We start from the raw sequence: 57362 nt of genomic DNA on the forward strand, positions 1-57362 counted from the left end.
CGATGATAGTGCGGGTTCCCGTGTGAAAGTAGGTCATCGCTAGGCTCTTACAGCTGCAACACCCCCTGACCTTGAAAAAGGCAGGGGGTTTTGTTTTTGGGGATTTGAATTTAAATAGATAGCTGCTAGCGCTTGTATTGCCTAGATTTAAATATCAAATTACCAGGAAATCTTTGATAGATGAGCGCAAGGCGCTCTGTTTTTGAGACCGCTGGCTGCGGCAGAGGTGATGAGATGCAGTTGCAGGACATTCTTTACTCGCAAGGTTTTGGTATTCGCCGTGTGTGTTCAGGCTTGGTTCAACAAGGCTGGGTGCAGGTGTATGAAGAGGGTGCGCTGGAGCCTGTACAGGTGACCGATTCCACGGCTGAATACGATCCACAAGGACTGCGCTTTCGCGTGCAAGGCGTGGATTGGGAGTACCACGAAAAGGGCTATGCGCTGCTGTACAAGCCGGCAGGAACAGAGTGTTCACAAAAACCTTCGGCCCACCCCAGCATCTACAGCTTATTGCCGATGCAGTTGCGCCAGCGGCCGAACAAGGGTGCTGTGCAGGGGCTGCAAGCGGTTGGCCGCCTGGACCAGGATACGACGGGTTTTTTGCTGCTCAGCGATGACGGGCAGTTTATTCACCGCATGAGCTCGCCCAAGAAACATGTGCCCAAGGTGTACCGTGTGACGGCCAAGCATGCAGTGACACAAGCGATGGTGGATAAGCTGCTGGCCGGTGTGGTGTTGGAGGATGACCCCAAGCCGGTAAAGGCAGCAGCGTGCGAGATCATTGCTGAAAATGTGTTGGATCTGACGTTGACAGAAGGTAAGTATCACCAAGTCAAACGCATGCTGGCAGCTGTGGGTAACCGTGTAGAAGGCCTGCACCGCTGGAAGATTGGCAGCATGGCATTGCCCGAGGATATGAAGCCTGGGGAATGGCGTTGGCTGAGTGCGCAGGATTTGGAAAAACTGCGCTAAGCGCTCAAAGCAGCGTGAGCAGCTGTTCTTCACTCCAGCCGGTCTAAGCGATAGAACAGGCGCGCGATGTAGAGCAAAGCTGAACCATGAGGTGCCGGTGGGTGAAGAAACGCCCCGTGCACCGAGAAAAACCAGGCCTGTCATTAACGGCTTGGTTTTTTTATGGGCTAAGTGCTGGGTAGGCGTTGTGTTGCAGATGATTGAATACTCAAAAACTAGCGTTCCTTGCATCGCAGTCGAGAGGTGCTGCAGGCAACTGTGACAAGATGACAAACGTCTGCGAAGGAGCTGTCATGCTGATTGCTCAGCACAATAGCGCTACGACGATCCCTGTCACGTGTTTGGGCCTGGAGCAGGTCAATGCTGCGGGCAAGGAACTGGCACAGCAATACGGCTTGGTTTGAATTTGGTGCGCGAGTGGCGGCAGCGCACGGCGGTTCATGATGCCAGCCATACCGGTTGTGTCGCCTGCAAACTACGAGCAAAACGGCGCAGGAGGAGTTGGTCACCTATCTGCGCATTCAGTGCTGCAAGATGACTTATTGGTGTTGCTGGGGGCCATGATTCGCTCTGCGGTGGACCGTCTGCTGCGCCGGGGGAAACACTGCAAATTGCCCGTTTCAATAAACCTGAGGGCGAGCGTAAATCCTTTAAAGTCGATCTGTTGTCATGTGGATATGAAGTACCTGCACCAGATGCAGGGCAAGGACAAATGCTGTTATGTGTTTGTTGCCATCGACCTGCCGCCCCGCTGGGTGTTTATTGCCACCAAACGGCACAAGGCTGCAGCCGCTGCCAAGTCTTCCCTTGCAGCAGTGCGCAAAGCAGTGTCTTCAAGATATAGGCCATCGTCACCGGCAGCGGCAGCGGCAGCGGCAGCGGCAACGGCAACGGCAACGGCAACGGCAACGGCTCAGCGTTTACGGACCGGCTGTTTGGAAGTTGCAGACGCGGCTCTACAGGAGAGTATGGGATTGACCCGCTGTGCCAGGCGCTGAGGGGTGAGCACTGGCTGACCCAGCCCAAGAGCTGGAGCGTGAAAGTGCCTTACTTATTTTTCAAGAACGTACGCAATCATCCGGGACCTGGCAGGTGAGCTGAGACGAAAGCCGCGGTGATTCAGTGACCAGTCAGTGACTGGTGCAGCTCAAATATCAGCCCATGGCGCAAAGCGCCTTGGGCAATGCGCATGTGCTGCAGCCCAAGCACGTCAAAGACTGCGCACATGATGCTGACGCCACCACCAATGACCGGGCGCAGTTCTTCACGCAAACCGTGCAGGGGCAGCCGGTCTATATGGCCAGCTTGCACCAGTTGTGCCTTGAGCTGAAATAGCCCTGCACGCGAAATTTCTCCGACAGGTAGACCCGCTTGCAGCAAAGCCTTGCTGATGGCTCCAGCCGTACCTGAGGAGCCAAATGCTTGCTCCCATGGCGCGTTGCCCAGCGGTGCGAGAGATTGTCTTAAAGCCGCTTGCGCAGCGTTGCCGGCAGCAGCAAAACGTTCAGCGCTCAATATGCCATCCCCAAAGAAACGCTGTGCCCACGCGACGCTGCCAATTGGGCAGGATGTGGCGATGTGCAGTGTCTGGTTGTGGCCCACGCAGATTTCGGTAGAGCGGCCCCCGATGTCGATGACTAGCCGGTTTTCTGGCAGCGCTGGCAGCAGGCGGGTGACACCTTGGTAGATTAGTGCGCCTTCACGTTCGCCTGAAATCAATTCCACTTCACATCCCAAAATGGCATGGGCTTGCGATAAGAACTCGTTGCGATTGCGGGCTTCGCGCAGGGTTTGGGTGGCCACAGCGCGGCGGTGTTCTTTGGCCACGCGAGTCATCAGGCCTGCATAGCGCCGCAAGCATTCCAGGCCGCGCTCCATGGCCTGGGTCTGCAGGTTGCCATGTTCATCCAGGGCACCGCCCAGACGCAGGGTTTCTTTGCGCTGCAATTCAATCTGCAATTTGCCATCCACGATGCGGCCGATCAGCAGCAAAACGCTATTGGATCCGATGTCGATGCTGGCAAGCAGGGGAGCTTTCATAGGGAAAAAAGAGGTAGGCAGCCCGCCAGATTACCATCACGGCAAAGTCTTTTCAGTTGGCTGCACACTTTGCGCAGATGAAACAGTCATACAGCTGTCACTGTTTCGTCACATGCAGTGCGGATACTGGTGAGACATCGCCAAAAAGTTTCCATGTATTCAAAGACTGAACCATTCATTGCGCCGCTTCCTGCATTCATGGCACTGCCGAAATCACTGGGTGGTTCAATGCCTGAAGGCGGCGTGCCGCAGGTGGCCAGTGCCACGGCACAGCCGCTGTCGCTAGAGCCGCCCATGGCGCTGCTGCCGCGCGACCATTGCATTTTGGCGTTCAACGAGCGCGTAATGGCTTGGGCGCGCCGTGAAGATGTACCGCTGCTGGAGCGGTTGCGTTACCTGTGCATTGTGTCGTCCAACCTGGATGAGTTTTTTGAAGTACGCGCTGCGCCGCACATCACCGCTGTCAATAGCCTGGCACAAGGCGTTTACAACGCGCAAGATGGGCTGGCCCTGCTGCACAAGGCGCAGGATCTGGTGGCGCGTCAATACGCGCTGTACAACGATGCATTGATCCCTGCCTTTGATGCGGCGGGCATTCGTATCGTGAACCACAAAGACCGCACTGCAGCGCAGCGCAAGTGGGTACACAAGCACTTTAGGCAGGCTGTCAAGCCTTTGCTGGTGCCAGTGGCATTGGATCCCGCACACCCTTTTCCGCAGGTGGCTAACAAGTCGCTCAATATGGTGGTACGCCTGAAGGGGGGCGATGCTTTTGGCCGTGCCAATGAGGTGGCGATCGTCAAGCTCTCGCGTGCGCTGCCACGCCTGATGCAGCTGCCAGCGAGCATCTGCGGCAAAAAACGACTGTTTGTCAGCCTGTCTAGCATGGTGCGGGCACACATCTCGGAGCTGTTTGATGGCCGCGAGGTGGTGGAGGCGGTGCAGTTTCGCGTCACACGCAATACCGAATTGCTGGTGGAAGAAGATGAGGTGGATGACCTGCGCACGGCACTGCGCGAAGAACTGGCGTACCGCCAGTTTGGACAGGCGGTACGCCTTGAAGTGGGCAGCAATTGCTCGGAGTTTCTCGCCAGCACCTTGCAGCAAGAGTTTGATGTGCCGTCGCAGGCGCTGTTTCGGGTGCAGGGGCCGGTCAATCTGGTGCGCCTGTCGGAGTTGATTGATCTGGTCAATGAGCCCGCCATGCTGTTCACACCCTGGCAGGGCAGCTGGCCACGCCAGCTCAAACCAGCGGTCAAGATCATGGCGCAGATGCGCAAGCAAGATGTGCTGATTCACCAGCCCTTTGAGCAGTTTGATGCGGTGCTGGAATTGCTGCGTGAGGCGGTATATGACCCTGCGGTGGTGGCCATCAAGCAGACTATTTACCGCACGGGAGTCAAGTCTCAACTGATTGAACTGCTGGCCCAGGCAGTGCGCATGGGCAAGGAAGTGATGGCCGTGGTGGAGTTGAAGGCGCGCTTTGATGAAGAGGCGAACATCAACTGGGCCGATGCGCTGGAGGCGGTGGGTGCCCAGGTGGTATATGGCGTGGTGGGCCTGAAGACCCACGCCAAAATGCTGCTTATTACACGCCGTGAAGGCCGGGGGCTGCGCCGTTACGGTCACCTGTCAACGGGCAACTACAACCCCAAGACCGCACGCATGTATACAGATTTGAGCTATCTGACGTGCGATACGGTGCTGACGGCCGATATGGATGCGGTGTTCCGCCACCTGGCCAGCCCGAATGTGAAGCCCAGGCTGGACAAGCTGGTGATGGCTCCTTTTGCCTTGCAGCACAGCATGCTGACCCATCTGGAGGCCTGCAAGCAAGCTGCGTTGAAGGGTGAATATGCCCGCGTGGTGGTGAAAACCAATGCCATGACTGATGAAGATCTGATTCATGCGCTGATTGACGCAGGCCAGGCCGGGGTGAAGATTGATCTGATTGTGCGCGGTGCATGCATGTTGCCACCGCAGGTGCCGAGGGTGACGGACAACATCCGTGTGCGTTCCATCATTGGCCGTTTTCTGGAGCACTCTCGGGTGTTTTACTTTGCGTGGGGCGACAGTCAGGAGCATGTCTACCTGTCCAGCGCCGACTGGATGCGCCGCAACATGACGCGCCGTGTCGAGCTGGCCTGGCCTGTGCAAGAGCCCAAGCTGCGCCAGCGCGTGATCGATGAATGCCTGGTGGCATATTTGCATGACAACCGTGATGCGTGGACGCAGCAGCCCGATGGCAGCTACCTGCCGCCCGCGCAGCCGCAAGATGGCGATGGTGTACAAAACGCGCTGATGCATCTGTACAGCACGTAGCTGACCATGGTGCGCGCACAAAAAAGGATGCATATGGCATCCTTTTTTTGTGAAGCAGTGGGTGTGGTTGCTTTAATAAAGAGAGCTTGTAACGCTTATAAATAAAAGGTTTCAGATATAAAAGACTTTGAAACCTATATAGATCAAGCGTTGAAAGCTCCTTTTTTCTTAAGCTAGATGCAGCAGCAACTGCCAGTCGGTTTTTCCTACGGCTTCTGCCTCTTCGCGCAGCAACTGTGCGCTGAGTGGAAAGCGCTGCGCCCAGCCCGGCGCAGTTTGCAGCAGCAATTGCTTGCCATTGCGCTGTAACTGCAGGCCTTGCATATCGGGCGCACGGCGGTTGTTGCAAAGCACCACAGCCAGACGCAGGCACAGCAGTTGCTCTGCATTGGCTGGCAGGTGCATGAAGGCTTCCATTTTTTTGAGCTTGCCGCGATGACCCAGCACCAGCTGACCCAGCTGCGCCAGCTCTGCGGGGGCAAAGCCCGGGGCGTTGCTGTTTTCCAGAATGTAGGCGCTGTGGCGGTGGTAATTGCTGCGCGAGATGCGCCAGCCCACTTCATGGAGCAAGCCAGCCCAAGCCAGGTTGGCGGGGGGGAAGGTTTCTTGCGGGTGCAGCTGCATCCACAGTTGCTGAGCGGTTTCGGCCACATGGCGGGCATGCATGCTATGCACCCCAAAGCGTTGCATCAGGCCCAGAACGCTGGCGGTGTGGATGTCTCCGCTGGGCTCATCGTTGACCAGCCCGTACAGCACGCCCATGCGCAGTGCGCCCTGAGCCACGACCATGCGCTCCAGACCCAGCAAGTCAAACACGGCCCGCAGCACGCTCAGGCCACCGGCCACGACGGGGCGACGGTCTTCTTTCAGGCCTTCCAGCTTGATGCGGTCAATGTGCTGGGCGCGCAGCAGTTGCTGCTGCAGCCAATCGAGGCTGGCGCGGGTAATGACGCCGGGGTCAAACCCATTGGCAGACAGCGTGTCTCCCACTGCGTTGGCGGTGCCTGCGGAGGCGTAGGCAATGTCCCAGCTGCCGGGTGTAAAGGTGTCCAGCGCCTCATCGAGCACGGCACGTGCGGCAATCTCAGCGGTCTCGAAGGCCTCGGGCGTCAGGTGACCCTGGGGGAAGTAGCGCAGCGTCCACGCCACGCTGCCAATGCGGTAAGAGGCCAGTGACTGCACCACGCTGGCCTGGCCCAATACAAATTCGGTGGAGCGCCCGCCAATATCAATTACCAGACGGTTTTCGTCCGATGCAGGCAACTGGCTGATGACGCCGCGGTAAATCAGGGCGGCTTCTTCTTCGCCCGTTATCACTTCAATGGGAAAACCGAGCAATTCATTGGCGCGATCAATAAATTCGTCACGGTTATGGGCTTCGCGCAAGGTTTGTGTGGCCACTGCACGCACATGCTGCGGATCAAAACCGCGCAGGCGTTCACCAAAGCGGGCCAGACAGGCCCAGCCACGTTCCATGGATTCCTGGGTGAGGTTGCGGTTGCTGTCCAAACCATTGCCTTGGCGCACGGTTTCTTTGAGGTACTCGATGCGGTGAATCTGGTGGTGTTCATAACTACCAATTTCAAGGCGGAAACTGTTGGAGCCGAGATCTACGGCAGCAAGTGCAATCGCATTGTTCATTTGAAATGTGTCAGCTGGCGGCGCAAAGTGGGCAGCTTATCAGCCATGGCGGCGTTGAGCGCACAAATGTGGGGCATGACCGAGTGTGAAACAGGGCTGCGATTCTAGATGGCCGTCATGAATGGTTTGTGACATTTTTTTGAATTCACTGAACTGTGGTTTTTGAGGAGGAATAAATTATTTTTTATGTGTCACAAGCTCGTCATAAACGGTTTTTACATTCACGTCATCGAAGTTTTCTTCGACCCCTTGTTCTGCAATCTAAAGAGGTGCTTCCATGAAAATGTCCATGACGCGTGTTTTAGTGACGGGTGCTTTGGTATCCGGCGGTTTGTTCAACATGGCAGCCGCGCAAGATGCAACTGGCGCAGGTGCCAGTTTCCCCGCTCCGCTGTATTCCAAGTGGGCCGCTGATTACAACAAGGCCACAGGCGTGAAGATCAACTACCAGTCGGTGGGCTCTAGCGCAGGTCTCAAGCAAATTGAAGCCAAGACCGTAGATTTCGGTGCTTCGGACGAGCCACTGAAAGACGCAGACTTGCAAGCCAAGGGTCTGGTGCAGTTTCCCACCGTCATTGGCGGGATTGTTCCGGTAGTGAACATCAAGGGCGTGCAGCCTGGCCAGCTCAAGCTCACGGGCCAGATTCTGGGTGACATTTATCTGGGCAAGATCACCCACTGGAACGATGCCGCCATCACGGCACTGAATCCGGGCGTGAATTTGCCTAACGAAAAAATCACGGCTGTGCGCCGCGCTGACGGCTCTGGCACCACTTTTGGCTTTACCAACTACTTGAGCAAAGTAAATGCCGAGTGGAAAGAAAAAGTGGGTGAGGGCAAGGCAGTGAACTGGCCCACAGGTGCGGGTGGCAAGGGCAACGAAGGCGTGGCCGCTTTTGTGGGGCGTCTGGCCAACTCCATCGGTTACGTGGAATACGCTTACGTTAAGCAAAACAAGCTGACTTTTGCACAGTTGCAAAACAACGAAGGCGCGTTTGTCTCGCCCAACGAAGCCAGCTTCAAGGCCGCTGCTGCAGGCGCTGACTGGAGCAAAAGCTTCTACCAGATCTTGACCAGCCAGCCTGGCAAAGATGCATGGCCAATCACCAGCGCAACGTTCATCTTGATGCACAAGGTGCAGGACAAGCCTGCGCAAGCTGCGACTACGCTGAAGTTCTTTGACTGGGCGTATAAGAGCGGTGACGCCACTTCGAGCGACCTGGATTACGTACCTATGCCTGACTCGGTCAAGGCGCAGGTGTTCAAGGCCTGGGGTGAAATCAAAGACAGCGCTGGCAAGCCAGTAGCTTGGAAGTAAACGACTGCTTGAACAGTCACACCCTGCTGGGCGCGTGTGCGTCTGGCAGGTCTTGTTATTTGTAAAGAGGTGACACCCGTGTCCTCATCCATGTCTTCTGCCAACCCGGTGACCAGCCGGCAACAGCCGATTGCCAGCCGCGCACAGCCGCCTCGCCGCAATCGTTGGATATCTGCAAGCTTTGCCGATCGCCTGTTCGCCTGGATGGCCAAGGGTGCTGCCTTGATCACTCTGGGCTTGCTGCTGGCCATCATGGGCTCGCTGCTGATCGGTGCCTGGCCCGCCATTCATGAGTACGGCCTGGGCTTTTTCACGCGCACCGAGTGGGACCCCGTGCAGGACCAGTACGGTGGTCTGGTGATGATCTACGGCACTTTGATGACATCGCTGATTGCGCTGATCATTGCGGTGCCTGTGAGCTTTGGGATTGCGCTGTTCTTGACAGAGCTGGCACCCAGCTGGCTCAAGCGCCCTCTGGGCACAGCCATTGAGCTGCTGGCTGCGGTGCCATCGATTGTGTACGGCATGTGGGGCTTGATGGTCTTTGGCCCGGTGCTGGCCACTTATGTGCAGCAACCACTGCAGGCCCTGTTTGATGGCGTGCCTTATCTGGGCGCACTGGTCTCGGGCCCGCCAGTGGGTATTGGTATTTTATCGGCCGGCATTATCCTGGCCATCATGATCATCCCGTTCATTGCGGCGGTGATGCGCGATGTGTTTGAAGTGACTCCCGCGCTGCTCAAGGAGTCGGCCTACGGGTTGGGGGCCACAACGTGGGAAGTCGTCTGGAAGGTAGTGCTTCCTTACACCAAGGCCGGAGTGCTGGGCGGCGTCATGCTGGGCCTGGGACGTGCTTTGGGTGAGACGATGGCGGTGACTTTTGTGATCGGCAACATGAACCAGCTCAACTCGGTGTCCATGTTTGAAGCCGCTAACAGCATTACCTCTGCATTGGCCAATGAGTTTGCCGAAGCCGGCGAAGGCCTGCACCAGGCATCGTTGATCTATCTGGGGCTGGCACTGTTCTTCATCACTTTCGTGGTGCTGGCATTGTCCAAAATTTTGCTCAACCGCCTGCAAAAGAATGAGGGAGCGCGCACATGAGCACCTCCAGTCAAAAACTGATTTCTGCCGAGCGCCAAGATGCAGCGCGTCAGGCGCGTTTTGCCGCTCGCAAGCGCCTCAACCAGGTGGCACTGGCGCTGTCGCTGGCGGCAATGGCTTTTGGTGTGTTCTGGCTGATCTGGATTCTGTGGGAAACCATTCGGCTGGGCATTGGCGGGCTGAGCCTGGCGCTGTTCAGCGAGATGACGCCGCCTCCCAATGAGGCAGGTGGTCTGGCCAATGCCATTTTTGGCTCTTTCGTCATGGTGACTTTGGCCACTTGCGTGGGCACTCCGATTGGGGTGATGGCAGGCGTTTATCTGGCTGAATATGACAAAAACAGCTGGCTGGCCAGCACGACGCGCTTTGTCAATGACATTTTGCTGTCTGCCCCTTCCATCGTGATTGGCTTGTTCGTCTATGCGGTAGTGGTGGCCAAGTTCAAAAGTTTCTCTGCTTATGCAGGCATTGTGGCGCTGGCCTTGATTGTGATCCCCGTGGTCATTCGCACCACAGAAAATATGCTGACCCTGGTGCCCTCAGCACTGCGCGAGGCGGCCTACGCTTTGGGTACGCCCAAGTGGAAGGTGATTTTGGCGATCACATTGCGCGCTGCACGCGCCGGTGTGATTACGGGTGTGCTGCTTGCGGTGGCGCGGATTGCGGGGGAAACCGCACCGCTGCTTTTCACTGCACTGAATAACCAGTTCTGGAACGGCGATCTGGGCAAGCCGATGGCGAGCTTGCCAGTGACCATCTTTAAGTTTGCGATGAGCCCCTATGAAAACTGGCAGCAGCTGGCGTGGGCAGGCGTATTTCTGATTACTGTGGCCGTGCTGGGCCTGAATATCTTGGCCCGCGTACTGACGCGCCAAAAGTAAATTGCAAGGATTTGATGATGCCAACTGCAACATTGACGACACCCGCTATTGCACCGATTTCTGGGCGATCCAAGTTATCTGTGCGTGATCTGAATTTCTACTACGGCAAGTTCCATGCGTTGAAAAACATCAACCTGGAAATTCCCGAAAAGAAGGTGACGGCTTTTATTGGCCCGTCCGGCTGTGGCAAATCTACGCTGCTGCGCACATTTAACCGCATGTACGAGCTGTACCCCGAGCAGCGTGCGCAAGGGCAAATCTTGCTCGACGGCGAGAACCTGCTGACCAGCAAGCAAGACGTTGCGCTGATTCGTGCCAAGGTGGGCATGGTGTTTCAAAAACCCACGCCGTTTCCGATGTCCATCTACGACAACATTGCCTTCGGCGTCAAGTTGTTCGAGAGTCTGGATGCCGCAGACATGGAAGAGCGCGTGGAGTGGGCACTGCGCAAGGCGGCGTTGTGGACCGAGGTGAAAGACAAGCTGCACCAAAGCGGCGCCAGCCTCTCGGGTGGCCAGCAACAGCGCCTGTGCATTGCACGGGGCATTGCCATCAAGCCTGAAGTGCTGCTGCTGGACGAGCCTTGCTCGGCCCTGGACCCAATTTCTACCGCCAAGGTGGAAGAGCTGATTGCTGAGCTCAAAGACGACTACACCGTCGTCATCGTGACGCACAACATGCAGCAAGCCGCGCGCTGCAGTGATTACACCGCGTACATGTATTTGGGTGACCTGGTGGAGTTTGGCGAGACAGAGCAACTGTTTTTCAAGCCCCAGCGCCGCGAAACAGAAGACTACATCACAGGCCGATTTGGTTAATTCCGCAGGAGACAGATATGTCAGATAAGCATTTGTCGACACAGTTTGACAGTGAACTCAATCGTATTTCATCGCGAGTGATGGAGCTGGGCGGGATCGTGGAGCGCCAGATCAGCCAGGCGGTGTTTGCCTTGACCCAATTTAGCCTGGAAGCCGTGGAGCAAGTGGCTGCGCTGGAAGAGCGGGTCAACGCCATGGAGGTGGAAATTGACTATGAGCTGTCTTCCATCATTGGCCGCCGCCAGCCGACAGCACGTGATTTGCGCATGTTGATGGCGTTCTCCAAAGTAACGGCCAACCTGGAGCGCATGGGCGACGAAGCGCACAAGATGGCGCGCATGGTCAAGTCCATCATTGAAAGTGGCGCATCACGCGCCTTGCCCTCAGGGGAGCTGCGGGTTGCGGCAGAAATGGCCTCGGCACTGCTGCGCAAGGCGCTGGATGCTTTGGCTCGCCTAGATACCAAGGCCGCTTTGGGCATCCTGAAAGAAGACGACCTGATTGATGATGAGTTTGATGGCTTTGTGCGCAAACTTATCACTTACATGATGGAAGATCCGCGCACAATTTCTGCCAGCCTGGACCTGCTGTTCCTTGCCAAGGCGGTGGAGCGCATTGGTGATCACTCCAAAAATGTGGCCGAACTCATCATCTACTTGGTGGAGGGCAAGGACATTCGCCACCAGTCCATGGATGTGATTGAGTCGGCGGTGCGTTAAACAAGCCCAGGTAAGAAGCATGAAGAAATTGCCGCAAGTACTGATTGTTGAAGATGAGCCCGCCATTGCCGAGCTGATCGCAGTGAATTTGCGCCACAACGGTTTTACCCCTGTGTGGGCTGAAGATGGCGTGAGCGCACAGCGGGAGCTGGATGCTGCGCTGCCCGATGTGATCTTGCTGGACTGGATGCTGCCTGGTGGCTCCAGCGGCCTGAATCTGGCGCGCAAGTGGCGCGCAGATCAGCGCAGCAAACACGTGCCCATCTTGATGCTGACAGCACGTGGTGACGAGCCAGACAAGATTGCAGGCCTGGACGCCGGGGCCGATGACTACATCACCAAGCCGTTTTCAACCCAGGAACTGCTGGCGCGTATTCGCGCCGTACTGCGCCGGCGCACGCCTGAGCAAGCCGGCGAGCGTGTACAGGTGGGAGATCTGGTGCTGGACAGCGAAACACACCGGGTGACTTACCAGGACCAGCCACTCAAGCTGGGGCCCACGGAGTTCAAGCTGCTCAACCACTTTATGCACAACCCAGAGCGCGTGCACAGCCGCGGGCAGCTGCTGGATAAGGTGTGGGGCGACCATGTCTACATTGAAGAGCGCACGGTGGATGTACACATCAAACGCTTGCGCGAAGCATTGGGTGAGGCTGGTAGCCTGGTGGAGACCGTGCGCGGTGCGGGCTACCGATTGTCTGCAGGATCAACCGCCTAAGGATGCGTGATGGCTTTGCGCTGGATGGAGTTATTGCTGTTGCAAACGCTGCTGGTGGGTATCGCAGCTTGGCTCTGGGGGCCGTGGGCAGGGCTGGCCGGGGCACTGCTGGCTACATGGCTGTGGATGCTGTGGGACAACTGGCAGGCGCAGCGCTTGCACCACTGGCTGGTGCGGGGGGATATGACTGTGCAGCCACGCGTGCGTGGGGTGTGGAGTTTGCTGGCCACTTACATGCGCCGATCTGCCCGTTCACGCGAACAGGCTGTGGTTGCCGCTGAGCAGCGCGTGCAGGATATTTTGGCGGCTTTGCAAGCCAGCCCCAATGGTCTGGTGCTGATGGATGCTGAGGGCCATATAGAGTGGTGCAACCACATGGCTGAGCGCCACTTTGGCTTTGATGCTGAGCGTGACATCCAGCAGACCATTGGCAATTTGGTACGCGATCCTGCATTCAGTGGTTATTGGGCGAGCCAGGATTTCTCTCAGCCCGTGCTGATGGCTGGGCGTGAAAGTTCACCTTCACGGCCAGTGATGCTGTCGGTACACATCTACCCCTATGGGGATGGCCGCCATTTGTTGCTGGCGCGTGACATCACTGCGCTGGAGCAGGCCGAGGCCATGCGCCGTGATTTCGTTGCCAACGTCTCGCACGAGATTCGCACACCACTGACGGTGTTGGTGGGTTTTGTGGAAACTTTGCAAACTTTGAATTTGTCGCCTCAAGAGCACAAGCACTATCTGTCGTTGATGGCGCAGCAGGCCGGGCGCATGCAAAACCTGGTGCAAGATTTGCTCACGCTGTCACGGCTGGAGGGTAGCCCGCTGCCGGGTTACAGCGAATGGGTGCCCGTTGCCTCCATGCTCTCGCAATGCACGGTCGAGGCGCAAGCGCTGTCCAAACTACTGACCAAAGGTGCGGCCGGGCATGTCATCAGCTTTCCCCAGCCCGGTGCGCCGGGTATGGACTGGGACATTGCGGGCGCGCAGGCTGAGTTGATCAGTGCCTTCTCCAACCTCATCAGCAATGCTTTGCGCTATACACCTGCGGGTGGCACAGTGCAGGTGCGCTGGGACGTCTTGCCCGATGGTGGCGCGCGCTTTTCGGTTCAAGACTCTGGCCCCGGGATTGATCCCGCACACATTGGCCGTTTGACGGAGCGTTTTTACCGGATCGATCGCAGCCGCTCACGCGACACCGGTGGCACAGGCCTGGGCCTGGCGATTGTCAAGCACGCACTGCAGCGCCATGGTGTCAAGCTGGAAATTCACAGCCAGCTGGGCGCCGGTGCAGTGTTCAGCGCCGTCTTTCCCGCGCACCGCTTGCGTGATGCACAGCGTGTGCATGCATTGCCAGAGGCTTTGCCCAAGTAACCCTCGCTGGCACAAGCATGGATATTGCGGGGGCGGTGAGCAGTGGATTGCATGTGCCCGATCTGAGCGGTTGACACGCTGCGGTGCCTGTGGAGCAAGGCACGCGCAGTACAGGTTTCAATCTTGGTGTAGCTGCAGCGTAGGCGCCACGCCTAGCGAGCGTCTGCTAGCTGCGCCTGAAAAACCTTATGCAGTAGAAAAACAAAAAGACTAGCTACCAGCGCAAGCGCCAAGCCACTTCCAATCCAAAAAGGCATTGGATTCGTTGACCAGTAAGCGCTGGTAGCTTCATTTTTATAAGCAAGCCAGTAGCCTCCGCCCAGACCGCCGCCCCATAGCAAGCCGCAATACACCACCAGTGGTGCAACGGTTACGCGCCAGCAGCGCAGCAAGAAAATACAGACGCACTGAATGCTGTCGGATGCGTGGTACAGCGCTACCCACAGCAGCAGCGATGAGGTGAGCGCGATCACGTGCGGGTCTGCGGTGTAGATGTGGGGAATGTAGGCGCGGGCCAGCAGCAAACTGCTGCACAGCACCAGACCACTGGCCAGCGCAATCTTCACACCCAGCCAGGCCAGCTTTTGGGCCTGGGCTTCATTGCCTGCGCCACGCCACCAGCTGACGCGGGCGCTGATGGCAATGCCCAGCGACAGAGGCACCATGTAGCAAACACCAGCCAGGTTGGCTGCAATCTGGTGGCTGGCTGCGGCCATGGCCCCCTGGCGTGCCACAAAAAGTGCCACCAGCGTAAATGAGGTGACCTCTACCAAGATCGACAGCCCTGCGGGCACGCCCAGGCGCAGAAAAGCGCTGATGCGCTGCCAGTCAGGCGCTTCCATGCGCTGCCATATCTGCAGGGGGACATACAGTTTTTGGCGGCGCATCAGCACGATGGCGACGATGGCGATGGCGTAGTCCACCAGCAAGGTGGCCCAGGCGCAACCGGCTGCACCCTGGGGCTCAAGCCCCCAGCCGCCAAAAGTAAACCAGATGGACAGCGGCACTTTCAACACCAGCGCACCCACCTGCAGCCAAGTGACCAGCTGTGGGTGCCCCAGCGCCTGGTTGAGCGTGGCATACAGTCGAAAAAACATGGCCGAGGGCAGCGCCCAGCCCACAATCATGAGGTAGGCGCGCACATCGGCCTGCATGCTTTGCGGCACCTCGGTCCAGGTCAGGATGGGTTCTGGAAAAACCAAAATAACCATGCCCAGCAACGTAAAGCCAAGCGCCAGATACAGCGACTGGCGAAACGATGCGCCAATCGCCGTGGTCTCGCCTTTGCCGTGCTGCTCGGCCCAGATTGGCAGCAGGGCCTGCAAGATGCCCATGAGTGAGACGTACACACTCACAAACACGGCAGAGGCTACCGACAGGGCGGCCAAGGCTTCTGAAGAAAAGCGACCCGCAACAATGGTGTCAGTCACACCAAAGGCCATGATCGCCAGTTGCCCGGCAAGCACGGTGCCTGCATGCCGCGCAATCGTGGCAAGTTCATGCATAGATGGCCTCTGACTTCAAGGGGTGCGGTGCAAGACCAGCAGGTTGTCTTTGCGCTCTGTCGGGCGTGTCACTTGCTGCACGAATTGCCACTGCGCGGCTGCTTCGGTATCTACGGCAGACCAGGCGGCAGGTGTTGCAATCAACCAGTTGCACTGAGCATCAGTGGCTGTGGCAATGCCGCGCTGCAATTGCCAGGGTGCGTAAAAACGAAACGCAGTGGTGAGCGCCGGCGTAAAACCAAGTGTGCGCACACAGGACACATCACGTGGAATCACGTGTGCCACGGCATTGACGTGTGGGGTATAGCTGCGGGCATAGTCCAGCATGGGAAGCCACAGCGTCATCAGCAATACCCAGCCTAAAACGGTTCCGCCAGCAGGCACTGCCAGGCTTTTCCATATCGCCGCACGGTGCCGACGTGTGCGCCATGCCACCAAAAGGATCCAGCCAATCGTTGCGGCCACGGCCACTAAGAAGGAGAAAAGCGAAAAGGACGGCTCAAAACCAATGGCCAGACGCTGTATGTTTTCAGCGGGCTTGGCGGGGAAGCCCGTTTGCACAGAAATCCATACCACCCAGATCGTAATGGCCGAAATGGTGAAAAAGAACAGTGTGAGCCAGTCGATCAGTGCCCCCAGACTGCGCTTGAACGTGGGCAATGCAAAAGCAGCCAGCGCTGCAATACCGGGTAAGGCCAAAATCAGTGAGCGATCACCATCCATTGTGAAGATGGTGCAAAACACCGCTATGACCCAGAGCCACAGTGGCCAGGCCAGGTGCGAGTTGTGCCGTGGGTGTACCAATTGCCCGCGCCAGCGCCACAGCGCCCACAGTGCCAGCAGCCACGCCGGCCAGCTGAACCACATCAGCAGGCGGGCAATACTTTGCCAGTCTTTGCCTTGCTGCCAGGGGTTGATCAAACGGTATTCCCACAAGCCAAGCAACCAGGCTGCACTGGCAGCCACTGCCATGGACAGAATCCACCAGGCAGCCCAGCTATAGCGCTGCTGAAGTTTGGGTGTTTGAACGCACAGCGTCATGGCCACAGCGCCCAGACCCAGGAACATGGCCATCGAAGGCGCACCCGAAAGAGCCAGCGCAAGCATGCCAAGCAAGGCTGCAGCGGCAGATAGCTTGGGTTGCCACCACATACAGGCCGCTGCAAAGAAAAGGGCGCACACCGCTGTCAGCTGCACCAGCGTGTGGCTGGTTTCATGCGAAAACTGAGCCAGGCCCAGGCAGGCCATGAGGGCGAGCAAGCCGCCATCAGCCAGCGCGCGCGCGTAGTCAGTAGGGGAGGCTTCTCCGCCAAAAGCAAACACTACAGGCTGTGCCCCGGGGGTGCGAGCCAGGCTAAACACCGCACGCCATGTACACAGCAGGGCCAGAGCCAGCAGTACCATAAAAGGCAGGCGTACCACCACATCTGCAGGCATGGTGGACGGGAGCAACCGCAGTGCCCATGCCCCTAGCCAGTATTGCAATATGCCCGGGACATCAGGCTTGATGCCGTCAATCAAGGGCTGTGTCCAGCTTGTCTCGCTATGCGCCATGGCCTGCATGTAGCCAAAGGCAGCGATGTCGACATCACGCCAGGGCTCGCGACCTACAAAGCCGGCAAGGATGTAAGTGATGCAAAGCAGCAGCATGATCCAGCGTGGCAGGCTGCGGACCGCGTTTTGGGCAACGATGGCGGGTGAGGGCGGATTCATGAAAGCAAAGTAGGCATGCCAATGGAGCGCATGCAGGTAAAGCAAATAACTGGGTGGTGCGCGCTAGCATGCCACGACTGCGTGGTGTCTGCAGCCATGTCCATGCTTGTTGCATCCACGTGTCTTACATGTGCTGCAAAAGAAAAAGGCAGCCGGGTTGCCCTGGCTGCCTTTTTGGCGGGAAAGTAAAAAATTACTTCTTGCCGAAGCGGTTGCGGAAGCGCTCCACACGGCCGCCCATGTTGTCCACCGACTTTTGAGTGCCGGTGTAGAAGGGGTGCGATTCAGAAGAAGTATCCAGCTTGAACAGGGGATATTCCTTGCCCTCGAAAGTTTCTGTTTCCTTGGTGTTGGCGCAAGAACGTGTCACGAACTTGAAGTCGTTAGACATGTCAACGAACAGAACTTCGCGGTAATTGGGGTGAATGCCTTCTTTCATGATCTTCCTTTAGTCAAGTGCGGTAGCCGTGCCAAACCCGAAGCAACCTTTGCTTCGAAAATGCATTCAACATACTTTCCGCAATAAAGCCTCTCATTATAGCGTGAGAGGCGAAATTTTCGCAAAACGCGCAGCGGCTTAGCCGCCGCGACGCATCATGTCGAAGAATTCGACATTGTTTTTTGTCTGCTTCATGTTCTTGATCATGAGCTCCATGGACTCAATTTCGTCCATGTTGTACATGAATTGACGCAAGATGCGCGTCTTTTGCAAGATTTCGGGTGCCAGCAGCAACTCTTCGCGGCGTGTGCCGCTCTTTGTCAGATCAATCGCAGGGAATACGCGCTTTTCGTACAGGCGGCGGCTCAGGTGAATTTCGCTGTTGCCTGTGCCCTTGAATTCTTCAAAAATCACTTCGTCCATGCGCGAACCGGTGTCAACCAGCGCAGTGGCGATGATGGTCAGAGAGCCACCTTCTTCCACGTTGCGCGCTGCGCCAAAGAATCGCTTGGGGCGCTGCAGGGCGTTGGCATCCACACCGCCGGACAGCACTTTGCCCGACGAAGGCACCACGTTGTTGTAGGCGCGAGCCAGACGTGTGATCGAGTCCAGCAAGATCACGACGTCTTTCTTCAATTCCACCAAGCGCTTGGCGCGCTCAATCACCATCTCGGCGACGTGCACGTGGCGGCTGGCGGTTTCGTCAAAGGTGGATGCAATGATTTCGCCCTTCACGGAGCGTTGCATTTCTGTCACTTCTTCAGGGCGTTCATCAACCAGCAGCACCATCAGGTGCACGTCGGGATTGTTGGCCGTGATGGCGTGGGCGATGTGCTGCATCATCATGGTCTTGCCGCTCTTGGGAGGGGCAACAATCAGTGCACGCTGGCCGCGGCCAATGGGGGCAATGATGTCGATGATGCGGCCAGTAATGTTCTCTTCGGACTTGATGTCACGCTCAAGCTTCATCTGCTCCTTGGGGAACAGCGGCGTGAGATTTTCAAACATCACCTTGTGCTTGTTCGACTCGGGGGAGTCGCCGTTGACCTTGTCCAGCTTGGTCAGTGCGAAGTAGCGTTCCCCATCTTTAGGGGTGCGCACTTCGCCTTCAATCATGTCGCCCGTGTGCAGGTTAAAGCGGCGCACCTGGCTGGGGGAGATGTAGATGTCGTCGGTGCTGGCCGTGAAGTTGGTGTCTGGGCTGCGCAGAAAGCCAAAGCCGTCCGGCAAAATTTCCAGCACGCCATCGGCGAAAACTTGTTCACCGGCTTTGGCTCGCTTTTTAATAATTGCGAACATCAGCTCTTGCTTGCGCATGCGACCGGTGTTTTCAATGTCAAGCGCTTCGGCTTGCTTCAACACTTCAAAGACGTGCAGGGCCTTGAGTTCGTTAAGGTGCATCTGGAGTTACTCCTGGCGGAGTTCAAAGAAATCTGGGGATGTGGCGAATGCCAGAGTAATCGGCGAGGAGCGCAGTACGTCGATGGCTTGCCAAGATGATCAGAAACGGCCGCCAATGCTTTGGGCCGTGATCGGGTTTTATTATGACAGGAAAAGCGGGCAAACTGCATAGTAGTTTGTGTAATGCAGTTTGCCACATGCTGCGGCTTCAGGTTGACATGGGCCTGTGCGCCGTGCCAGCGCAGCCTTCACAGCAGTGCGCTGGCTTTTAAAGATCAGCCAACGTGCTGGTCAATGAAGGCGGTCAACTGGGGTTTGGCCAGTGCACCTACCTTGGTGGCAACGAGTTCGCCGTTCTTGAAGATCATCAAGGTAGGAATGCCGCGAATGCCGAACTTGGCGGGAATTTCGCGGTTTTCGTCTACGTTCATCTTGGTGATGGTGATCTTGCCTTCGTAGGCTTTGGAGACGTCGTCCAAAATGGGGGCAATCATCTTGCAGGGACCGCACCATTCAGCCCAGTAGTCCACCAGTACGGTGCTGCCGGGCTGCAGTACATCCGATTCAAAGCTGGCGTCAGTGACATGCTTGATGAGTTCGCTGGCCATGGATTTCTTCCTTGTTGTGAGTGTGGGGGCGGGGCGCATAAAGCGCACGAAAGTTCGAATAATTGTGACAGAAACGAATGTCCAGACGTGCCTTGTGGCTGGGCAAAAACAACTATGGCTTTTATAGGCGTGCCCAATGGGTGGCATTGGCGTGGTTGCCCCTGGGTCTTCGAGCAGGCGTTATGCTGCCAGCCCTTTGGCGCTTGGTCGCCGGTATTTGTGAAAGATAGGTTTGTCTATGTCTGCTGCCACTGCGCTGCCTGCGCTCAAGTGTGATGTTGCTATTGTGGGGGCAGGGCCTGCGGGTTTGATGGCTGCAGAGATGCTGTCTGCCCAAGGCGTGCAGGTGCACGTGTTTGATGGCAAAGCCTCGGTGGGGCGTAAATTTCTGCTGGCAGGCAAGGGCGGTTTGAACCTGACACACGCTGAAGCCTTTGAGCGTTTTGTCGAACGCTATGGCGATACGCAGCCCATGCTGCAGCCTTTGTTGCAAGAATTTGGCGCGGAGCAATTGCGCGCCTGGGCTGAGGGCTTGGGTATTGGCACTTTTGTAGGCACATCGGGCCGCGTTTTTCCCACGGACATGAAAGCTGCACCGCTGCTTCGCGCCTGGCTGGCGCGTTTGCGTGCCCAGGGGGTGGTGTTTCATATGCGTCACTTGTGGAAGGGCTGGAGTGATGCGCAAGCGCTGGTGATGGAGTCACCCGAAGGCGTATTGCCCGTGCAAGCCAAGGCAGTGTTGCTGGCTTTGGGCGGCGGCAGCTGGGCGCGCCTGGGCTCTGATGGTGCTTGGGTGGCGTTGCTGCAAGCCAAAGGTGTGGAGGTGTCGGCGCTGCAGCCGGCCAATTGTGGCTTTGATGTGGGCCAGCCTGTGCACGCAACAGAAGAAACACGTCGTGAGTTTTTCAAAGAACTGGTGGGGATTGCGCCTGCACCCGGTAAAGGCTGGAGCACGCATTTCACCGAGCGTTTTGCTGGCGCTCCGCTGAAGTCTGTGGCCCTCCGTTTTACGGACAGTCTGGGGCGCAGCTTTGATCGCAGGGGTGAATTTGTTGCTACGGCCACCGGGGTGGAAGGCAGTTTGGTGTATGCGGTCTCACACCTGCTGCGCGATGAAATCAAACGACAAGGCTTTGCCACTTTTGAGCTGGATCTGCTGCCTGCATTCAGCGCTGAGAAGGTGCTGCAGGAAGTGCGTCACCCACGTGGCTCGCGCAGCCTGTCCAGCCATTTGAAGGGGCGTTTGGGTCTGGACGGCGTCAAGGCGGCGCTGCTGCATGAGTTGCTGAATAAGCAGGACATGCAAGACCCGGTGAAGCTGGCACATGCCATCAAGGCTTTGCCGATCACGGTGGTGGCTACGCGTCCTCTGAATGAAGCCATCAGCACCGCTGGCGGCGTAACGTGGAATGCCTTGGATGAGGCTCTCATGTGCAAGGCGCTGCCCGGTGTGTTCTGCGCTGGCGAAATGATTGATTGGGAAGCTCCTACGGGTGGCTACCTGCTCACCGCTTGTTTTGCTACGGGCGTGCGCGCGGCACGTGGCATTCAAGCGTATGTAACTCAATAAAGGTATAGCTGTCAGTGCTTGCTATGTAATGTTTTCGGATGCTTTTGTATCTGAAGTCGTTGTAAATACTGCGTAGGCAGCTATATTTTTATGCATATGCGCGAGAGTGAAGCGAAAGGTGGGCGGTATTTGTAAAGCCTATTCGGGCTCAGCAACAATGCACGCATGCCATCATTTCGTGACACCTTAGAGCGCTTGCAAGCGCCTATTTACTTGGCCACCGTTGCCGTTGCCGCCTTTTTTGCATGGACGTTTGCAGGCGCGCCGGGCTTGGAGCGAGCGATCAACCCCGCGCTGGCGCTCATGCTCTACGTCACTTTTTTGCAAGTACCCGTGCCCGCATTGCGTGCCGCTTTAAAGCAGGGGCGGTTTTTGCTGGCGCTGCTGGTGACTAATTTTGTTGCCATACCGCTGCTGGTCTGGGGCTTGAGTTTTGGTTTGCCCGATGACGGCCTGGTGCGCTTTGGCGTCTTGCTGGTGCTGCTGGCGCCGTGCATTGATTACGTGGTCACGTTTGCGCACATGGGCAAGGCCGATGCGCGCTTGCTGCTGGCATCTACCCCGGTGCTGCTGGTGGTGCAAATGCTGTTATTGCCTGTTTATCTGCGCGCCATGCTGGGGCAAGAGGCCGCGGCATTGGTGCAGGCTAGGCCTTTTGTGGATGCCTTTGTGTGGCTGATTGCGCTGCCACTGCTGCTGGCCGCATGCACGCAGTGGTGGGCCGCTCGCTCGGGCGTGGGCGCGCGTATTTACGCGGGTTTGGGCTGGCTGCCTGTGCCTGCGACGGCACTGGTGCTGTTTGTGGTGGTTGCCGCCGTGGTTCCGCAACTGGAGGCCGCAAGCCACGCAGCCTTGCGCGTGCTGCCTGTCTATATGGCGTTTGCGGTCCTGGCGCCTGTGGTGGCATGGCGGGTGGCCAAGCTTTTCAAGCTAGAAGTCTCGGCAGTGCGAGCCATTGCCTTTAGTGGCAGCACGCGCAACTCCTTGGTGGTGCTGCCCTTGGCGCTGGCCGTGCCGGGTGCTATTCCTGTATTGCCCGCCGTGATCGTGGCGCAAACGTTGGTGGAGCTGGTCAGCGAGCTGGTCTACGTCAAGCTTTTGCCCAAGTTGCGTTGAATGGCTAATTAAAGAGGCCAAACGCGGCAATGCATGGGGGGGGCGCTTCGCTTGAGTTGGTTGCGGGCCGGTGCGCTGGCATATTTTTTTGCAGGTGGCAGCTGGTGCTGGGCAGCACCAGCTGCATCTACTTGACGCGTATCGGCGCACGCTGCGCAGCGTCTGCAAATGGCTGCAGCGCTTGTGGTTCAAAGCGTCGTCAATAACGCTGGCGCTGTGCCTTCATGCGGCATGGAAGTGCAATGGCCTGCACGCGCAGGCTCGCTGCCAAACTATTGGCATATCAGTCATGTTTTTTGAAAAGCATCGCTTCAAAAAGAGCATCTCTTGCTGATGAAGAGGGTTCTGAAACGAAGTTGACAAGCCTTACCTCGGCACTGGTTTCACAGTTAGGGCTGCTTGGTTCCCCACCTGACCCGGTTGGCTGCTTCCCCATGCGAGGGGGCCTGTCAGCGTCAATTATAGGTGCGTTTGTGTCACGCAGATGGGACACGTGAAGATAAACAAGCAAGCTGACATGGTGTAAAGCTCGTAGCCCGTAGAATTCGCCCCTATGTCTTATCTCGTGCTCGCCCGTAAATACCGTCCCCGTAACTTTGCCGAAATGGTGGGGCAGGAGCACGTCGTGCAGGCATTGGGCAACGCGCTGACCCAGCAGCGGTTGCACCATGCATATTTATTCACCGGTACGCGTGGCGTGGGCAAGACCACGGTGTCGCGTATTTTGGCCAAATCGCTGAACTGCACAGGCGCAGATGGTCAGGGTGGAATTACGGCTACGCCTTGTGGCGTATGCCCTGCCTGTACTGAAATCGATAGTGGACGTTTTCCTGACTATATTGAGCTGGATGCGGCCTCGAACCGAGGTGTGGACGAGGTGCAAAGCCTGCTGGAGCAGGCGGTGTACAAGCCGGTGCAGGGGCGCTTCAAGGTCTTCATGATTGATGAGGTGCACATGCTCACCAACACGGCTTTCAATGCCATGTTGAAGACGCTGGAAGAGCCCCCTGAGTACCTGAAGTTTGTGCTGGCCACGACCGATCCGCAGAAAGTACCTGTGACCGTGCTTTCGCGTTGCCTGCAGTTCAATCTGCGGCCTATGGCACCAGAAACCGTTTTTGAGCACCTGACGCAAGTGCTGGTGAAAGAAGACATTCCTGCAGAGCCCCAGGCGCTGAAGCTGCTGGCCCGCGGTGCGCGCGGCTCCATGCGAGATGCGCTGTCGCTGACTGACCAGGCCATTGCTTTTGGTTGCGGGCAGTTGCAAGAAGCATCTGTGCGGCAAATGCTGGGCAGCGTGGACCGCAGTTACGTGTTTCGCTTGATTGCCGCTTTGGCACAAGGCGATGGCCGCACAGTGGTAGAGACCGTAGATGCACTGCGCTACAACGGCATTTCCGGGGCCTCCACTCTGGAGGAAATGTCCACCGTGCTGCAACGCATGGCCGTTTTGCAGGCAGTACCGGATATGGCCGCTGCGGTGGACGCTTCAGATCCAGAAGCCGCAGAAATGGCGCAGCTGGCACAGGCGATGCCTGCCGACGAGACGCAGCTGCTCTACAGCATTTGCCTGCATGGCCGCCAAGAGCTGGGCTTGGCACCAGATGAATACGCTGCGCTGACCATGGCGCTGCTGCGCCTGCTGGCGTTCAAGCCACAAGGTGAGCAACCTTCGGGCACCACAGCCCCATTGGCTGAAAAAAAAACACTGAAGTTAGCTGAACTGCCTGTGCAGTCGCTGGCAAAGGCGCAAGCTGAGCCACAGCCACAGCCACAGCCACAGCCACAGCCACAGCCACAGCCACAGCCACAGCCACAGCCACAGCCACAGCCACAGCCCGAACCGGCTGCGGTGAATGCGATGCCAGCCCCTGCAGCACAGCAGGCCGTGGAGCAACCCGCAGTTGCTGAGGCTGCCGCCCCTGGGCGGGAAGATGCCGCGCAAGACATGCCACCTCCGTGGGAAGACTTGCCTCCTGAGCCGGCGCAGGCAGAGCCTGCATACGGCAGCGATGAGCCGCCCGTATGGGATGAGGTGCCCATGGAGGCATCGGCACCGTTTGCAGAGCCTGTGGTTCAGGCCAAGCCTGCTGCCATAGATGTGGCTACAGAGCTGGAGCCAACCCCTTTGGGGGATGCATGGCACGCAGTGGTGACCCAACTGGATGAGGCGCAAGCCATCACCGCTTTGGTGCGCGAGCTGGCCATGCAGTCACAATTGGTGGCGCAATCGCAAGGTGTGTGGACGTTGCGTGTGCAACGCACATCGCTCAACCAGCCTATGCCCCGCGAGCGCCTGCTCAAAGCTTTGGCGCAAGTCACAGACTGCGTCAGCCTTGAAGTTGAAAATGGCAAGGTGTCTGACACCCCTGCGCTGCGCAATAAGGCGCAGGCTGAAGCACGGCAAAAACGGGCTGAAGCGATTGTGATGAACGATCCGCAGGTGCTGCATTTACAGCAAACCTACGGGGCAACCATCGTGCCCGGTAGCATTCGGCCTGTATAGGCGAAACAAAGGCCGGGGCATGCCAAGTCGTGGCACTATTGCCCCATCAGATTTTTAAGTGACGAATAAAGGAAACCTACCATGTTCAATAAAGGACAACTCGCCGGTTTGATGAAGCAAGCCCAAACCATGCAAGACAACCTCAAGAAGGCGCAGGATGAGCTGGGCAACGTCGAAGTAGAAGGCGAGTCGGGCGCAGGTTTGGTCAAGGTGGTGATGACTTGCAAGCACGATGTCAAGCGCGTCACGATTGATCCCAGTCTGCTGGCTGAAGACAAAGACATGCTGGAAGATCTGGTGGCCGCTGCGTTCAACGCGGCTGTGCGCAAGGCCGAAGAAACTTCCAATGAAAAAATGTCCAAGCTGACAGCGGGCATGCCCGGTTTGCCCGGTGGCATGAAGTTCCCTTTCTAATTGCAGGCGACGACGTCGATTGAGGGAAAGCCGTGGTGCTTTCCCTTTTTATTTGGGTGTTTGAAATATGTCTGACCTTCAGCCGCTGGAACCATTGATTCAGGCGCTGCGCCGCTTGCCTGGCGTAGGGGTGAAGTCCGCGCAGCGGATGGCATTTCACTTGATGCAGCGCGATCAAGAGGGCGCACGTGTGCTCTCTCGTGCCTTGGTGGAGGCGGTCGATTCGGTGCAGCACTGCACCCGCTGCAACACTTTTACGCACGAGGCGGTATGTCCGATTTGCCAGGATGCAGGCCGTGATGCAGCGCGCTTGTGTGTGGTGGAGACACCCGCCGACCTGGCCGCGATGGAGCGAACAGGTGCCTACAGTGGTTATTACTTTGTACTGATGGGGCGCATCTCTCCCATGGATGGTGTTGGTGCGAAAGATGTGGGCTTGCCGCAATTGGTACAGCGGGCACTGGATGGCAAGGTGCAGGAAGTGATCCTGGCCACCAGCTTTACGACCGAAGGTGAAGCGACGGCCCACGCAGTCACAGAGCTTATGCAGGGGCGTCAGATTCAGGTGACACGGCTGGCCCGTGGCGTGCCTGTAGGCAGCGAGCTGGAGTATGTGGATCTGGGCACGATTGCCCATGCGCTGGTAGAGCGCAGATAAAAAAACGCCCTGCATTGCAGGGCGTTTTGCTTGGGTCCATCAGCAATCAGAAATGGGCGATCAACGCTTTTTCTTGGTGGGTGTGCCACCTTTGCTTTTCTGGGTCACTTTGGCCGGTGCCGCTTTCTGAGTGCCTGCGGTGCGCACTTTCTTGGTAGGTGTGGCCTTTTTGGCGCTGGCACCTGCGGCCGAGACTCTGACTGTTTTATAGATATCCAGCGACTGGCCTGCACGCAGCTTGGACGAGATGGACATGTCGTTCCAGCGCGCCAGATTGGCAGCCGAGACACCATTGCGGCTTGCCACCTTGGCCATGGTGTCACCCTTGCGAACTTTGACGGGTGTGCGGCGCGTGACTTCGGTAATTTCGGGGGCCAGCGCCAGTTTGCCGTTGTCGGCAATGTGGGTGGCAACGTCACTTTGGTGTTGGGATGTGCGTGGCACCATCAAGGCCGAACCTGCCTTGATCATCATGCGTGGAGGAATGCGGTTGACGCTGCGTAAATCGGCTTCGCTCATGCCCACGCGCTGGGCTGCGTTGGCCACGGTCATGGTGCTGGGGGCGATCCACACCGTCCAGCTGGCGTATTGGCCGTCGTGGTAGGCAGCCAGATTGCGCTGAAACACCTTGGCGTTGTCCCAGGGCAGCAAAATTTGAGTGACGCCGGCTGCAAAAATGGTGGGGCGGTGAAACGAGGGGTTCAGCGCCTTGAAGTCATCCAGGCGCACGTCTGCCAGGCGGGCCACCAGCTCTACGTCCACATCGCGCTTGATTTCTACGGCCTGAAAGTACGGGTGGTTTTCAATGTTGGGCAGCTCAATCTTGAATTTTTCAGGATTGGCAATGATGTTCTTGACCGCCTGCAATTTGGGGACGTAATTGCGGGTTTCGTTGGGCATGGTCAGGTCGGTATAGCTGGTGCCCATGCTCTGGCGTTCATTGCGCTTGATGGCGCGGCCCACGCTGCCTTCGCCCCAGTTGTAGGCGGCCAGGGCCAGATGCCAGTCGCCAAACATGCGGTGCAGCTTTTCCAGGTAATCCAGTGCAGCCTTGGTGGACGCCAGTACATCGCGGCGGTCATCGCGGAAAGCGTTTTGTGTCAGCTCGAAGTACGAGCCTGTTGCAGGCATAAATTGCCACATGCCTGCCGCTTTGGCGCTGGAGACGGCTTGGGGATTGAAGGCACTTTCGATGTAGGGCAGCAGCGCCAGCTCTGTGGGCATGTTGCGCTGCTCCAGCTCTTCCACGATGTGATAGAGGTATTTGCTCGAGCGCGTGGTCATGCGGTCGATGTAATCCGGGCGGCTGCCATACCACTGCTCCTGGACATCGACCAGCTCGTGCTGCAGATCGGGAATGGCAAAGCCTTTGCGGATGCGTTCCCACAGATCGTTATTCGACTCCAGCGACGTAACGTGGGACGACAGGGGACGCGCTTGGGTAATGGGTTTGAGCGGGCCATCTACGGAGTTGGACGGCGATGTCGCACAACCGGCGAGCCAAACCACGCTGAAGGCAACAAGAAGGTGGCGCAAGTTCATCAAAATGCGTTTTTCCATTCACGCAGCGCTGCAAAAACGCTGGCGGGGTTTTGGGAGATTAAGTCAGGACGAAAGCTTTGTGCGCTGTGCACAACCTCTATAACGTCGCAACGCAGAAAAGGGTTGATTGCTAATTCTTGCGCCAGCAAAGACGGTAGCGTAGGACGCTGTTGCTGGCGCAGGGTTTCGCAATGCGCGCGGTATTGGAGCAAAGCAGTGTTGCTAGGTTCCACGGTGCACGCAAATTTCAGATTACTCAGAGTGTATTCGTGGGCGCAAGCCACTCGGGTGTTGCCCGGTAAGCGTGCCAGCAGTTGCAGTGACGCGTGCATCTGCTCGGGGGTGCCTTCAAACAAACGGCCGCATCCCCCGGAAAACAGGGTGTCACCACAAAACAAAATGGGCCCACCTTCTGCGTCTGCGCTGTACCACGCAATATGGCCTGCGGTGTGACCGGGCACCTCCAGCACCTGCCACGTCAGACCAAGAAGAGACAGTGTGGTGGATGCATCGACACGTGTGACGGGTTCAGGCAGTGTCTCAAAAGCGGGGCCATACACTGCAGCACCTGTGGCGGTGCGCAATGCGTCAACACCACCGACATGGTCAGCGTGGTGATGGGTCACTAGAATGGCCTGCAGTTGCAGACCATGGGTTTGCAAGGCCGCTTGAACGGGCGCAGCGTCGCCGGGATCAACCACCAAGGCTTGTCTGCCGTTGTGCAGCAGCCAGATGTAATTGTCAGAAAACGCAGGCAACGGCAACAGGTTCATGAAAGAGAAAACTGAAGTGCACCATCCGTGGATGGCAAAGGCTTTTGGCCGCTACCTGCTCGAGTGGGAGCAGCAGCGGTGCGACGAGGCGGTGGCGGACATTTTCGGCTATCACAGCCTGCAATTGGGATTGCCCATGCTGCAGGCATTGCGAAACAACCGAATGCCACACCAGTGGGTGTCCGCGCCCGGCTGTGATTTAAACCTTGATCGCACGGCTTGCCAAGCGCCGCAAGGTGTCCAACTGTGTTGTGCGCCCGAGGCGCTGCCGTTTTCTGAGTCCAGTCTGGACCTGCTGGTCATGCCGCACACCCTGGAGCTGTGCCAGGACCCGCATGCTGCGTTGCGTGAAGCCGTGCGGGTGCTGGTGCCTGAAGGGCGCTTGCTGCTGTTTGGGCTCAATCCCTACAGCTTATGGGGCGTACAGCATAGGCTGGAGCGCGTGCAGGCCCCGAGTCTGAATGCATGGCGGGGTCTGCCTTACTGGCGTGTGCGCGACTGGATGCAAGTGCTGGCCATGGATGTAGTGGCCGCGGACTTTGGCTGCCATGTGCCCGCAGTGGACGAGCAGGTGTGGCTGGAGCGGTGGCGCTGGATGGATAAGCTGGGCAACAAGGCATGGCCTGTTCTGGGCGGTGCATACTGCGTGCTGGCTGTGAAAAAGGTGCATGGCATGCGGCTGATGGAGCCTGCGTGGCGCAAGCACAAAGCGCCCGCACAGGCTGCCCCTGCAGCCGCTTGCCAGCAGGCGCCGCAAAGGAAAGAAATTTGAACCAGGTTGTGATTTATACGGACGGGGCCTGCAAGGGCAACCCGGGCCCCGGAGGGTGGGGGGTGCTGCTGCAAGCGGGCCCTCACATCAAAGAAATGTTTGGTGGCGAACGCGAGACGACCAACAACCGCATGGAGCTGCAAGCCGTGATTGAAGCGCTGCGGGCTTTGAAGCGGCCTTGTGATGTGACCCTGTTTCTGGACAGTGAATACGTGCGCAAAGGCATTACTGAATGGGTGCATGGCTGGAAAGCCCGCGGCTGGAAAACAGCGGCCAAGCAGCCTGTGAAGAACGCAGAGCTGTGGCAGGAGCTGGATACCCTGGTGGCCACTGCAGGCCATCGCATCGAATGGCGCTGGGTGAAGGGCCACGCTGGTGATCCGGGCAATGAGCGTGCCGACGAGCTGGCGAACAAGGGCGTAGACAAAGCCCTGGGCCGCATCTAAAACAATTGGGAGCCGTTCACAGCACCTCAGCGCCGATTGTTGTCAGGGTGTGCTGCACGACTTATGCCGCCTGCGGTTTGAGGCCTCGTGGCCAGCGCAAACCTTGTGGCTGCTGGGTGATGGCTGTCGGCGCCCAAGCTGTGTGAATTTGCATAAAGCGCTGCTACAACTAGCTGATGTATAAAAAAAATAGCTACTAATGCTTACTGAATAAGGACTTCAGATACTCTTGTATCTGAAGTCCTTTGTTTGTAAGCGCTAACAGCTATTAAATTAATTAAACCACCACTCGCGCAACCCTTGATGCGCCATTGCCTTGCCTGGTTGCACGGCTGGTACTGTCTGAGGCGTTGGGTCTCGCCGCTAGCGCCCATCGTTGCTTGGGCTGAGGAATTAGTCGCTATCCACACGTGGTGTATGCGGTAGCTCCAGCACGGTCTGCAGCCCGGGCGCAGCGTTGCTCCATGAGATGCTCCCCCGGTGCAGGCGTGCAATCGCTCGCACACTGGCCAGACCAATGCCATGGCCGGGCAACTGCTGGTGGCTGCTGGCACGAAAGAAGTGCTGGCCGATGCGTGCCAGCGCCTCGGCGGGCACGCCGTGGCCATGGTCGCGCAGTTGCAGCGTGACAAGGCCTTCGTGGGCCTTGAGGGTAATGTCCAGTTGCAGTGCACTGTCGCCCGCACCGTATTTGAGAAAGTTGTCCAGCACGTTGGACAGGGCGTTGGCCAGCAGGTGCGAGTCACCCATGATCCACGCATGGCGCTGCAGATCGGTATGCAGCTGGGCCTGGCGGTCTTTAAACAGGGGCTCGTAAAACTCCAGTACTTCTTGCAGCACGGTGTGCAGGTTGATGCGTTCAAAGCGCTGCTGGGCCACGCCCGATTCCACCTCGGCCAGCAGCAGCATCTTGACAAACAGGCGGCTCAGTTGCTGCAGCTCTTCTTGCGCCAGCTCCAGTTGCGCCTGACGCAAAGACTCTGGTGCATCCATGGCCGCCTGCACGTGGTGCAGGGTGCGGTTGAGCGGGGTGCGCAGGTTGTGCGCCACCATGTTGGAGACGTGGCGTATGCCGTGCACCAGTTGCTCGAGCTGCTCGAGCATGGTGTTGATGTCCTGCTCGAGCAGGCTGAACTCATCACTGCGGCGGCTTTGCGGCAGGCGAAAGTGCAGGTTGCCCTGACCTGCCTGGCGCATGGCGCGGCGCAGCTCACCTGCGCGCTGGTCCATCAGCCGGCGAAAGGCGACCGCTGCCGCCAGCGACAGCACCAGCGCCAAGGCCAGCGCCGCACCCGTGGCTTTGAGGTAGCGGTTGCGAATGTCAGTCAGCGGCAGCACATCGCTGCCCGCCAGCAAGAAAAGGTTGCCACCCAGAGCGTGCACCTGCACGCGAGCGGTCAGGCTGCGGTTTTCTTGCTCAAACAGCACGTCCTGCAGCTCGGCGCCGGGTTTGACGGTGTGCATGCTGGCGACGGCGTTGCCGGCCAACACTTTGCCGTGCACGTCTTGGAACACCAGTACCTCGCTTTGGCTGTCGATGCCGTCGCCCAGCAGCATGTCAATTTCGCGGCGCAGGCCCTCATCGCCTTGCTGGGTGTGGATGTTGAGCAGGCGCTTGCTGGTGCGCAGGGCGTAGTCATCGAGTTGCTGGCTGGCCGTGCCCACGATTTCGACGTAGTACACAGTGAAGGTGCCCGCCAAAATGCCCAGCACCAGAATGCAAAAGCACAGAGCCAAGCGAAAAGAGCTCGATTGCCAGGCGCGTGGCAACCAGCCTGATTTAGGGGGCTGGGGCATGAATGCTGTAGCCCTTGCCGCGCACGGTACGGATCAGAGAGGATGCGCCTTTTTCATCAATCTTCTGGCGCAGATGGCTGATGTGTACATCAATGATGTTGGTCTCTGGCTGAAAGTCATATTCCCAGACATTTTCCAGCACCATGCTGCGTGTGACGGTTTGGCCGGCATTTTTAATCAAATAGGCCAGCAGCTTGAATTCACGCGGATTCAGAATGATTTTCTCTTCGCCGCGATAGGCTGTATGCGTCAGTAAATCAATATGCAAATTACCAATTTGCATGGTGTGTACAGCGGGGGCATGGAGGTGATTGCTGCGGCGAATGACGGCTTCAATCCTTGCCTCTAATTCATCAATGAAAAATGGTTTGGGTAAATAGTCATCGGCTCCAGCCTTTAAACACCGAATGCGTTCATCGGTTTTTTCTAAGGCACTGACAATAATTACGGGCGTGGTATTACCCAGTGCGCGCAGTGCTTTTAAGATGTCAATGCCATCTACATCCAGGGGCAGCATGCGGTCTAAAAGCACGCAATCCCATTTTTGAGATAGCGCGGTTTTCAATCCAGCGCTGCCATCGGTAATATGGGTGAGCTGGTAATTAGATTTTTCCAGATTGCTGCTGATATATGCAGCAATACCAGAATCATCTTCAATTAATAAAATATGTTTCATTCAGAAAAATAATCCCTGGGCATGAAGTGCCGCAGGGATTATTTTAGAAAGTTATGCAGCTTATGGGATGTGTCTTCTACGTAGCGAGCGCTGCAAAAACTTGAACATCGTCCAGCTCAGCATCAGCACCGTGATGGCCAGCAGCGTAGCGCTGATGGGGCGGTCTACAAAGATGGAGGGGTCACCGCGCGACAGCAGCAGGGCGCGGCGCAGGTTCTCTTCCACCATCGGCCCCAGAATGTAGCCCAGCAGCAGGGGGGCCGCTTCAAACCGCAGCAGCATGAACAGGTAACCCACCACACCCAGCACCGCCACCATGTAAATGTCAAAGTGGTTGTTGTTGACGCTGTACACGCCGAGCGCCACAAAGACCAAAATGGCAGGGTACAGCCAGGTGAAGGGAATGCGCAGCAGCGACACCCAGATCCCGATGGTGGGAATGTTCAGCAGCACCAGCATGATGTTGCCAATGAAGAAACTCACCACCAGTCCCCAGAACATTTCAGGCTGCTCATTGATCAGCATGGGGCCGGGCTGAATGCCGTGAATGATCAGCGCACCGAGCATGATGGCCATTACCGCATCACCCGGAATGCCCAGAGACAGCGACGGCACAAACGCGGTCTGTGCAGCGGCATTGTTGGCCGACTCCGGTGCAGAAATACCTTGCACAGCGCCCTGGCCAAACTCAGCGGGGTTCTTGGCCACCTTTTTCTCAATCGCATACGCCATGAAGGCAGCAATCGACGGGCCTACGCCTGGCAGTGCCCCCAGTGCAGAACCCAGTGCCGAGCCACGCAGCATGGCCGGGTAGGAGCGGTTCATCTCTTGCTTGGTAGGGATCATGGAGCGCAAAGTCACCTTCTCGATTTTTTGCGTCTCGTCCTGACCGTGAATGCCACGCACCACTTCGGCCACGCCAAACAGGCCCATGGCCAGAGCCACCAGATTGATGCCGTCCATCAGCTCTGGAATGTCCATGGTAAAGCGTGCAGCGCCAGAGTTCACGTCGGTGCCCACCATGCCCAGCAACACACCCATGACCACCATGGCCAAGCCCTTGATGGGCGAGCCTGTGCCCATGGATGAGGCTGCCACCAGGCCCATGACCATCATGGAAAACAGCTCAGCGGGGCCGAACTTCAGGCCCACTTCGGCAATTGCTGGCGAGAACAGCACCAGCAACACCAGGCCAATCATGGCGCCAAACAGTGAGGCAATGGTGGTGATGAACAGCGCAATCCCGGCTTTGCCTTTGCGTGCCATCGGGTAGCCGTCCAGACAGGTGACGGCGGAGGCCGGTCCACCGGGCAGGTTCATCAAGATGGAGGCCGTGGAGCCCCCGTACTGGGCACCGTAGTACACCCCGGCCAGCATCACGATGGCGGCAGTGGGTGACATGTGGTACGTCATGGGCAGCAGCAGCGAGATGGCCGCCAGCGCACCAATGCCAGGCAGCACGCCCACTGCGGTGCCTAAGAACACGCCAAAAAAGCAGTACCAGAGAATGGTGGGGTCTGATGCGACCTGAAACCCCAGCAACAGGTTGTCAAATAATTCCATTTTTTACAGCGTCGGGAACAGTGAGACAGACATTTCCAAACCTGCAATAAAAATCAGGCAGGTAATAACTGCGATGGAAATGGCAATGATGCCGCGGACACCAAAATGCATGCGTTTAGGAATGCTGGCAATCAAGACCGAAATAATGGTGCTCAAAAACACACCCAGCGTATTGAGTATGAAAGCAAAGACGACCAGAGACACCGTTGCTGCCAGCAAACTGTCCCAGTGCACCTCAATGCGTTCGCCTTTTCGGAAAAAGGCGGGAATCATGATCAAAACACCCAGGATAAATAAAATCCATCCTAAAACCACCGGCATATAGCCCGGTCCCATGCGACTGGCAGTCCCAAAGTTGTAGTTGGTTCCCACAAGGGCGAAAAATAGCCCCACGATGCTGACAAAAATGCCAGCCAATATGTCTCTCAAATCTCTATTTAGCATTCCACCTCCATTGCTTAGAGGGGGTGATTGTTATTTTTATGGATGTGGCGAACGCTTGTGATACTACGTACGAGTCTGTTTGTTAACTCAAGTTAATCTCAATTATTAAATTAAATTAGCTTTTCACCGATAACACCGTGATTTCATTGAATTGATTGACCTGATTTAATGCCTGACTGCTGAAGCACTGCAATGGTGTACAAAAAATAATGTGCAACCCATAAAAAAAGAGGCTCTATATAGAGCCTCTGCTTTGAGGGGGAAATATGGCTAGATCGCCACAGGAAGTTGTTCTTCGACTTCCTGTATGGACTGGGGGCGTGTGGTGCGACCAATTTCCTGGCCGTTGCGCAGGACCACCAGCGTGGGCCACAGCTTGACCTTGAAGTGGCGCCCTAGCTTACGGCCGGGGCCGTCTTCGATTTTGATGTGCGTGATATCGCGCCTGTCTTGCAGGGCGCCACGGAAGACAGGCTGCGCGGCCTGGCAGTGCGGGCACCAGTCCACGCCAAATTCCACCGCCACGGTGCCGGGTAAATCGGCCAGGTCTTCCGGTGCGGGGGCCGGGTCGGTGAAAGCGGTCGCAAAAGCCATGGAAGTCTCCTGTTGTTCGTGTTGGCAGTGTGTCAGTGCAGGGGGAGGCTGCAGCGGACTATGATTGTCAATCTAAAGCCGTTTGCCCCTGCAGCATGTGCAATTCTTGCAAAGTGTTGGCGTTGGCAAAAGCCTGTGCATCATCGCTGGCTTGATCAAAGCGACACAGCGCGTGGGGGTGTTGCTGCGTCCAGGTGTCAATCTTGCTGCCGCCTTCTTGCACAAAGGTTTGCAGACTGGGCAGCAGGTTGCGGTGCAGCAATGCAAATACCGGCTGGGGGCGCACGCTGACTGCGCCGTCACGGCCCGCTTGCGGGCCTGCCGCAAGAACGATGGTGGCCTGCGCATGCACTGCTGCTTGGGCCATGCGCTGGGCCAGGTCCAGAGGAAAGCAAGGGCTGTCGCAAGGCACGGTGAGCAGCCATGGTGTGCTGCAGTAAGTCAGGCCTGTCAAAAAACCGGCCAAGGGGCCGGCATAGCCCGGCAGTACATCTGCATGTACGGGGACGCCAAAGCTTTGGTAGGTATCCAGGTGGCGGTTGGCGTTCAGCATGCAGGGCCCAACCTGGGGCTGCAAGCGCTGTAAAGCGTGCAGGGCCAGTGGCTGGCCCTGGAAGGTCTGCAAGCCTTTGTCCACACCACCCATGCGGCTGCCACGGCCACCCGCCAGTACCAGGCCGGTGATGTCTTGTGAAAAAATCATGTTGCTGTGTGCCTCGGACGCTTTAAACAGGCACAAAGTATGGCGTGAGAAATCGGGCTTATCCGCCGATGTAGCTCATTTCCACACGTTTACGCCCTTGTGCCGATTCTGCGGGCAGGCTGGCGCGCAGCTCAGAGTAGCGGTCAGTGCGCTGCCCCCAGATGTGGGCAATCGCGTTGCTGATGGTTGCGTCATCTGCATCGGTGCGCAGCAATTGGCGCAAATCCCAGCCTTTGTCTGCAAACAGGCACAGGTACAGACGGCCTTCGGTTGACAGGCGTGCACGGCTGCAGTCACCGCAAAACGCCTGGGTCACGCTGCTGATGACACCGATTTCGCCCAGCGATGCATCGTGTTTGCCGTCAGCACCTGCGTAGCCCCAGCGCTTGGCGGTTTCACCAAGCGAAGTCGGCTCCAGCTGTACCAGTGGCATTTCGGCGTGCAGCAGTTTGACGACTTCGGCAGAGGGCAAAACTTCGTCCATGCACCAGCCATTGGTGGCACCGACGTCCATGTATTCGATAAAGCGCAGCGTCACGCCGGAGCCCCGGAAATGGCGCGCCATGGGCAGGATTTGATCGACGTTGGTGCTGCGCTTGACCACCATGTTGACCTTGATGTCAGACAGGCCCGCTTCGCGCGCAGCGTCAATGCCGTCCAGCACATCTGCCACGGGAAAATCCACATCGTTCATGCTGCGAAAGATGGCATCGTCCAGTCCATCCAGACTGACTGTGACGCGTTTGAGGCCTGCCTTTTTGAGTTGCAGGGCCTTGCGCCGCAAAAGAGATCCATTGGTGGTGAGCGTGATGTCTAGCGCATCACCTTCAGGGGTGCGCAGTGCTGCCAGCTGGGCAATCAGTCGATCCAGATCTTTGCGCAGCAGGGGCTCGCCCCCTGTCAGGCGCAACTTGCGCACACCATGGGCCGTAAAGAGGCGCGCCAGGCGGGTAATTTCTTCAAAACTGAGCAGTGCCTGGTGTGGCAGGTAAGGGTAATCTTTGCTAAAGACATCCTTGGGCATGCAATACGCACAGCGGAAATTGCAGCGGTCTGTGACGCTGATGCGCAAATCGTGCAAAGGCCGCGCACGCTGATCCAGCAAGTGCCCACTAGGAGTACTTGGCAGTGTGTTTAACGGCGCTTGAAGAACTCCATACCTTTGTTCAACCAAAGGGATTATGCGATCAACCATAGGAGCGAGATTGTGCCCCAAGGCGGGCAGCAATGCTGCCTGCGGGGATTGCTAAATGGTGCGTAGCGCAGGATGGTGCTTATTTTTCTGTACTTGCAATGGCCTGCGGGGCAAGGGCTGGGCCTTTGCCATCTGGAATGTGCCAACCAGCAAACTGCGGGTAGTACTGCATGACGGCGGGGCCATTAAAACTCCAGCCTGTACAGCGCCCCAGGTAAGCCGGGGGCTGGTCAGGGGTGGTGCTGAAGGCCGAGACAATGCTCTGGAATGTGGCTGTGGCCATGTTGTTGAGCAACTCGCGCATGTGGGTGCAGCCCGTGATGCCCGCCAAATTGGTTTCGATGGCCTTGCGCCATCCACGGGCCATGCTGCAGCCCACCATGCGCTGCATGGCATCCAGTGCCGCTGGGCAGCCTTGTACAGGGTGGGCTTGCATGGTGGCCTCAATCGCTTGCACCACCAGCTTTGTGTTGACGGTGACTCGAATCAGCATATGGTGGATGGGGTCACCGGCTTTGCGAATCCCTTCGCCATTGGGGCGTGGCAAGTCGATGGCTTTGGTATCCAGCAGCTCGGCTTCGATGTCCCACAAGCCATCTTCACGTTCAAAGCTGCGGTAATTAACTTGGCGAATGTGCTGAGGGGTGCGTGCGATAGTGGGCTGAGACAGGGGCATATGCTTTTATTTCTAGAGCTGCCAGTGCTTATCTATCCAGCACTTTGCAAGTGCAATGGCTGGCTAAATTTGGCGCTGACTTGGTGGTCACGCAATTGTGATCAGGTGCGCCGCAGGTGTCAGTCGCATAAATTACGGTTTCTAGGTTTTTAATTGGCTTGGGTCTCTTGATTTATAAGCGTTGGCAGCTATTGATTTTGTATAGGGCAAGCCCTGTAGACAGGTTGTGGCTGGCGATTGACCATGCAATGGTCTTAGCTGTGCTTCGGAGGCCTTGATGAAAACTTTGGTCGATCAACTCTCTCAGTACGCGGCTTACCACCGCGACGGGCGCAACATCCTCACGCATTTTGTGGGGGTACCCATGATTTTGTTTGCCGTTGTCATCTTGCTGTCGCGCCCCGCGTGGGTGCTGGGTGACAGCGGCATGGTCATCAGCCCCGCCGTGCTGGCGGCGCTGGCTGCCTCGGTGTATTACATGTTGCTGGATACACGCTATGGCATTGCGCTGGCTGTCGTGCTGGGACTGATGCTCTCGGTGAGTGTATGGCTGGCAGCACAAAGCACAGGCCTGTGGCTGGCGTGGGGTGCTGGACTGTTTATTGTGGGCTGGGTGATTCAGTTTGTGGGCCACTACTGGGAAGGCCGCAAACCCGCTTTTATGGACGATGTTGTGGGTTTACTGATTGGCCCGCTCTTCGTTCTGGCCGAAATGGGCTTTGTTCTGGGGTTGCGCAAAGAGGTGCAGCACGCCATTGAGCAGCGCTCAGGCCCCGTGCGCCATACCGCCAGTGCTGCCTTGTAAGCTGAGCGTTGCGCGGATATTCATGGGGTTTGAAAGAAGCGAGCAAGGGCATGGCTCTAAAATCGTCAGGTTTTCCCTCTAACGGGAATGTTCCGTTTCACAACCTGACTAACCACCATGTCCTTCGAAAAACTGACTCCTGGCAAGAACGCCCCCGAAACTTTCAATGTCGTGATCGAGATTGCCGCCAACTCCGACCCTGTGAAGTACGAAGTGGACAAAGAATCGGGCTGCGTGTTTGTGGACCGTTTCATGGGCACCGCCATGCACTACCCCGTGAACTACGGTTATGTGCCCCAGACTTTGGCGGGTGACGGTGACCCCGTGGACGTGCTGGTCATGACTCCCTTCCCATTGCCTACAGGCGTGGTCGTGCCTTGCCGTGCTATCGGCATTTTGCTGATGGAAGACGACGGTGGCGTAGACGGCAAGGTGCTGGCAGTGCCCACCAAGAAGATTTTGCCTGCCTACGACAAGATTGAAACTCTGGCCGACGTGCATGAGCTGACCCTGAACCAAATCCAGCACTTCTTCGAACACTACAAGGATCTGGAAAAGGGCAAGTGGGTGAAGATCCAAGGCTGGAAGGGCATTGATGAAGCCAAGAAGGAAATCACGGACGGCATCGCTAACTACAACAAGGCTTAAAAAAATGCTTTGGTGAAACGCTTGTTTTGCCGATTTATTTTCAAAACTCTGTAAATCTTTGTTAATGTGCAGGTCCTATCGCGGGGCCTGCATTTTTTTTTGCCTGCCTCGCCAGACTTTCAGGGAGAAGAAATGTTTTTGGCGAATATGCGCATGGCTTCTAAAGTGGGCCTTGGCTTTGCGTTGGTAACTTGCCTGACACTGGCTTTAGGTTCCATTTCTCTGTGGCAGATGCGTCAGATGGATGCCAGCACACAAGCTGTTGTGCAGCATGCGATGCCCAGCGTGGTGGACGTCGGGAACCTGCGGACTTTGTGGAATCGATTGCGCCGCGCTGAGGCAGGTATTTTGAATGTGAACAGCGTGGCAGAAGTAGAAGGCTACGTTGCGCAGATTCAGAAAATTCTGGAAGAGATTCAAGCCAACGAGCGCAGCTTTGAAGCGTTGCAGCGAGATGCGCAAGAGCGACAGCTGATGGAGCACTATCAGAAATTACGCCAGCAATTTCTGGCGGAGCAACAGAATTTTCTAAAGCTGGCGCGTGACAAAGACTACAGCGTGCAGGATGGCGATCTGTTGCTGGGCGATGCAGTGACCAATTTTTATGTAGGCACCGCGGAGCCCATTTTTGTTCCGTTGGTAGAAGGGCTGGGTCAACTGGCTGCGCTCAGTCGTGCGCATGCAGATACAGCCAAACAAGATGTGACCCGCAGCTTTCAGTTTGCCGTGGTCTGGGTGCTGGCGGGAATGGTGCTCAGTGCAGTGGTAGCCGCAGTCTTGGGCTGGCTGATTGCCCGTGCCGTGACCGTGCCCGCCAAGCAGGCAGTGCGTGCTGCACGCAGTATTTCTGAAGGCGACCTTACCCAAGAAATTCCTCTGGGTGGACGCGATGAGATGGGCGGCTTGCTGCAGGAGCTGGCCACCATGCGCAATAACCTGGAGAGGGTGGTGAGCCGTGTCCGCAGCAATGCGGATGGTGTCGCCATGTCCAGTGAGCAGATTGCGATGGGCAATACGGATTTATCCAGCCGCACCGAAGAGCAGGCCAGCGCCCTGCAACAGACGGCGGCTTCGATGGAGCAAATGTCTTCTACGGTGCGCCATAACGCGGACAGCGCCTTGCAGGCCAACCAATTGGCGATCAATGCGTCAACGGTGGCTGCGCGTGGCGGCGTGGTGGTCGGGCAGGTGGTGAGCACCATTAAGGACATTGATACCAGCAGCCAAAAAATTGCAGACATTATTGGTGTGATTGACAGCATTGCCTTTCAAACCAACATCTTGGCGCTGAACGCCGCTGTGGAAGCGGCACGTGCCGGAGAGCAGGGGCGTGGTTTTGCCGTGGTGGCTGGCGAGGTCCGAGCCCTGGCAGGGCGCAGCGCTGATGCCGCCAAGGAGATCAAGCATTTGATCGGTGAGAGCGTACAGCGCGTAGCGCAGGGCTCAAGCCTGGTCGCACAGGCGGGTGCAACCATGAACGAGGTGGTGACAGCCATTGGTCAAGTGTCTGATCTGGTGGGCGAAATCAGCGCAGCCAGCAAAGAGCAAAGCCAGGGAGTGGGTCAGGTCAGTGACGCTGTTGCGCAGATGGACCAGACCACGCAACAAAACGCGGCCTTGGTGGAAGAGAGCGCGGCAGCGGCCGAAGGGCTGAAGCGACAAGCCCAGGAACTGGTTGAGGCGGTCTCAAGCTTCAAGGTCAAGCAGACCTTTGCAGCAGCACCACTGGCCCCTGCTGCTGTGCACACCAAGTTGGAAGCGGTGGTGGCACAACCTGTCCGCGCTGACAGCAGCCCTTTGTCCAAGGCCAGTGCACAGCCTAAGTTGGCAGCGCAGCAGCCACAGAAAAGCCTCAATCAGATTTCTGCAAAAGAAGAAGAAAACTGGGAAACCTTCTGACGCATTAATTTCAGCAGTACAAAAAGAAACACCCCATTCCGTCGGCATGGGGTGTTTTTTTTTGTAGGTGCGGTGATGACATGTGGCGTGTTTATTGCTTCGCCAAGCAGAAGGTAGATGATTGGTAATTTTTTGTAATTGAAAATTTAATTAGGCTGTGCTGGCAAGGTCGATTCATTGGTCTATTTGCAGTGCATTGAATGTGCTCAAGAGAGGGAGTCGTGAAAAATCTTAAAATCTCAACGCGTTTATCTGCAGCATTTACGCTGCTTGTCGCTGCGTTATTAATGATTGCCGGTGTGGCTGCAATGCAGCTTTCATCCATGCAAAAAACGCAGACACACATTACGGAAAATATTTTAGTCAGCGTGCAGTTGATCAACCGTTTGAATACTGATCTGGTCAAGGCGCGGTTGCTTGAGTTGCGGCATGTTTTTAACGATGCAGTCAGCTACAAGGAAAATATTGAAAATGAAATGAAAACTCTGCAATCCGAAATGGATGCAATAAAAAAAGAATACGTTCCACTGATTAATTCAGATAAAGAGAGAGAAACCTACGAAGAGCTGCTGGCAGAGCGCAAGGAATATGTGAAGCTCATGGAGGTTCTGTTTGTTACCTCACGATCTGGAGATGCAGAAAAAGCGCGAGAAGTTCTGGGTGGACGTTCTTTGGAGCTTTTCAATACATCATCAAAGACCCTGGCCAGCATTATTGCTATCAAGAACCAGCAATCCGCCGATGAAGTGGCTGCTGCAAAGCGTGTCTACGACCGAGCGTTGGCGATCTTGGCCATTGCCGGGGGGCTTGCAGTGGCCCTCGCGATTGCCGCGGCAATATGGATCATCCGCTCCATTCAGCGGCCTTTGCACAGTGCGATAGAGGTTGCCAACCAAGTGGCAGAAGGTGATTTGACGGCAAAGATTGATATCCGCAGCCAAGATGAACTGGGTTTGCTGCTGGCAGCATTGCAGCGCATGCAGGCAAGTTTGGTTCAAACGGTTCACAACGTCCGCACAGGGGCGGAAGGCGTGGCTTCAGCCAGTCATCAGATTGCGATGGGAAATACGGATTTATCGAGCCGTACCGAAGAGCAGGCCAGTGCATTGGAGCAAACGGCTGCATCTATGGAGGAGCTCGGTTCTACCGTGCGCCAGAATGCGGATAACGCCCGCCAAGCCAATCAACTGGCGCTGAATGCATCTAGCGTTGCTTTGCAAGGTGGCGAGGTGGTTGGGCGGGTGGTCGATACCATGCGTGGTATCAACGAAAGCAGTCGAAAAATTGCCGACATCATTGGTGTGATCGACTCCATAGCGTTTCAAACCAATATCCTGGCGCTCAATGCTGCAGTGGAAGCTGCTCGAGCAGGCGAGCAAGGCAGGGGGTTTGCGGTGGTAGCCGGTGAAGTGCGTAACTTGGCGCAGCGCAGCGCTGAGGCAGCCAAAGAGATCAAGAGCCTGATTACCGATAGCGTCGAGCGTGTTGAGCAAGGCAGCATGCTGGTTGACAAAGCGGGTAGCACCATGAATGAGGTAGTCACTTCTATCCGCAGAGTGACTGACATCGTTGGAGAAATCAGTGCGGCCAGCAGTGAGCAAAGTCAGGGGGTGGCACAAGTGGGCGAAGCTGTCACTCAGATGGATCAGACCACCCAGCAAAATGCCGCTCTGGTGGAAGAGAGCGCAGCCGCGGCAGACAGCCTGCGCAAACAGGCGCAAGATCTGGTGGACGCAGTGGCTGTATTCAAGCTCGACAGTCGAGCACAGCCCATGCCTGCTGCAAGAAAAAGCGACCCATTGATGCGCAGTGCGCCGCAGCCCAATCGAGGCAGCCCTGGGGTGTCGGTGCGCAGCGCGGCCACTGCAGAAAAAACGGCGCGCAAGCCTGTGGCTCCAGCCAGGGCTGTGACCAAGCCTGTCCAGTCCGCCAGACACGATGAAGCTGCGCAGGAAGATCAGTGGGAAAGCTTCTGAATAGTGAATGTGTGCGCCAAACTCCAGCCGCGTTGCTTTGCAATGCGGCTTTTTTATATGCATGTCCGAGGCTTCTCATTACATGTGAGAAGGGCACGGCCGAGAAGGTGATAATTGACGCTTACGCGAGCTGAGCCGGTGGCATACCATTGAGCAACTGCTGATCGCGCTTAGGCCTTGTGGGCCCTTCTTTTCATGATCACATCCATTTGTATTGCACAGCTCAACTTCTTGGTGGGCGATCTGAGCGGTAACGCGCAAAAAATCATTGAAGCTGCACGAGACGCTCATGCGCAAGGCGCAAAGCTGCTGATCACGCCCGAGCTGGCGCTGTGTGGCTACGCTGCAGAAGATTTGCTGTTGCGCCCGGCGTTTCAGCAAGCCAGCGATGAAGCGCTGCAATCTATTGTGAACGCCAGTAAAGCATGGCCGGGCATGACGCTGCTGGTGGGGCACACGCAAGCGACCGCAGGCACTTTGCACCGCCAAAACACCGCAAGCTGGATCGGCAATGGCCGCATTCAGGCCAGCTACGTCAAGCAAGCGCTCCCCAATTACGGCGTATTTGATGAGCTGCGTTATTTCACACCGCAGCACCAGCCTTGTCTGATTGAGGTGGCAGGCATCAAGATAGGTGTTTTGATTTGTGAAGATGCATGGGTGCAAGAGCCAGCGCAGGCCGCAAAGATGGCCGGTGCGCAAATGCTGGTCGTCGTGAATGCATCGCCCTATCACTTGGGCAAGCAGGCAGAGCGGCAGGCTGTTCTCGCACAGAGAGTGGCTGAAACAGGTCTGCCTGTGGTGTACGCCCACATGGTGGGCGGCCAAGATGAACTGGTGTTTGATGGCAGCAGTTTTGCGCTCAATGCGGATGGCTCAGTTGCTGCACGCGCTCCATCGTTTGAAACAGCTTTGGTGACGATTGCGCTGCAACAGCACGCTGACCGGATTCAATTGTCTGGTGATGTCGCTTTGGTGCAAAGCGGCAACGCTTATCTGTGGAGTGCCTTGGTGCTCTCAGTGCGCGATTACGTCAGAAAAAATGGTTTTCCCGGTGCATTGCTGGGTTTGTCGGGGGGGATTGACTCTGCTTTGGTGCTCGCCATTGCGGTGGATGCGCTGGGCAAAGACCGGGTGCGTACCGTCATGATGCCTTCGCCCTATACCGCTGACATCAGCTGGAAAGATGCGCAAGAAATGGCAGATCGCGTGGGTGTACGCCATGATGTGATTGATATCGCACCGCAGTTTGAGGCATTCAAGGCAGCCTTGGCAGACCAGTTCCGCGGCCTGGCTGAAGACACCACAGAAGAGAACTTGCAAGCACGCATTCGTGGCACTTTGCTCATGGCGCTGTCCAACAAGTTCGGCTCCATTGTGTTAACCACGGGCAACAAGAGCGAGCTGGCGACGGGCTATTGCACCTTGTACGGTGACATGGCTGGCGGTTTTGCTGTGATCAAGGATCTATTCAAAACACGTGTATTTGAACTGGCTCTTTGGCGCAATGCCAATGACCCGTTCGGGACCGGGTTGAATCCGATTCCTGAGCGGATCATCACGCGCCCGCCAAGTGCTGAGTTAAGGCCTGACCAAAAGGATGAGGACAGCTTGCCGCCTTATTCCTTGCTGGACGACATCATTGGCAGATACATGGAAAATGACGAGTCTGTTGAGGCGATTGTGGCTGCTGGTCATGATCGTGCCAACGTCGAGCGCGTGGTTCGGCTCATTCGAATCAATGAATACAAGCGCAGGCAGGCCCCCGTGGGGCCTCGTCTGTCTCATCGCAGCTTTGGCAAAGACTGGCGCAACCCGATCACCAACGGTTTTCGGGGTTGAGAGCAAGCCATCACGCAATCGATCAAGTTTTAAATTCCACTGGAGCGTTCACCATGAAAATGATTACTGCCATCATCAAACCGTTCAAGCTCGAGGAGGTACGTGAAGCCTTGGCCGAGTGTGGCGTGACTGGTTTGACAGTGACGGAAGTCAAGGGCTTTGGCCGTCAAAAAGGCCATACCGAGCTGTACCGTGGTGCAGAGTACGTGGTGGATTTCTTGCCCAAGGTGAAAATTGAAGTGGCTGTAGCCACTGAAGATGCTGACCGATGTGTGGATGCCATCGTGACTGCCGCACGCACCGGCAAGATCGGTGATGGGAAGATCTTTGTGACCCCCGTTGAAAAGGTGGTGCGTATTCGCACGGGCGATCTGGATGACGCAGCCATTTAAGCCGGCTGGTGAGCACAAAAAAAGCGATCTTTAAAGATCGCTTTTTTTTTGTAGCTGAAGCGGCAGTGTTTATATGACTTCGCGCAGATTTTTGCTTTCTGGGGCCGTGCCCGCAGACTCCACCAGAAATTTCAGCAGATCTTCAGCGTTCTCACTGGTGCGAATCAAATCCATCTGCCAAGCGCCCATGAACCCGTTTTGGACCGTGGATTTCAGGAAATCGAGCATGCTGGCGTAGTAGCCATTCACATTCAGTATGCCAATGGGCTTGTCGTGATAGCCCAACTGGCGCCAGGTCCACACTTCAAAAAGTTCTTCAAAAGTGCCAATGCCGCCCGGCAAAGCCAAAAACGCGTTGCTGCGCTCTGCCATCATGGCTTTGCGCTCATGCATGTTGGCCACGATGTGCAACTCATCACAAGCTTGATTGGCCAGTTCTTTATCCACCAATGCCTGAGGGATGACACCAACCACGCGGCCACCAGCGGCCTTGGTTGCGTCAGCCACCACCCCCATCAGACCGGTACGCCCGCCACCATAGACCAATTGACCACCATGCCGGCCAATCCAGGTGCCTACTGCGTGCGCAGCTTCGGCATAGGCCGGGAGCTCTCCAGGGCGAGAGCCGCAATAGACGCAAATGGAAAATGCAGGGCGCTGTGTCATGGCTTTGTCTTTAAATGAGGTAGCAGGGTTCAGGCTTGTGAAGTCTTCTTGGCCGGCGGTATCGAGGTGCGGGCGTCGATCAGGCGTGTGCCAGCCAATAGATCGTGCAGAAACTGGCGCTGTGGGTGAAAACGGCTCAATAGCGCCCATACGGCCACCCATCCCAGTGTGAGCACCGCCACTTCGGTCATCGGCAGGTGAAACGGCTTCACAGCAGCCAGCGGGGGAAGTAGCCATAACCATGTCAGCGCATAGCGTGCAAGCGCTCGAATGCGTGTCAAAGGGCGGCCATATTTGTCGACCACCTGGATGTGCCATGTTTTCATGGCCAGCGTTTGCCCCTTGCTCCAGAACCAGGCGAAGTAGCAGCCAAGGACTAAAAACAAGATCGCTTGCAGCGTGCTTGGAGAAAGTGGGTGGCTAAAGAGCACACCTGCACTGCCAAGCACCAGCCCGCCGACGAAGACGATCCCAAATAGCAGCAGACCCTCGTAGAGCCAGCAGGCCATTCGACGGCGCAGGCTGGGTGCAGGCAGTGAGACAGATGCGGCGGGGGCGGGTAAAGACATGCAGGCTGGTTCAGAAAACGAGAGCCTCATCGCAAAAGGCGCACTTTTATTGGGCCGGCGTGGGTGCGATGAGTGGTGGTTTGGAGAGCTCCTGCTGGCTGGCAGGGTGATGTGACTCAGGGGTGTGCGGCACCAGTGCGGCACCGGGCTCTGTGGTGTGCGCAGGCATTGGGGGCAGAACCAGGTTGGGCGCAGCCTGAGGGGCCGAGATGGGCTGGCTCGTTACAGAGGGTTTGCGCTCAAGCGGGCTGATATGCACTGAAGGCGCCGCCTGCGGTGTCAAGACCGGAATGGTTTCTACCACTGACGGTGTTGCCACGGGGTGTGTGGTTGCCGTAGCAGGGGCGGCAACGGCGGAATGCTCGGCAGGAGGGCTGACAGGCTTGGGTGGCGGGGGAAGAGCCAGCCTGCGCTTGGATTTCTTGGCTGCCTTTGCTTTGCGCGCTTGCTCTGCCAGTCGTTTTCTTTCAGCTTCGCTGAGCGCCTGGTATTCATCCCATTTTGACTGGAGCTCTTGTGCAGACAGGCGCTTGGTGCTCTCAAAATTGATTCGGGCCTGATTGCGTTGCTGCACGCTCAGGTTGGCCCAGGTATTCATGCGGCTGACAAGTTTGTTGCGCTCTGACTCGTCCATGCTGGGGTAACGGTCAGCCAAAACCAGCCAGCGCCGCTTGGCAAGGGCGCCGATGGTGTCCCAGCGATCGCGCAAAGGCATCAGAACTTGGCGCTGTGCTTCTGTAATCTCTCGCCAGGCAGGGCCCGAGGCCGTGAGGCGAAGGTGTGAATGGGCATCCGCAGTCAAGGAGTTGCGAGCGTTTTCTCCCTCGACCGACAAGCTCGGAGGGACCGCGCTTGGCACCATGGCCACCTGGCCCATGCTCCAGACCCCCACTGCGGCAAAACCGAACAACAACACGCACGCCACGGCAATGGCGAAGATGGAAGTGCGAGGGGTTGTTGGGGTGTCAGCAGTCAGGGGCATGTATTGCCAAGTGTAAAACTGCATGGAGTCACAAAAAAGTGAAACATGCAGTTGGCAAGTTTAAGGGGTGTCGGAAACGGTGGTCTGCAAATACTGCTGGAAACCTGGGTCGGTATAGGCAGCAGGCGGCAGTTCACTGGTCAGCAGCGCTGCATCAACTTCAGCCACGTCAATGATAGTGCGACTGTCTTGGTCGGCGCCAATAAATGCAAGGGCTGCGGCCAGCGCGATCAAGGGGATGGCTGTCAGCAGGCGGCGTACCCAGATCGGGGTGTTGTCGTGGTTGTTGCCAGAAGCACCCAGTGACACCGTTCCGTCACTTTGAATGCCCAGGAGCGAAACCGCAGACTCGGTGCTGGGGGCGCGCAAAGGAGCGCTGGTGCGCTTGCGCATGGACAGGGCCTGAATGCGAGAGGCACGCAGGCGTTCCGTGACCACATAGGGTAAACCCGCTTCTGCCATGGACAGGTGCGCTGTCAGCTTGCGCGCAAATTGCTCTGCCGCAAGTTCATCGTGGTGCGAAGGTGTGGTCATAACTCGATTCCTTTTGCTTTGAGCGCTTTGCTCAACGATTGAACCGCTCTAAAGCAGTGCGTTTTGACACTGCCTTCGGAACAACCCATGGCCGCAGCGGTTTCTGCAACATCCATGTCTTCCCAGTAACGCAGCAAGAAAGCCTCCCGTTGACGCGCGGGCAAAGATTGAATTTCATTTTCAATGCTTTTTAGCAGTTGGGCGCGCTGGGTGAGTACCTCTGCACTTTGTGCTGCTTCGCCTTCTTCGTTGGCTGCATAAGTCTGCATCCAATCAAACCCATCGTCATCGCCGTCATCTCCATGTGCGAGGTCGCTCATATTGGTAAACAGCGCATTTCGAGTTTTTTGCCGTCTAAACCAGTCCAGTGTGCAGTTGGACAAGATCCGGTGGAACAGCATGGGCAGCTCTGCAGCTGGCTTGTCGCCGTAATGCTGTGCCAGTTTCATCATGCTGTCTTGCACGATATCCAAGGCCGCTTCTTCGTCGCGGACGTGATAAACCGAGCGCTTGAAAGCTCGTTTTTCTACGCCTTTGAGGAAGTCGGATAGCTCTTGTTCAGTGGCCAAGACAGGGGTGCCCGGTAAGTCGAAATCTCGCGAAGCTGCTTACATGTGTAACGAGTGGCAGCGCACGGCAAAGACGCTCATTATTGCATTGCGTTGGCAAACTACCCAAAAAGCGTTGACCAAAGCATATGTTGCAGTGCCATAATTGACGCTTGCAATTGAACAAGGCAAACGGGTCAGGGTCCGGCGTACACCATATCGCTCATGTCCACTGGCCTCAAGTCCTAAGACGATCCCACAAGGATACGGACGAGGGGCACCCAAGGTTTTTCGTTAGAGAAATTCACAAAGGTTGATCATGGAAATTTCTAAAGCAGAGCACGCTAATGCGGCGGCTGCCTCTTCGCAAGCAGGCACCCAGGAGCTGATGGGTGCCGAAATCCTCATCAAGTCACTGCAAGCCGAAGGTGTGAAACACCTGTGGGGCTACCCTGGTGGTGCTGTGCTCTATATCTATGACGCACTGTACAAACAAGACACCATTGAGCATGTCCTGGTGCGCCATGAGCAAGCCGCAGTGCATGCCGCCGATGGTTTTGCCCGTGCAACGGGTGAAGTGGGCGTGGCGCTGGTGACCTCTGGCCCCGGCCTGACAAACGCTGTCACGGGTATTGCCACGGCGTATACAGATTCCATTCCATTGGTGGTGATCAGCGGTCAGACCTCGACCGCCTCGATTGGCACCGATGCCTTCCAAGAGTGCGACACCGTGGGCATTACGCGTCCCATCGTCAAGCACAACTTCTTGGTCAAGGATGTGCGTGATCTGGCGATCACCATGAAAAAAGCTTTCCACGTTGCGCGCACAGGTCGCCCTGGCCCCGTGGTGGTGGATATTCCCAAAGATGTGTCCTTCAAGAAAGCGGCGTTCAGCAGCTATCCACAGACGGTGGAAATGCGCTCGTACAACCCCGTAAAGAAGGGGCACTCGGGCCAAATTCGCAAGGCATTGCAGTTGCTGCTGAGTGCCAAGCGCCCTTATATCTATACCGGTGGCGGCGTGTTGCTGAGCAACGCAAGCCCTGAGCTGCGCGCTTTGGTGGACATGCTGGGCTACCCCATCACGCACACCTTGATGGGCCTGGGCGCTTACCCTGCCAGCGACAGCAAATACCTGGGCATGCTGGGCATGCACGGCACGATTGAGGCCAACAATGCCATGCAAAACTGCGATGTGCTGCTGGCCGTGGGCGCACGTTTTGACGACCGCGTGATTGGTAACCCCAAGCACTTCATGTCGGCAGAGCGCAAGATCATTCACATCGACATTGATCCCTCTTCCATCTCCAAGCGCGTGAAGGTGGATGTGCCCATCGTGGGCGACGTCAAAGAAGTGCTCACCGAGCTGATCGCCATGATCCGCGAAACCACCTCCCAGCCTGACGAAGGTGCGCTGGCACAGTGGTGGACACAGATTGAAGCGTGGCGCAGCCGAGATTGCCTGCAGTTTGACCGTGCCAGCAAGGACGTGATCAAACCCCAGGCGGTGGTGGATGCCCTGTTCCAGATGACCAAGGGCCAAGACGTGTATGTCACGTCAGACGTGGGCCAGCACCAGATGTGGGCTGCGCAGTACTACCGTTTTGATGAACCACGTCGCTGGATCAACTCTGGCGGTCTGGGCACCATGGGCGTGGGCCTGCCATACGCCATGGGCATCAAGCTGGCCAAGCCGCAGGCAGAAGTGTTCTGTATCACGGGCGAAGGCTCGATCCAGATGAACATCCAGGAGCTGGCCACTTGCCGCCAGTACAACACCCCTGTGATCATCTGTGCGCTGAACAACCGTTTCCTCGGAATGGTGCGCCAGTGGCAGCAGATTGAATACTCGGGCCGCTACTCCAGCAGCTACATGGATTCACTGCCTGACTTCGTAAAGCTGGCCGAGGCTTTTGGCCATGCCGGTATCTTGGTGGAAGATCCTTCGCAGGTGCAGGCTGCTTTGATTGAAGCGCGTCGCATTGCCCGCGAAGAAAACAAGTGTGTTTTCATTGACTTTCGCACCGATCCCACCGAGAACGTATTCCCCATGGTGCAGGCCGGCAAGGGCATCACGGAAATGCTGCTTGGACCTGACGACTTGTAAAAAACAGAAGCTGCCAGCGCAAGCTGGTGGCTGTTTTCAAAGTCTTTTTATGCGCAAATGCAGACTGGTTCTGCGCTAAGCGCTCTCATTTTGACGAATCTATTGTTTGCCAAGCTTGTCACTTACCGGTGGCAGGGGAGGGCAGCGAAAAGAGGGATCTGGACATGAAACACATCATTGCCGTGCTGCTCGAAAACGAGCCTGGTGCTTTATCGCGCGTGGTTGGCCTTTTCTCGGCACGCGGCTACAACATTGAATCGCTCACCGTGGCACCGACGGAAGACCCGTCGCTGTCGCGCATGACCATCCTGACCACCGGTTCGGATGACATCATTGAGCAAATCACCAAGCACCTCAATCGCCTGATCGAAGTCGTGAAAGTGGTGGACCTGACCGAAGGGGCCTACACCGAGCGCGAGCTCATGATGGTCAAGGTGCGTGCGGTGGGCAAGGAGCGCGAGGAGATGAAGCGCATGGCGGATATCTTCCGTGGCCGCATCATCGACGTGACCGAAAAAAGCTACACGATTGAGCTGACAGGGGACCAGTCCAAGAACGACGCGTTCCTGCAAGGTTTGGATCGCACCGCGATTTTGGAAACCGTGCGCACCGGTGCCTCAGGCATTGGTCGTGGCGAGCGTATCTTGCGCGTTTGATGCCTGTTTGCCGCGTACACTGATTTTTTAAATAACGTTTTCACCCCCATAAACACACTGGAAATAACTGGAGCCAAACATGAAAGTTTTCTACGACAAAGACTGTGACCTGAGCCTGATCAAGGGCAAGACCGTTGCCATCATTGGTTACGGCAGCCAAGGCCACGCACACGCTCAGAACCTCAACGAGAGCGGCGTGAAGGTCATCGTGGGTCTGCGCAAGGGCGGCGCTTCATGGGACAAAGTGGGTAAGGCTGGCCTGACCGTCATGGAAGTCAACGAAGCCGTGAAGGCTGCTGACGTGGTCATGATGTTGCTGCCTGACGAGAACATTCCTGACGTCTACAACAACAATGTGGCCCCCAACATGAAGTCGGGCGCTACCTTGGCGTTCGCTCACGGCTTTAACGTGCATTACAACCAGGTGGTGCCACGCGCCGACGTGGACGTGATCATGGTGGCCCCCAAGGGCCCTGGCCACACTGTGCGTTCCGAGTACCTCAAGGGCGGCGGCGTTCCTTCCTTGATCGCCATCTACCAAGACAAGTCTGGCAAGGCGCGTGACGTGGCACTGTCTTACGCCATGGCCAATGGCGGCGGCAAGGGCGGCATCATTGAGACCAACTTCAAGGAAGAAACCGAAACTGACCTGTTCGGCGAACAAGCCGTGCTGTGCGGAGGTGCAGTGGAGCTGGTGAAGATGGGCTTTGAGACCCTGACCGAAGCTGGCTACGCTCCTGAAATGGCTTACTTTGAATGCCTGCACGAGCTCAAGCTGATTGTGGATCTGATGTACGAAGGCGGCATCGCCAACATGAACTACTCCATCTCCAACAACGCGGAGTATGGCGAGTACGTGACGGGCCCTGAAGTCATCAACGAAGAATCGCGCAAGGCCATGCGCAATGCCCTGAAGCGCATCCAGAGCGGTGAATACGCCAAGATGTTCATCAGCGAAGGCCGTCTGAACTACCCATCCATGACAGCTCGTCGTCGTCAAAACGCCGAGCACGCCATCGAGCAAGTTGGTGGCCAGCTGCGCGCCATGATGCCTTGGATCTCCAAGAACAAGCTGGTTGACCAGACCCGCAACTAATGCGCCAACCATGCAGGCCGCACCGCGCGGCCTGCAGCCCAAGGCCACTGCCAGCGCAGTGGCCTTTTTATTTGTCAGGTGGCATGGCGACAGCGATACACTGGTAGCAAGCTGGATGCAAAAGCAGTCTGCGTAAAATACTATGGTTTTAATAGCTGCCTCGGCTTTTCAGAGGCGGCGCTCTGGAGGTGCATTACATGCATGACAGCAATGACGCCCATACGGGCGATAACGGCGTAGTGGTTCGCAAGCGCCGCAAGGGCATTTACATATTGCCCAATCTATTCACACTGGCAGCCTTGTTTGGCGGCTTTTACGCCATCGTCATGGCCATGAATGGCCGCTTTGACCTCGCCGCCATCGGTGTTTTCTGTGCCATGGTGCTCGACAGCCTCGATGGCCGTGTTGCCCGGATGACCAACACCCAGAGTGCATTTGGCGAGCAAATGGATTCGCTGTGCGATATGGTGTCATTTGGCGTCGCTCCAGCGTTGATTGCATATGAATGGGCGCTCAAAGGTCTGGGGCGCTGGGGCTGGATTGCCGCGTTCGTGTACTGCTCTTGTGCCGCACTGCGCTTGGCGCGCTTTAACGTGAACACAGGGGTGGTGGATAAGCGCTGGTTCCAGGGGCTGCCTTCGCCAGCTGCCGCTGCTTTGGTGGTCGGCTTTATCTGGGTGTTCAATGATTACGGCGTCGTGCGCGGCGAAGATGGCCTGATCACCTGGGTGCAGATGATGTGGGTGATGTTCATCTTGACGCTGTATTCGGGCTTGACGATGGTCACCAACGTGCCTTTCTACAGCTTCAAAGACTTCAACATGAAGCGCAGCGTGCCGTTTGCAGCCATCGTGCTCATCGTGCTGGGTATTGCCATCGTCAATATCCACACTCCCACTGTGCTGTTTGCGGTGTTCGCCCTGTATGGATTCAGCGGCTATGTGGTGTATTTGATGCGCAAGGCCAAGGGCCAGCAAACCAGTGTGATCAGCACGTCCAAAGACGAGCCTGAAGAACGTGGTTTGCACCACTAAGTAAAAACGCAAGCATTGTTTTTGAAAAACTGTGCTAGAGTAATCCGCATGCAAAACCTGTCGCTAGCTCTACTACTAACCATGTCCATCGGGCAGATCAAGTAGCGCGCGCGTACAAAACACCCTACTTCCAAGGCCCGTAGCTTCCAGCGACGGGCCTTTTTTTGTTGAGTTGCTGGGGGATCAGGTCAATTTTTCTTGAATCACGAAAGAGAGTCCCTATGTCGATGTTGCACAACCCCGCTAGCAAATACCAACCCTTTGTTCCTGTTCGTTTGACCGATCGCACGTGGCCTGACGCAGTTGTCACCAAGCCACCAGTGTGGTGCAGTGTGGACTTACGTGATGGCAATCAGGCGCTGATTGAACCCATGGACATCGAGCGCAAGATTCGCATGTTCGAGCAACTGGTCAAGATCGGTTTCAAGGAAATTGAAGTCGGCTTTCCTTCTGCTTCTCAGATTGAATTTGACTTCATGCGCAAGCTCATCGAGGAAAAGCGCATTCCCGATGATGTGACCGTGCAAGTACTGACCCAGGCCCGTGAGCACCTGATCCGCCGCACGTTTGAAGCGCTGGAGGGTGTGCCACGTGCCATCGTCCACCTGTACAACGCCACCGCGCCTGTGATGCGCCGCGTGGTGCTCAATATGAGCGAAGACGAAATTGTCGAGCTGGCCCGCACCAATGCCCAGCTGTTCAAGGACATCGCGGCAGAACACCCCAGCACGGACTGGACGTTTGAATATTCGCCCGAAATGTATTCGGATACGGAAGTTGAGTTTTCCAAGCGCGTGGTCGATGCAGTGACCGAAGTGTGGCAACCCACGCCGCAAAAGAAATGCATCATCAATTTGCCGACAACCGTGGAGCACTCCAGCCCCAATATCTTTGCCGACATGGTGGAGTGGACACACCGCAACTTGCTGCGCCGTGACTCGATCGTTTTGTCTGTACACCCCCACAACGACCGCGGTACAGGCACGGCCACCGCTGAAATGGCATTGCTGGCCGGAGCTGACCGCCTGGAAGGCTGCCTGTTTGGCAATGGTGAGCGCACCGGCAACCTTGACGTGGTGAACGTGGCCTTGAACATGTACATTCAGGGTATCAATCCTGGGCTGGATTTTTCAGATATCGACGGCATTCGTGCCACGGTGGAGTACTGCAATCAGTTGCCGGTGCACCCTCGTCACCCCTATGTGGGCGAGCTGGTTTACACCTCGTTCTCGGGCTCGCACCAGGATGCGATCAAGAAGGCGTTTTCGGCACGCAAGGAAAGCGACATCTGGGACATGCCTTACTTGCCAATTGATCCCAAGGATTTGGGACGCAGCTACGAGGCGGTGATTCGCGTGAACAGCCAGTCAGGCAAGGGCGGTATTTCTTATCTGCTTGAGGCAGAGTACGGCTTGCAGTTGCCACGTCGCTTGCAAATCGAGTTCTCGCAAATCGTGCAACAGGAAATGGACTCTTTGGGCACCGAATTCACTGCTGCAGACTTGTGGAAGATCTTCCGCAAAGAATTTGGCATGGATGTGGCCCAGGCTCCGCAGTATCGTTTGGCAGAAGATGATGGTGTGGTGACCTTGAACGCCAAGCTCCACTGGGACGGCCAAGAGCGCGTGCTTGAAGCGCAGGGCACCGGCCCGATTGATGCCTTCGTACAGGCGTTGTCGCAATCGCTGGGCCGCCAGGTGCGTGTGATGAATTATTCGGAGCATGCAGTAGGCGAGGGGGCTAATGCCCAGGCGGTGGCCTACGTTGAAGTGCGCGTAGACGATAGCCACACCGTGTTTGGTGTGGGTATGGATGCCAACATTGTTTCGGCATCGATTCGGGCGATTTTGTCAGGCTTGCGCCGTGCGCCAGCCGTGCAAACAGTGGCCGTTTAAGGTGGAAGCAGGGTGGCGCTTTGTATGTTTTTACAAGTGCCGCCCAGCTACTGACCTGCCGGATTGTGAAATCCGGCAAGGCGACAGGCGGTAGTGCTTTGGCTAAGTTCGATGCCGTCTGTATTGCTTGCTCTCAAATAAATGTAATTCAGTGCTAGCTGCATGCTACAAACGGTAGGTGTCGTCCTATAATTCGCTTAATTTCCGCTAAAAAGTTGTGTATTTCGGTAAATGGCATGACTTTCTTTGGTGGTAACGGCACTCCCTTGTTGTTTGTTGCTCGGAGCACTTGCATGCACCACCGATCCCCGTTTGCGTATGGTCGAATCGCCAAAGCGCTGGCCTTTTTGACTTTGAGTTGTGCATTGGCTGCCCCAGCCGCTTACGCATCGAAAAAGGCCCCGACCAAGAAACAAACCACTGCAGCCTCTGCTTCCGTCAAGAAAAAGCAGGCAGCCAAAGCCACCAGTACCAAAAAGGTCGTGGCACAAAAGAACACCAAGTCCGCTACATCTAACCGCAAGGTGGTAGCCACGCGGGCAGTTAAATCCAATACCAAAGTTGCGCGTAAAGCGACGGCCACCCGCGCGGTAGCCGCCGCAGCGGCGGGCGCGGCGGCCGTAGCGGTAGCACGGCCTTCGTTTGGGCAAATGGCAGGCTTGCACCAGGTCTCTGATCCTTTGGATCTGAAATCCAGCGTTGCGCTGGTGCTGGATCAGGACACCAAGGAGGTGCTGCTGAGTAAGAACGACCATGCGGTCTTGCCCATTGCTTCCATCACCAAGCTGATGACGGGTTTGCTGATTGCCGAAGCCAAGCTGCCGATGGATGAAATGATCACCATCACGCAAGACGATGTGGACACTGAAAAGCACAGCAGCTCACGTTTGCGCGTTGGCACACAGCTGAGCCGCGGCGAAATGCTGCACTTGGCGCTGATGTCCAGCGAAAATCGTGCTGCCCATGCGCTGGGTCGTACGTACCCTGGCGGGCTGGTGCATTTTGTGCAGTTGATGAACAACAAGGCCAAGTTGCTGGGCATGACTGAAACCCAGTATGTAGAGCCTACAGGTCTGTCGAGCCGCAACCAGTCCAGCGCGCATGATCTGGCTACATTGGTGAACGTGACACACGCCAACCCCCTGATGCGCCAATACTCCACATCGCCCAGCTATGAAGTGGCTGTGGGTAACCGCATGCTGCAATTCAACAACACCAACAGCCTGGTCAAGAGCGACCGCTGGGACATTGGCCTGCAAAAAACCGGCTACATCTCAGAAGCAGGCCGCTGCCTGGTGATGCAGGCAGAGGTGTCTGGCCGCAAAATCATCATGGTGTTTTTGGATTCAGTGGGCAAGTACAGCCGCCAGGGCGATGCAGAGCGTGTACGCCATTGGGTCGAGTCATTGTCGAGCGGCAACGGCATGCTGACCGCCAGCAAATAAAGCTCACAAGTGATTCAATAAAAATAGCGGCTAGCGCCGGTATTTAAAGGGTTTGAGATAGTTATGTATCTGAAACCCTTGAATACAAAGCGCTAGCCGCTATTTTTTTATTCTGATCTAGTTGGAGCAGGTCAGCACAATCTTTCCAAAAGGTTGCTGATTTTCCAGATGCGCATGAGCTTGCGCGGCCTGCGTCAAAGGGTATTGCTGTTCAATCAATGGCAGCAATTGACGGCGCGCGATGACAGGGAGCCAGCGTTGGGCAAAACGCTGGGTCATGGCCACTTTTTGCGCGGTGCTGAGCGACTTCATGACCGTGCCCTCTATGCGCAGCCTGCGTGTCATCATCACATCCATCGGCAGCGTACCGCTGGCGCCACCTTGCAGCCCAAGCTGAATCAGGCGACCAGCCATATCCAGGCTGCGTACATTGCGCTCCAGATATGGCGCGCCCATATTGCAAATCACCACATCGACACGTCCGCCGGTTACTTCGCTGGCAATGACTTCGGCAAAGTCCTGTGTGGCGTAGTCCACGGTGATGTCAGCCCCCAAGGCACGCAGGCGCTCATGCTTGCCAGCGCTGCTCGTGGTGACAATGGTGCTTGCACCAGCCATACGTGCCATCTGTATCAGGGTTGTGCCCACACCGCCGCCTGCACCGTGAATCAAAACCCGCTCACCGGCTTGCAGGTTCCCCAGATGCTGCAGAACATGGTGTGCAGTCACCATGGCTTCGGGAATGCTGGCGGCCTCTACATCGCTGATGCCTTCTGGCACACGCATGGCCATGCCCGCATCGATGCGGGCGTACTGTGCATATGCGCCCCCGCCCACAATGCCCATGACGCGTTCGCCCAAGCGAAAGCCGCTGACCTGCGGCCCCATGGCGACGACTTCTCCAGCCATCTCCAGTCCAATGACCTGGTCACTGTCTCCAAAACCCGGGTTGGGGCCGTACTTGCCTTGGCGCCAGTTCAGCTCTGCCCGATTGAGGCCGGCGGCATGCACGCGCACCAGCAAATCATTGGGGCGCATCGCCGGAAGAGGAATGTCTTGGGGGTGCAGAACGTCAGGGGCACCAAAGCCATTGTGTACGGCTGCGAGCATCAAGGATGGAAGTGTTGTCACGGTGTCTTCGCTGGTAGGTTATTGCAATTGCGTACAGCCAAGCATATGAGCTAAACAGCTCGACCTGATAAAACCGTATGCAAAGAGGGCAGAGGTCAAGACGCTCTAGTGACAGTCTT

Annotated in this window: 52 protein-coding genes and 1 other RNA gene; 29 read left to right on the top strand and 24 right to left on the bottom strand. The window is 56.7% G+C overall.

What is annotated here, in order from left to right; genetic code table 11:
• The first annotated feature begins 234 nt into the window (after nucleotides 1–234).
• On the top strand, nucleotides 235–972 hold the full coding sequence (locus H9646_RS17815; protein WP_191724744.1) for a 16S rRNA pseudouridine(516) synthase: 738 nt from the start codon (nucleotides 235–237) through the stop codon (nucleotides 970–972).
• A gap of 440 nt (nucleotides 973–1412) precedes the next feature.
• On the top strand, nucleotides 1413–1970 hold the full coding sequence (locus H9646_RS17820) for a hypothetical protein (RefSeq protein ID WP_191724745.1): 558 nt from the start codon (nucleotides 1413–1415) through the stop codon (nucleotides 1968–1970).
• A 121-nt stretch (nucleotides 1971–2091) separates the two neighbouring features.
• Here the strand turns inward: H9646_RS17820 and H9646_RS17825 are convergent, their stop codons facing one another.
• The gene (locus H9646_RS17825; protein ID WP_191724746.1) at nucleotides 2092–3012 is read right to left on the bottom strand and encodes a Ppx/GppA phosphatase family protein; all 921 of its coding nucleotides are present in this window, start codon (nucleotides 3010–3012) and stop codon (nucleotides 2092–2094) included.
• A gap of 198 nt (nucleotides 3013–3210) precedes the next feature.
• On the opposite strand from H9646_RS17825, the gene ppk1 reads away from it, so the two are divergent.
• The gene (gene ppk1, locus H9646_RS17830; RefSeq protein ID WP_404813114.1) at nucleotides 3211–5334 is read left to right on the top strand and encodes a polyphosphate kinase 1; all 2124 of its coding nucleotides are present in this window, start codon (nucleotides 3211–3213) and stop codon (nucleotides 5332–5334) included.
• Between the two features lie 168 nt (nucleotides 5335–5502).
• Here ppk1 and H9646_RS17835 read toward each other — a convergent pair whose 3' ends face one another.
• A complete protein-coding gene (locus tag H9646_RS17835; RefSeq protein WP_191724747.1) occupies nucleotides 5503–6975 on the bottom strand; it encodes a Ppx/GppA phosphatase family protein in 1473 nt (490 codons plus the stop codon).
• A 277-nt stretch (nucleotides 6976–7252) separates the two neighbouring features.
• Between H9646_RS17835 and pstS the strand changes: the two genes are divergently transcribed.
• The 7 genes from pstS to phoR all read left to right on the top strand — a co-directional run bounded on the left by pstS (nucleotide 7253) and on the right by phoR (nucleotide 13907).
• Entirely contained in the window at nucleotides 7253–8293 is a 1041-nt protein-coding gene (pstS, locus tag H9646_RS17840) for a phosphate ABC transporter substrate-binding protein PstS (protein ID WP_191724748.1), read from the top strand.
• Between the two features lie 90 nt (nucleotides 8294–8383).
• On the top strand, nucleotides 8384–9397 hold the full coding sequence (gene pstC, locus H9646_RS17845) for a phosphate ABC transporter permease subunit PstC (RefSeq protein WP_191724794.1): 1014 nt from the start codon (nucleotides 8384–8386) through the stop codon (nucleotides 9395–9397).
• The gene (pstA, locus tag H9646_RS17850; protein WP_191724749.1) at nucleotides 9394–10278 is read left to right on the top strand and encodes a phosphate ABC transporter permease PstA; all 885 of its coding nucleotides are present in this window, start codon (nucleotides 9394–9396) and stop codon (nucleotides 10276–10278) included. The genes pstC and pstA overlap by 4 nt, the downstream gene beginning before the upstream one ends.
• Before the next feature lie 17 nt (nucleotides 10279–10295).
• Nucleotides 10296–11096, top strand: a complete 801-nt coding sequence (pstB, locus tag H9646_RS17855) for a phosphate ABC transporter ATP-binding protein PstB (RefSeq protein WP_191724750.1) — start codon at nucleotides 10296–10298, stop codon at nucleotides 11094–11096.
• Nucleotides 11097–11113: 17 nt separating this feature from the next.
• On the top strand, nucleotides 11114–11815 hold the full coding sequence (gene phoU, locus H9646_RS17860) for a phosphate signaling complex protein PhoU (protein WP_191724751.1): 702 nt from the start codon (nucleotides 11114–11116) through the stop codon (nucleotides 11813–11815).
• Nucleotides 11816–11834: 19 nt separating this feature from the next.
• A complete protein-coding gene (gene phoB, locus H9646_RS17865) occupies nucleotides 11835–12533 on the top strand; it encodes a phosphate regulon transcriptional regulator PhoB (RefSeq protein WP_191724752.1) in 699 nt (232 codons plus the stop codon).
• A gap of 9 nt (nucleotides 12534–12542) precedes the next feature.
• A complete protein-coding gene (phoR, locus tag H9646_RS17870) occupies nucleotides 12543–13907 on the top strand; it encodes a phosphate regulon sensor histidine kinase PhoR (RefSeq protein ID WP_191724753.1) in 1365 nt (454 codons plus the stop codon).
• Between the two features lie 152 nt (nucleotides 13908–14059).
• Here phoR and H9646_RS17875 read toward each other — a convergent pair whose 3' ends face one another.
• From H9646_RS17875 to trxA, 5 genes are all read right to left on the bottom strand, one after another.
• Nucleotides 14060–15412, bottom strand: a complete 1353-nt coding sequence (locus tag H9646_RS17875) for an MATE family efflux transporter (protein ID WP_191724754.1) — start codon at nucleotides 15410–15412, stop codon at nucleotides 14060–14062.
• Nucleotides 15413–15427: 15 nt separating this feature from the next.
• Nucleotides 15428–17125 carry a hypothetical protein gene (locus H9646_RS17880; protein ID WP_191724755.1) on the bottom strand — a complete coding sequence of 566 codons (1698 nt, stop codon included), beginning with the start codon at nucleotides 17123–17125 and terminating at the stop codon, nucleotides 15428–15430.
• A 193-nt stretch (nucleotides 17126–17318) separates the two neighbouring features.
• Nucleotides 17319–17564, bottom strand: a complete 246-nt coding sequence (locus H9646_RS17885) for a type B 50S ribosomal protein L31 (RefSeq protein WP_191724756.1) — start codon at nucleotides 17562–17564, stop codon at nucleotides 17319–17321.
• Between the two features lie 138 nt (nucleotides 17565–17702).
• Nucleotides 17703–18965 (bottom strand): transcription termination factor Rho, encoded by a 1263-nt coding sequence (gene rho, locus H9646_RS17890; RefSeq protein ID WP_191724757.1) that lies wholly within the window; start codon nucleotides 18963–18965, stop codon nucleotides 17703–17705.
• 275 nt (nucleotides 18966–19240) lie between these two features.
• On the bottom strand, nucleotides 19241–19573 hold the full coding sequence (gene trxA / locus H9646_RS17895; RefSeq protein WP_191724758.1) for a thioredoxin TrxA: 333 nt from the start codon (nucleotides 19571–19573) through the stop codon (nucleotides 19241–19243).
• Between the two features lie 238 nt (nucleotides 19574–19811).
• Here trxA and H9646_RS17900 point away from each other — a divergent pair, with 238 nt between their 5' ends.
• Together H9646_RS17900 and H9646_RS17905 are read left to right on the top strand one after the other, a co-directional pair.
• Nucleotides 19812–21143 carry a TIGR03862 family flavoprotein gene (locus tag H9646_RS17900; protein WP_191724759.1) on the top strand — a complete coding sequence of 444 codons (1332 nt, stop codon included), beginning with the start codon at nucleotides 19812–19814 and terminating at the stop codon, nucleotides 21141–21143.
• Between the two features lie 165 nt (nucleotides 21144–21308).
• Entirely contained in the window at nucleotides 21309–22259 is a 951-nt protein-coding gene (locus H9646_RS17905) for an arsenic resistance protein (RefSeq protein ID WP_191724760.1), read from the top strand.
• A gap of 355 nt (nucleotides 22260–22614) precedes the next feature.
• Here the strand turns inward: H9646_RS17905 and ffs are convergent.
• Nucleotides 22615–22710: signal recognition particle sRNA small type (ffs, locus tag H9646_RS17910), an RNA gene on the bottom strand.
• 102 nt (nucleotides 22711–22812) lie between these two features.
• On the opposite strand from ffs, the gene dnaX reads away from it, so the two are divergent.
• From dnaX to recR, 3 genes are all read left to right on the top strand, one after another.
• Nucleotides 22813–24765: a DNA polymerase III subunit gamma/tau gene (dnaX, locus tag H9646_RS17915; protein WP_191724761.1), complete on the top strand. Its 1953-nt coding sequence runs from the start codon at nucleotides 22813–22815 to the stop codon at nucleotides 24763–24765.
• 81 nt (nucleotides 24766–24846) lie between these two features.
• A complete protein-coding gene (locus H9646_RS17920) occupies nucleotides 24847–25179 on the top strand; it encodes a YbaB/EbfC family nucleoid-associated protein (protein WP_191724762.1) in 333 nt (110 codons plus the stop codon).
• 67 nt (nucleotides 25180–25246) lie between these two features.
• Complete coding sequence (gene recR / locus H9646_RS17925) at nucleotides 25247–25837, top strand: recombination mediator RecR (RefSeq protein WP_191724763.1); 591 nt, start codon at nucleotides 25247–25249, stop codon at nucleotides 25835–25837.
• 60 nt (nucleotides 25838–25897) lie between these two features.
• Here the strand turns inward: recR and H9646_RS17930 are convergent, their stop codons facing one another.
• Together H9646_RS17930 and gloB are read right to left on the bottom strand one after the other, a co-directional pair.
• Nucleotides 25898–27379: a transglycosylase SLT domain-containing protein gene (locus H9646_RS17930; protein ID WP_191724795.1), complete on the bottom strand. Its 1482-nt coding sequence runs from the start codon at nucleotides 27377–27379 to the stop codon at nucleotides 25898–25900.
• Entirely contained in the window at nucleotides 27379–28152 is a 774-nt protein-coding gene (gene gloB / locus H9646_RS17935) for a hydroxyacylglutathione hydrolase (RefSeq protein WP_191724764.1), read from the bottom strand. The genes H9646_RS17930 and gloB overlap by 1 nt, the downstream gene beginning before the upstream one ends.
• Here gloB and H9646_RS17940 point away from each other — a divergent pair.
• Complete coding sequence (locus H9646_RS17940) at nucleotides 28151–28924, top strand: class I SAM-dependent methyltransferase (protein ID WP_225214320.1); 774 nt, start codon at nucleotides 28151–28153, stop codon at nucleotides 28922–28924. The two genes, gloB and H9646_RS17940, sit on opposite strands and share 2 nt — an antisense overlap.
• Nucleotides 28921–29370 (top strand): ribonuclease HI, encoded by a 450-nt coding sequence (gene rnhA, locus H9646_RS17945; RefSeq protein WP_191724765.1) that lies wholly within the window; start codon nucleotides 28921–28923, stop codon nucleotides 29368–29370. Before H9646_RS17940 ends, rnhA begins: the two co-directional genes overlap by 4 nt.
• Before the next feature lie 393 nt (nucleotides 29371–29763).
• Here rnhA and H9646_RS17950 read toward each other — a convergent pair whose 3' ends face one another.
• The 8 genes from H9646_RS17950 to H9646_RS17985 all read right to left on the bottom strand — a co-directional run bounded on the left by H9646_RS17950 (nucleotide 29764) and on the right by H9646_RS17985 (nucleotide 37018).
• Nucleotides 29764–31167 (bottom strand): sensor histidine kinase, encoded by a 1404-nt coding sequence (locus H9646_RS17950; protein ID WP_191724766.1) that lies wholly within the window; start codon nucleotides 31165–31167, stop codon nucleotides 29764–29766.
• Nucleotides 31151–31843 (bottom strand): response regulator transcription factor, encoded by a 693-nt coding sequence (locus tag H9646_RS17955; protein WP_191724767.1) that lies wholly within the window; start codon nucleotides 31841–31843, stop codon nucleotides 31151–31153. The genes H9646_RS17950 and H9646_RS17955 overlap by 17 nt, the downstream gene beginning before the upstream one ends.
• 60 nt (nucleotides 31844–31903) lie before the next feature.
• Nucleotides 31904–33406, bottom strand: coding sequence for a tripartite tricarboxylate transporter permease (locus H9646_RS17960; protein WP_191724768.1), 1503 nt, complete (start codon nucleotides 33404–33406; stop codon nucleotides 31904–31906).
• 3 nt (nucleotides 33407–33409) lie between these two features.
• A complete protein-coding gene (locus H9646_RS17965) occupies nucleotides 33410–33850 on the bottom strand; it encodes a tripartite tricarboxylate transporter TctB family protein (protein WP_191724769.1) in 441 nt (146 codons plus the stop codon).
• Between the two features lie 270 nt (nucleotides 33851–34120).
• A complete protein-coding gene (locus H9646_RS17970; protein WP_191724770.1) occupies nucleotides 34121–34444 on the bottom strand; it encodes a thioredoxin family protein in 324 nt (107 codons plus the stop codon).
• 67 nt (nucleotides 34445–34511) lie between these two features.
• Nucleotides 34512–35147 carry a molybdenum cofactor guanylyltransferase MobA gene (mobA, locus tag H9646_RS17975; protein WP_191724771.1) on the bottom strand — a complete coding sequence of 212 codons (636 nt, stop codon included), beginning with the start codon at nucleotides 35145–35147 and terminating at the stop codon, nucleotides 34512–34514.
• Between the two features lie 58 nt (nucleotides 35148–35205).
• Nucleotides 35206–36342 (bottom strand): GTP 3',8-cyclase MoaA, encoded by a 1137-nt coding sequence (gene moaA, locus H9646_RS17980; RefSeq protein WP_191724772.1) that lies wholly within the window; start codon nucleotides 36340–36342, stop codon nucleotides 35206–35208.
• Nucleotides 36343–36421: 79 nt separating this feature from the next.
• Nucleotides 36422–37018 (bottom strand): DUF2889 domain-containing protein, encoded by a 597-nt coding sequence (locus tag H9646_RS17985; RefSeq protein WP_191724773.1) that lies wholly within the window; start codon nucleotides 37016–37018, stop codon nucleotides 36422–36424.
• A 277-nt stretch (nucleotides 37019–37295) separates the two neighbouring features.
• On the opposite strand from H9646_RS17985, the gene H9646_RS17990 reads away from it, so the two are divergent.
• The 6 genes from H9646_RS17990 (at nucleotide 37296) to H9646_RS18015 (ending at nucleotide 44580) form a co-directional block, all read left to right on the top strand.
• Nucleotides 37296–37823: an Mpo1 family 2-hydroxy fatty acid dioxygenase gene (locus tag H9646_RS17990; protein ID WP_191724774.1), complete on the top strand. Its 528-nt coding sequence runs from the start codon at nucleotides 37296–37298 to the stop codon at nucleotides 37821–37823.
• Nucleotides 37824–37940: 117 nt separating this feature from the next.
• Complete coding sequence (ppa, locus tag H9646_RS17995) at nucleotides 37941–38471, top strand: inorganic diphosphatase (RefSeq protein ID WP_191724775.1); 531 nt, start codon at nucleotides 37941–37943, stop codon at nucleotides 38469–38471.
• A gap of 132 nt (nucleotides 38472–38603) precedes the next feature.
• The gene (locus tag H9646_RS18690) at nucleotides 38604–40370 is read left to right on the top strand and encodes a methyl-accepting chemotaxis protein (RefSeq protein ID WP_191724776.1); all 1767 of its coding nucleotides are present in this window, start codon (nucleotides 38604–38606) and stop codon (nucleotides 40368–40370) included.
• Between the two features lie 221 nt (nucleotides 40371–40591).
• Complete coding sequence (locus H9646_RS18005) at nucleotides 40592–42346, top strand: methyl-accepting chemotaxis protein (RefSeq protein WP_191724777.1); 1755 nt, start codon at nucleotides 40592–40594, stop codon at nucleotides 42344–42346.
• Between the two features lie 195 nt (nucleotides 42347–42541).
• Nucleotides 42542–44188, top strand: a complete 1647-nt coding sequence (locus H9646_RS18010; RefSeq protein WP_191724778.1) for an NAD+ synthase — start codon at nucleotides 42542–42544, stop codon at nucleotides 44186–44188.
• Between the two features lie 53 nt (nucleotides 44189–44241).
• Nucleotides 44242–44580 carry a P-II family nitrogen regulator gene (locus H9646_RS18015; RefSeq protein WP_191724779.1) on the top strand — a complete coding sequence of 113 codons (339 nt, stop codon included), beginning with the start codon at nucleotides 44242–44244 and terminating at the stop codon, nucleotides 44578–44580.
• A 69-nt stretch (nucleotides 44581–44649) separates the two neighbouring features.
• On the opposite strand, the gene H9646_RS18020 is transcribed toward H9646_RS18015, so the two are convergent.
• The 5 genes from H9646_RS18020 to H9646_RS18040 are packed head-to-tail and all read right to left on the bottom strand — an operon-like array spanning nucleotide 44650 to nucleotide 47900.
• The gene (locus H9646_RS18020) at nucleotides 44650–45246 is read right to left on the bottom strand and encodes an LOG family protein (RefSeq protein ID WP_191724780.1); all 597 of its coding nucleotides are present in this window, start codon (nucleotides 45244–45246) and stop codon (nucleotides 44650–44652) included.
• A gap of 29 nt (nucleotides 45247–45275) precedes the next feature.
• Complete coding sequence (locus H9646_RS18025; protein WP_225214321.1) at nucleotides 45276–45815, bottom strand: RDD family protein; 540 nt, start codon at nucleotides 45813–45815, stop codon at nucleotides 45276–45278.
• 46 nt (nucleotides 45816–45861) lie between these two features.
• Nucleotides 45862–46821 (bottom strand): DUF3106 domain-containing protein, encoded by a 960-nt coding sequence (locus H9646_RS18030; protein ID WP_191724782.1) that lies wholly within the window; start codon nucleotides 46819–46821, stop codon nucleotides 45862–45864.
• 36 nt (nucleotides 46822–46857) lie between these two features.
• Nucleotides 46858–47331: a DUF3619 family protein gene (locus H9646_RS18035; RefSeq protein ID WP_191724783.1), complete on the bottom strand. Its 474-nt coding sequence runs from the start codon at nucleotides 47329–47331 to the stop codon at nucleotides 46858–46860.
• Nucleotides 47328–47900 carry an RNA polymerase sigma factor gene (locus H9646_RS18040; protein WP_191724784.1) on the bottom strand — a complete coding sequence of 191 codons (573 nt, stop codon included), beginning with the start codon at nucleotides 47898–47900 and terminating at the stop codon, nucleotides 47328–47330. The genes H9646_RS18035 and H9646_RS18040 overlap by 4 nt, the downstream gene beginning before the upstream one ends.
• A gap of 298 nt (nucleotides 47901–48198) precedes the next feature.
• Between H9646_RS18040 and H9646_RS18045 the strand changes: the two genes are divergently transcribed.
• The 6 genes from H9646_RS18045 (at nucleotide 48199) to pbpG (ending at nucleotide 56112) form a co-directional block, all read left to right on the top strand.
• Nucleotides 48199–49986 carry an acetolactate synthase 3 catalytic subunit gene (locus tag H9646_RS18045; RefSeq protein WP_191724785.1) on the top strand — a complete coding sequence of 596 codons (1788 nt, stop codon included), beginning with the start codon at nucleotides 48199–48201 and terminating at the stop codon, nucleotides 49984–49986.
• A gap of 164 nt (nucleotides 49987–50150) precedes the next feature.
• Nucleotides 50151–50642, top strand: coding sequence for an acetolactate synthase small subunit (ilvN, locus tag H9646_RS18050; protein ID WP_191724786.1), 492 nt, complete (start codon nucleotides 50151–50153; stop codon nucleotides 50640–50642).
• Between the two features lie 79 nt (nucleotides 50643–50721).
• Nucleotides 50722–51738 carry a ketol-acid reductoisomerase gene (gene ilvC, locus H9646_RS18055; RefSeq protein ID WP_191724787.1) on the top strand — a complete coding sequence of 339 codons (1017 nt, stop codon included), beginning with the start codon at nucleotides 50722–50724 and terminating at the stop codon, nucleotides 51736–51738.
• Nucleotides 51739–51935: 197 nt separating this feature from the next.
• Entirely contained in the window at nucleotides 51936–52772 is an 837-nt protein-coding gene (gene pssA / locus H9646_RS18060; RefSeq protein ID WP_191724788.1) for a CDP-diacylglycerol--serine O-phosphatidyltransferase, read from the top strand.
• A 227-nt stretch (nucleotides 52773–52999) separates the two neighbouring features.
• Entirely contained in the window at nucleotides 53000–54667 is a 1668-nt protein-coding gene (leuA, locus tag H9646_RS18065; RefSeq protein ID WP_191724797.1) for a 2-isopropylmalate synthase, read from the top strand.
• A 293-nt stretch (nucleotides 54668–54960) separates the two neighbouring features.
• The gene (gene pbpG, locus H9646_RS18070; RefSeq protein ID WP_191724789.1) at nucleotides 54961–56112 is read left to right on the top strand and encodes a D-alanyl-D-alanine endopeptidase; all 1152 of its coding nucleotides are present in this window, start codon (nucleotides 54961–54963) and stop codon (nucleotides 56110–56112) included.
• 117 nt (nucleotides 56113–56229) lie between these two features.
• On the opposite strand, the gene H9646_RS18075 is transcribed toward pbpG, so the two are convergent.
• Nucleotides 56230–57243, bottom strand: coding sequence for an NAD(P)H-quinone oxidoreductase (locus H9646_RS18075; RefSeq protein WP_318244946.1), 1014 nt, complete (start codon nucleotides 57241–57243; stop codon nucleotides 56230–56232).
• Nucleotides 57244–57362: the final 119 nt, after the last annotated feature.

Source organism: Comamonas avium (assembly GCF_014836675.1).
Taxonomy (GTDB): Bacteria; Pseudomonadota; Gammaproteobacteria; order Burkholderiales; family Burkholderiaceae_C; genus Comamonas; species Comamonas avium.

Coding starts and splice junctions, on each gene's coding strand:
- H9646_RS17815 (WP_191724744.1), top strand. CDS start 235: ATGCAGTTGCAGGACATTCTTTACTCGCAAGGTTTTGGTATTCGCCGT.
- H9646_RS17820 (WP_191724745.1), top strand. CDS start 1,413: ATGATGCCAGCCATACCGGTTGTGTCGCCTGCAAACTACGAGCAAAAC.
- H9646_RS17825 (WP_191724746.1), bottom strand. CDS start 3,012: ATGAAAGCTCCCCTGCTTGCCAGCATCGACATCGGATCCAATAGCGTT.
- ppk1 (WP_404813114.1), top strand. CDS start 3,211: ATGGCACTGCCGAAATCACTGGGTGGTTCAATGCCTGAAGGCGGCGTG.
- H9646_RS17835 (WP_191724747.1), bottom strand. CDS start 6,975: ATGAACAATGCGATTGCACTTGCTGCCGTAGATCTCGGCTCCAACAGT.
- pstS (WP_191724748.1), top strand. CDS start 7,253: ATGAAAATGTCCATGACGCGTGTTTTAGTGACGGGTGCTTTGGTATCC.
- pstC (WP_191724794.1), top strand. CDS start 8,384: ATGTCTTCTGCCAACCCGGTGACCAGCCGGCAACAGCCGATTGCCAGC.
- pstA (WP_191724749.1), top strand. CDS start 9,394: ATGAGCACCTCCAGTCAAAAACTGATTTCTGCCGAGCGCCAAGATGCA.
- pstB (WP_191724750.1), top strand. CDS start 10,296: ATGCCAACTGCAACATTGACGACACCCGCTATTGCACCGATTTCTGGG.
- phoU (WP_191724751.1), top strand. CDS start 11,114: ATGTCAGATAAGCATTTGTCGACACAGTTTGACAGTGAACTCAATCGT.
- phoB (WP_191724752.1), top strand. CDS start 11,835: ATGAAGAAATTGCCGCAAGTACTGATTGTTGAAGATGAGCCCGCCATT.
- phoR (WP_191724753.1), top strand. CDS start 12,543: ATGGCTTTGCGCTGGATGGAGTTATTGCTGTTGCAAACGCTGCTGGTG.
- H9646_RS17875 (WP_191724754.1), bottom strand. CDS start 15,412: ATGCATGAACTTGCCACGATTGCGCGGCATGCAGGCACCGTGCTTGCC.
- H9646_RS17880 (WP_191724755.1), bottom strand. CDS start 17,125: ATGAATCCGCCCTCACCCGCCATCGTTGCCCAAAACGCGGTCCGCAGC.
- H9646_RS17885 (WP_191724756.1), bottom strand. CDS start 17,564: ATGAAAGAAGGCATTCACCCCAATTACCGCGAAGTTCTGTTCGTTGAC.
- rho (WP_191724757.1), bottom strand. CDS start 18,965: ATGCACCTTAACGAACTCAAGGCCCTGCACGTCTTTGAAGTGTTGAAG.
- trxA (WP_191724758.1), bottom strand. CDS start 19,573: ATGGCCAGCGAACTCATCAAGCATGTCACTGACGCCAGCTTTGAATCG.
- H9646_RS17900 (WP_191724759.1), top strand. CDS start 19,812: ATGTCTGCTGCCACTGCGCTGCCTGCGCTCAAGTGTGATGTTGCTATT.
- H9646_RS17905 (WP_191724760.1), top strand. CDS start 21,309: ATGCCATCATTTCGTGACACCTTAGAGCGCTTGCAAGCGCCTATTTAC.
- dnaX (WP_191724761.1), top strand. CDS start 22,813: ATGTCTTATCTCGTGCTCGCCCGTAAATACCGTCCCCGTAACTTTGCC.
- H9646_RS17920 (WP_191724762.1), top strand. CDS start 24,847: ATGTTCAATAAAGGACAACTCGCCGGTTTGATGAAGCAAGCCCAAACC.
- recR (WP_191724763.1), top strand. CDS start 25,247: ATGTCTGACCTTCAGCCGCTGGAACCATTGATTCAGGCGCTGCGCCGC.
- H9646_RS17930 (WP_191724795.1), bottom strand. CDS start 27,379: ATGAACTTGCGCCACCTTCTTGTTGCCTTCAGCGTGGTTTGGCTCGCC.
- H9646_RS17940 (WP_225214320.1), top strand. CDS start 28,151: ATGAAAGAGAAAACTGAAGTGCACCATCCGTGGATGGCAAAGGCTTTT.
- gloB (WP_191724764.1), bottom strand. CDS start 28,152: ATGAACCTGTTGCCGTTGCCTGCGTTTTCTGACAATTACATCTGGCTG.
- H9646_RS17950 (WP_191724766.1), bottom strand. CDS start 31,167: ATGCCCCAGCCCCCTAAATCAGGCTGGTTGCCACGCGCCTGGCAATCG.
- H9646_RS17955 (WP_191724767.1), bottom strand. CDS start 31,843: ATGAAACATATTTTATTAATTGAAGATGATTCTGGTATTGCTGCATAT.
- H9646_RS17960 (WP_191724768.1), bottom strand. CDS start 33,406: ATGGAATTATTTGACAACCTGTTGCTGGGGTTTCAGGTCGCATCAGAC.
- H9646_RS17965 (WP_191724769.1), bottom strand. CDS start 33,850: ATGCTAAATAGAGATTTGAGAGACATATTGGCTGGCATTTTTGTCAGC.
- H9646_RS17970 (WP_191724770.1), bottom strand. CDS start 34,444: ATGGCTTTTGCGACCGCTTTCACCGACCCGGCCCCCGCACCGGAAGAC.
- mobA (WP_191724771.1), bottom strand. CDS start 35,147: ATGATTTTTTCACAAGACATCACCGGCCTGGTACTGGCGGGTGGCCGT.
- moaA (WP_191724772.1), bottom strand. CDS start 36,342: ATGGTTGATCGCATAATCCCTTTGGTTGAACAAAGGTATGGAGTTCTT.
- H9646_RS17985 (WP_191724773.1), bottom strand. CDS start 37,018: ATGCCCCTGTCTCAGCCCACTATCGCACGCACCCCTCAGCACATTCGC.
- H9646_RS17990 (WP_191724774.1), top strand. CDS start 37,296: ATGAAAACTTTGGTCGATCAACTCTCTCAGTACGCGGCTTACCACCGC.
- ppa (WP_191724775.1), top strand. CDS start 37,941: ATGTCCTTCGAAAAACTGACTCCTGGCAAGAACGCCCCCGAAACTTTC.
- H9646_RS18690 (WP_191724776.1), top strand. CDS start 38,604: ATGTTTTTGGCGAATATGCGCATGGCTTCTAAAGTGGGCCTTGGCTTT.
- H9646_RS18010 (WP_191724778.1), top strand. CDS start 42,542: ATGATCACATCCATTTGTATTGCACAGCTCAACTTCTTGGTGGGCGAT.
- H9646_RS18015 (WP_191724779.1), top strand. CDS start 44,242: ATGAAAATGATTACTGCCATCATCAAACCGTTCAAGCTCGAGGAGGTA.
- H9646_RS18020 (WP_191724780.1), bottom strand. CDS start 45,246: ATGACACAGCGCCCTGCATTTTCCATTTGCGTCTATTGCGGCTCTCGC.
- H9646_RS18025 (WP_225214321.1), bottom strand. CDS start 45,815: ATGTCTTTACCCGCCCCCGCCGCATCTGTCTCACTGCCTGCACCCAGC.
- H9646_RS18030 (WP_191724782.1), bottom strand. CDS start 46,821: ATGCAGTTTTACACTTGGCAATACATGCCCCTGACTGCTGACACCCCA.
- H9646_RS18035 (WP_191724783.1), bottom strand. CDS start 47,331: ATGACCACACCTTCGCACCACGATGAACTTGCGGCAGAGCAATTTGCG.
- H9646_RS18045 (WP_191724785.1), top strand. CDS start 48,199: ATGGAAATTTCTAAAGCAGAGCACGCTAATGCGGCGGCTGCCTCTTCG.
- ilvN (WP_191724786.1), top strand. CDS start 50,151: ATGAAACACATCATTGCCGTGCTGCTCGAAAACGAGCCTGGTGCTTTA.
- ilvC (WP_191724787.1), top strand. CDS start 50,722: ATGAAAGTTTTCTACGACAAAGACTGTGACCTGAGCCTGATCAAGGGC.
- pssA (WP_191724788.1), top strand. CDS start 51,936: ATGCATGACAGCAATGACGCCCATACGGGCGATAACGGCGTAGTGGTT.
- leuA (WP_191724797.1), top strand. CDS start 53,000: ATGTTGCACAACCCCGCTAGCAAATACCAACCCTTTGTTCCTGTTCGT.
- pbpG (WP_191724789.1), top strand. CDS start 54,961: ATGCACCACCGATCCCCGTTTGCGTATGGTCGAATCGCCAAAGCGCTG.